This window comes from Bradyrhizobium zhengyangense (assembly GCF_022012435.1).
Taxonomy (GTDB): domain Bacteria; phylum Pseudomonadota; class Alphaproteobacteria; order Rhizobiales; family Xanthobacteraceae; genus Bradyrhizobium; species Bradyrhizobium zhengyangense.
The window spans coordinates 1-54829 of the sequence record NZ_JAKLUA010000007.1; the positions used below are offsets into that span (position 1 = coordinate 1).

General features: G+C 63.7%; 55 protein-coding genes and 1 tRNA gene (1 of these 56 cut by a window edge). 31 read left to right on the plus strand and 25 right to left on the minus strand.

The features are described 5' to 3' along the window. The coding region (locus L6637_RS21535; protein WP_237864653.1) for a hypothetical protein at positions 1-335 on the minus strand (335 nt) is incomplete at its 3' end. Between the two features lie 491 nt (positions 336-826). Here L6637_RS21535 and L6637_RS21540 point away from each other — a divergent pair. Further along, positions 827-1564 carry a hypothetical protein gene (locus L6637_RS21540; protein ID WP_237864652.1) on the plus strand — a complete coding sequence of 246 codons (738 nt, stop codon included), beginning with the start codon at positions 827-829 and terminating at the stop codon, positions 1562-1564. Positions 1565-1701: 137 nt separating this feature from the next. Here the strand turns inward: L6637_RS21540 and L6637_RS21545 are convergent, their stop codons facing one another. Both L6637_RS21545 and L6637_RS21550 read right to left on the minus strand, forming a co-directional pair. Next, a complete protein-coding gene (locus L6637_RS21545; RefSeq protein WP_237864651.1) occupies positions 1702-2472 on the minus strand; it encodes an alpha/beta fold hydrolase in 771 nt (256 codons plus the stop codon). Positions 2473-2705: 233 nt separating this feature from the next. After that, positions 2706-3167, minus strand: a complete 462-nt coding sequence (locus L6637_RS21550; protein ID WP_237864650.1) for an Hsp20 family protein — start codon at positions 3165-3167, stop codon at positions 2706-2708. Between the two features lie 218 nt (positions 3168-3385). Here L6637_RS21550 and L6637_RS21555 point away from each other — a divergent pair, with 218 nt between their 5' ends. Beyond that, the gene (locus tag L6637_RS21555; protein WP_237864649.1) at positions 3386-4333 is read left to right on the plus strand and encodes an alpha/beta fold hydrolase; all 948 of its coding nucleotides are present in this window, start codon (positions 3386-3388) and stop codon (positions 4331-4333) included. Between the two features lie 39 nt (positions 4334-4372). Here L6637_RS21555 and L6637_RS21560 read toward each other — a convergent pair whose 3' ends face one another. Continuing rightward, positions 4373-7177, minus strand: a complete 2805-nt coding sequence (locus tag L6637_RS21560; RefSeq protein ID WP_237864648.1) for a di-heme-cytochrome C peroxidase — start codon at positions 7175-7177, stop codon at positions 4373-4375. A gap of 213 nt (positions 7178-7390) precedes the next feature. After that, complete coding sequence (locus L6637_RS21565) at positions 7391-9187, minus strand: adenylate/guanylate cyclase domain-containing protein (RefSeq protein ID WP_237864647.1); 1797 nt, start codon at positions 9185-9187, stop codon at positions 7391-7393. Positions 9188-9411: 224 nt separating this feature from the next. On the opposite strand from L6637_RS21565, the gene L6637_RS21570 reads away from it, so the two are divergent. After that, complete coding sequence (locus L6637_RS21570) at positions 9412-10044, plus strand: LysE family translocator (protein WP_237864646.1); 633 nt, start codon at positions 9412-9414, stop codon at positions 10042-10044. A gap of 6 nt (positions 10045-10050) precedes the next feature. On the opposite strand, the gene L6637_RS21575 is transcribed toward L6637_RS21570, so the two are convergent. Continuing rightward, the gene (locus L6637_RS21575) at positions 10051-10803 is read right to left on the minus strand and encodes a sulfite exporter TauE/SafE family protein (RefSeq protein ID WP_237864645.1); all 753 of its coding nucleotides are present in this window, start codon (positions 10801-10803) and stop codon (positions 10051-10053) included. Positions 10804-10897: 94 nt separating this feature from the next. Here L6637_RS21575 and L6637_RS21580 point away from each other — a divergent pair, with 94 nt between their 5' ends. Beyond that, positions 10898-11788: a LysR substrate-binding domain-containing protein gene (locus L6637_RS21580; RefSeq protein WP_237864644.1), complete on the plus strand. Its 891-nt coding sequence runs from the start codon at positions 10898-10900 to the stop codon at positions 11786-11788. A gap of 12 nt (positions 11789-11800) precedes the next feature. Here the strand turns inward: L6637_RS21580 and L6637_RS21585 are convergent, their stop codons facing one another. The 3 genes from L6637_RS21585 to L6637_RS21595 all read right to left on the minus strand — a co-directional run bounded on the left by L6637_RS21585 (position 11801) and on the right by L6637_RS21595 (position 14985). Further along, entirely contained in the window at positions 11801-12766 is a 966-nt protein-coding gene (locus L6637_RS21585) for a Bug family tripartite tricarboxylate transporter substrate binding protein (protein ID WP_237864643.1), read from the minus strand. A 17-nt stretch (positions 12767-12783) separates the two neighbouring features. Next, a complete protein-coding gene (gene hisN / locus L6637_RS21590; RefSeq protein ID WP_237864642.1) occupies positions 12784-13566 on the minus strand; it encodes a histidinol-phosphatase in 783 nt (260 codons plus the stop codon). A gap of 528 nt (positions 13567-14094) precedes the next feature. Then, entirely contained in the window at positions 14095-14985 is an 891-nt protein-coding gene (locus L6637_RS21595; RefSeq protein ID WP_237864641.1) for an N-formylglutamate amidohydrolase, read from the minus strand. 328 nt (positions 14986-15313) lie between these two features. On the opposite strand from L6637_RS21595, the gene cpdR reads away from it, so the two are divergent. The 4 genes from cpdR (at position 15314) to L6637_RS21615 (ending at position 16820) form a co-directional block, all read left to right on the plus strand. Continuing rightward, positions 15314-15673 (plus strand): cell cycle two-component system response regulator CpdR, encoded by a 360-nt coding sequence (gene cpdR / locus L6637_RS21600; RefSeq protein ID WP_007597092.1) that lies wholly within the window; start codon positions 15314-15316, stop codon positions 15671-15673. Between the two features lie 76 nt (positions 15674-15749). Beyond that, positions 15750-15824 (plus strand) — tRNA-Val (locus L6637_RS21605). A gap of 200 nt (positions 15825-16024) precedes the next feature. Next, positions 16025-16240 carry a hypervirulence associated TUDOR domain-containing protein gene (locus L6637_RS21610; protein ID WP_237864640.1) on the plus strand — a complete coding sequence of 72 codons (216 nt, stop codon included), beginning with the start codon at positions 16025-16027 and terminating at the stop codon, positions 16238-16240. Between the two features lie 28 nt (positions 16241-16268). Continuing rightward, positions 16269-16820, plus strand: coding sequence for a DUF488 domain-containing protein (locus L6637_RS21615; protein WP_237864639.1), 552 nt, complete (start codon positions 16269-16271; stop codon positions 16818-16820). 139 nt (positions 16821-16959) lie between these two features. Here L6637_RS21615 and L6637_RS21620 read toward each other — a convergent pair whose 3' ends face one another. Further along, entirely contained in the window at positions 16960-17535 is a 576-nt protein-coding gene (locus L6637_RS21620) for a TetR/AcrR family transcriptional regulator (RefSeq protein ID WP_237864638.1), read from the minus strand. A 132-nt stretch (positions 17536-17667) separates the two neighbouring features. Between L6637_RS21620 and L6637_RS21625 the strand changes: the two genes are divergently transcribed. The 4 genes from L6637_RS21625 to L6637_RS21640 all read left to right on the plus strand — a co-directional run bounded on the left by L6637_RS21625 (position 17668) and on the right by L6637_RS21640 (position 19620). Beyond that, positions 17668-18255 carry an alcohol dehydrogenase catalytic domain-containing protein gene (locus L6637_RS21625; RefSeq protein WP_237864637.1) on the plus strand — a complete coding sequence of 196 codons (588 nt, stop codon included), beginning with the start codon at positions 17668-17670 and terminating at the stop codon, positions 18253-18255. Then, entirely contained in the window at positions 18236-18652 is a 417-nt protein-coding gene (locus L6637_RS21630; RefSeq protein WP_237864636.1) for a zinc-binding dehydrogenase, read from the plus strand. The genes L6637_RS21625 and L6637_RS21630 overlap by 20 nt, the downstream gene beginning before the upstream one ends. Before the next feature lie 240 nt (positions 18653-18892). Then, positions 18893-19381: an L-2-amino-thiazoline-4-carboxylic acid hydrolase gene (locus tag L6637_RS21635; protein WP_237864635.1), complete on the plus strand. Its 489-nt coding sequence runs from the start codon at positions 18893-18895 to the stop codon at positions 19379-19381. After that, positions 19378-19620, plus strand: coding sequence for a hypothetical protein (locus L6637_RS21640; protein WP_377803061.1), 243 nt, complete (start codon positions 19378-19380; stop codon positions 19618-19620). The genes L6637_RS21635 and L6637_RS21640 overlap by 4 nt, the downstream gene beginning before the upstream one ends. Positions 19621-19629: 9 nt before the next feature. Here the strand turns inward: L6637_RS21640 and L6637_RS21645 are convergent, their stop codons facing one another. Beyond that, on the minus strand, positions 19630-20097 hold the full coding sequence (locus L6637_RS21645) for an NUDIX hydrolase (protein ID WP_237864634.1): 468 nt from the start codon (positions 20095-20097) through the stop codon (positions 19630-19632). Between the two features lie 257 nt (positions 20098-20354). Between L6637_RS21645 and L6637_RS21650 the strand changes: the two genes are divergently transcribed. Next, positions 20355-21629 (plus strand): lipase family protein, encoded by a 1275-nt coding sequence (locus L6637_RS21650; protein WP_237864633.1) that lies wholly within the window; start codon positions 20355-20357, stop codon positions 21627-21629. Here L6637_RS21650 and L6637_RS21655 read toward each other — a convergent pair. Beyond that, positions 21626-22717: an enolase C-terminal domain-like protein gene (locus L6637_RS21655; RefSeq protein WP_237864632.1), complete on the minus strand. Its 1092-nt coding sequence runs from the start codon at positions 22715-22717 to the stop codon at positions 21626-21628. The genes L6637_RS21650 and L6637_RS21655 overlap by 4 nt on opposite strands. 195 nt (positions 22718-22912) lie before the next feature. On the opposite strand from L6637_RS21655, the gene L6637_RS21660 reads away from it, so the two are divergent. Further along, on the plus strand, positions 22913-24475 hold the full coding sequence (locus L6637_RS21660; protein ID WP_237864631.1) for an adenylate/guanylate cyclase domain-containing protein: 1563 nt from the start codon (positions 22913-22915) through the stop codon (positions 24473-24475). A 41-nt stretch (positions 24476-24516) separates the two neighbouring features. Here L6637_RS21660 and L6637_RS21665 read toward each other — a convergent pair whose 3' ends face one another. Then, entirely contained in the window at positions 24517-25752 is a 1236-nt protein-coding gene (locus L6637_RS21665; protein WP_237864630.1) for an ABC transporter substrate-binding protein, read from the minus strand. Between L6637_RS21665 and L6637_RS21670 the strand changes: the two genes are divergently transcribed. Beyond that, a complete protein-coding gene (locus L6637_RS21670) occupies positions 25751-25942 on the plus strand; it encodes a hypothetical protein (protein WP_237864629.1) in 192 nt (63 codons plus the stop codon). The genes L6637_RS21665 and L6637_RS21670 overlap by 2 nt on opposite strands. A gap of 153 nt (positions 25943-26095) precedes the next feature. Here L6637_RS21670 and L6637_RS21675 read toward each other — a convergent pair whose 3' ends face one another. Then, a complete protein-coding gene (locus L6637_RS21675) occupies positions 26096-27028 on the minus strand; it encodes an alpha/beta hydrolase (RefSeq protein WP_237864628.1) in 933 nt (310 codons plus the stop codon). Between the two features lie 353 nt (positions 27029-27381). Here L6637_RS21675 and L6637_RS21680 point away from each other — a divergent pair, with 353 nt between their 5' ends. Beyond that, the gene (locus L6637_RS21680) at positions 27382-27657 is read left to right on the plus strand and encodes a hypothetical protein (protein ID WP_237871969.1); all 276 of its coding nucleotides are present in this window, start codon (positions 27382-27384) and stop codon (positions 27655-27657) included. 53 nt (positions 27658-27710) lie between these two features. Continuing rightward, complete coding sequence (locus tag L6637_RS21685) at positions 27711-29861, plus strand: methyl-accepting chemotaxis protein (RefSeq protein ID WP_237864626.1); 2151 nt, start codon at positions 27711-27713, stop codon at positions 29859-29861. 48 nt (positions 29862-29909) lie between these two features. Here the strand turns inward: L6637_RS21685 and L6637_RS21690 are convergent, their stop codons facing one another. Next, a complete protein-coding gene (locus L6637_RS21690) occupies positions 29910-30890 on the minus strand; it encodes a helix-turn-helix domain-containing protein (protein ID WP_237864625.1) in 981 nt (326 codons plus the stop codon). A 365-nt stretch (positions 30891-31255) separates the two neighbouring features. Next, a complete protein-coding gene (locus L6637_RS21695; RefSeq protein ID WP_377803107.1) occupies positions 31256-31738 on the minus strand; it encodes a hypothetical protein in 483 nt (160 codons plus the stop codon). Positions 31739-31961: 223 nt separating this feature from the next. Here L6637_RS21695 and L6637_RS21700 point away from each other — a divergent pair, with 223 nt between their 5' ends. Then, positions 31962-33140 carry a sensor histidine kinase gene (locus L6637_RS21700; RefSeq protein ID WP_237871971.1) on the plus strand — a complete coding sequence of 393 codons (1179 nt, stop codon included), beginning with the start codon at positions 31962-31964 and terminating at the stop codon, positions 33138-33140. Positions 33141-33241: 101 nt separating this feature from the next. Here L6637_RS21700 and L6637_RS21705 read toward each other — a convergent pair whose 3' ends face one another. Then, entirely contained in the window at positions 33242-34816 is a 1575-nt protein-coding gene (locus L6637_RS21705) for a S53 family peptidase (RefSeq protein WP_237864622.1), read from the minus strand. 433 nt (positions 34817-35249) lie between these two features. Next, positions 35250-35660, minus strand: a complete 411-nt coding sequence (locus tag L6637_RS21710; protein ID WP_237864621.1) for a DUF3606 domain-containing protein — start codon at positions 35658-35660, stop codon at positions 35250-35252. Positions 35661-35936: 276 nt separating this feature from the next. Between L6637_RS21710 and L6637_RS21715 the strand changes: the two genes are divergently transcribed. Next, complete coding sequence (locus L6637_RS21715; RefSeq protein WP_237864620.1) at positions 35937-36077, plus strand: hypothetical protein; 141 nt, start codon at positions 35937-35939, stop codon at positions 36075-36077. On the opposite strand, the gene L6637_RS21720 is transcribed toward L6637_RS21715, so the two are convergent. From L6637_RS21720 to L6637_RS21730, 3 genes are read right to left on the minus strand one after another with little or no spacing between them, the layout of a single operon-like run. Further along, complete coding sequence (locus tag L6637_RS21720) at positions 36074-37660, minus strand: ATP-binding protein (RefSeq protein WP_237864619.1); 1587 nt, start codon at positions 37658-37660, stop codon at positions 36074-36076. The two genes, L6637_RS21715 and L6637_RS21720, sit on opposite strands and share 4 nt — an antisense overlap. Further along, positions 37657-38361 (minus strand): response regulator transcription factor, encoded by a 705-nt coding sequence (locus L6637_RS21725; RefSeq protein ID WP_237864618.1) that lies wholly within the window; start codon positions 38359-38361, stop codon positions 37657-37659. The genes L6637_RS21720 and L6637_RS21725 overlap by 4 nt, the downstream gene beginning before the upstream one ends. Positions 38362-38374: 13 nt before the next feature. Further along, entirely contained in the window at positions 38375-39883 is a 1509-nt protein-coding gene (locus L6637_RS21730; RefSeq protein ID WP_237864617.1) for a DUF4153 domain-containing protein, read from the minus strand. A gap of 189 nt (positions 39884-40072) precedes the next feature. On the opposite strand from L6637_RS21730, the gene L6637_RS21735 reads away from it, so the two are divergent. Continuing rightward, on the plus strand, positions 40073-41371 hold the full coding sequence (locus tag L6637_RS21735) for a glycoside hydrolase family 3 N-terminal domain-containing protein (protein WP_237864616.1): 1299 nt from the start codon (positions 40073-40075) through the stop codon (positions 41369-41371). 101 nt (positions 41372-41472) lie between these two features. On the opposite strand, the gene hydA is transcribed toward L6637_RS21735, so the two are convergent. Next, entirely contained in the window at positions 41473-42927 is a 1455-nt protein-coding gene (gene hydA, locus L6637_RS21740) for a dihydropyrimidinase (protein WP_237864615.1), read from the minus strand. Between the two features lie 133 nt (positions 42928-43060). Beyond that, entirely contained in the window at positions 43061-43669 is a 609-nt protein-coding gene (locus L6637_RS21745) for a TetR/AcrR family transcriptional regulator (RefSeq protein WP_237864614.1), read from the minus strand. A 102-nt stretch (positions 43670-43771) separates the two neighbouring features. On the opposite strand from L6637_RS21745, the gene L6637_RS21750 reads away from it, so the two are divergent. The 7 genes from L6637_RS21750 (at position 43772) to L6637_RS21775 (ending at position 48194) form a co-directional block, all read left to right on the plus strand. After that, a complete protein-coding gene (locus L6637_RS21750; protein WP_237864613.1) occupies positions 43772-44467 on the plus strand; it encodes a PspA/IM30 family protein in 696 nt (231 codons plus the stop codon). A 40-nt stretch (positions 44468-44507) separates the two neighbouring features. Then, positions 44508-44783 (plus strand): YiaA/YiaB family inner membrane protein, encoded by a 276-nt coding sequence (locus L6637_RS21755; RefSeq protein ID WP_237864612.1) that lies wholly within the window; start codon positions 44508-44510, stop codon positions 44781-44783. 260 nt (positions 44784-45043) lie between these two features. Continuing rightward, positions 45044-45142 (plus strand): helix-turn-helix domain-containing protein, encoded by a 99-nt coding sequence (locus tag L6637_RS43025; protein ID WP_465251685.1) that lies wholly within the window; start codon positions 45044-45046, stop codon positions 45140-45142. A gap of 21 nt (positions 45143-45163) precedes the next feature. Beyond that, positions 45164-46225: an amidohydrolase family protein gene (locus tag L6637_RS21760; RefSeq protein WP_237864611.1), complete on the plus strand. Its 1062-nt coding sequence runs from the start codon at positions 45164-45166 to the stop codon at positions 46223-46225. 69 nt (positions 46226-46294) lie between these two features. Further along, positions 46295-47407 carry an amidohydrolase family protein gene (locus L6637_RS21765; protein ID WP_237864610.1) on the plus strand — a complete coding sequence of 371 codons (1113 nt, stop codon included), beginning with the start codon at positions 46295-46297 and terminating at the stop codon, positions 47405-47407. Between the two features lie 7 nt (positions 47408-47414). Further along, complete coding sequence (locus L6637_RS21770; protein ID WP_220002405.1) at positions 47415-47828, plus strand: Rieske (2Fe-2S) protein; 414 nt, start codon at positions 47415-47417, stop codon at positions 47826-47828. Positions 47829-47987: 159 nt separating this feature from the next. Next, positions 47988-48194 (plus strand): hypothetical protein, encoded by a 207-nt coding sequence (locus L6637_RS21775; RefSeq protein ID WP_237864609.1) that lies wholly within the window; start codon positions 47988-47990, stop codon positions 48192-48194. Positions 48195-48417: 223 nt separating this feature from the next. On the opposite strand, the gene L6637_RS21780 is transcribed toward L6637_RS21775, so the two are convergent. After that, positions 48418-49263 carry an SDR family NAD(P)-dependent oxidoreductase gene (locus tag L6637_RS21780; protein WP_237864608.1) on the minus strand — a complete coding sequence of 282 codons (846 nt, stop codon included), beginning with the start codon at positions 49261-49263 and terminating at the stop codon, positions 48418-48420. 185 nt (positions 49264-49448) lie between these two features. Here L6637_RS21780 and L6637_RS21785 point away from each other — a divergent pair, with 185 nt between their 5' ends. The 3 genes from L6637_RS21785 to L6637_RS21795 all read left to right on the plus strand — a co-directional run bounded on the left by L6637_RS21785 (position 49449) and on the right by L6637_RS21795 (position 52950). Continuing rightward, positions 49449-50945: an aldehyde dehydrogenase family protein gene (locus tag L6637_RS21785; protein ID WP_237871973.1), complete on the plus strand. Its 1497-nt coding sequence runs from the start codon at positions 49449-49451 to the stop codon at positions 50943-50945. A 120-nt stretch (positions 50946-51065) separates the two neighbouring features. Then, a complete protein-coding gene (locus L6637_RS21790; RefSeq protein WP_237864606.1) occupies positions 51066-52193 on the plus strand; it encodes an alkene reductase in 1128 nt (375 codons plus the stop codon). A 250-nt stretch (positions 52194-52443) separates the two neighbouring features. Then, positions 52444-52950: a GFA family protein gene (locus L6637_RS21795; RefSeq protein ID WP_237864605.1), complete on the plus strand. Its 507-nt coding sequence runs from the start codon at positions 52444-52446 to the stop codon at positions 52948-52950. On the opposite strand, the gene L6637_RS21800 is transcribed toward L6637_RS21795, so the two are convergent. Then, on the minus strand, positions 52904-53329 hold the full coding sequence (locus L6637_RS21800) for a TfoX/Sxy family protein (protein ID WP_237864604.1): 426 nt from the start codon (positions 53327-53329) through the stop codon (positions 52904-52906). The two genes, L6637_RS21795 and L6637_RS21800, sit on opposite strands and share 47 nt — an antisense overlap. Positions 53330-53470: 141 nt before the next feature. On the opposite strand from L6637_RS21800, the gene L6637_RS21805 reads away from it, so the two are divergent. After that, a protein-coding gene (locus L6637_RS21805; RefSeq protein WP_237864603.1) for a thiamine pyrophosphate-binding protein crosses the window boundary here: on the plus strand, positions 53471-54829 show its 5' portion. It continues 303 nt past the right edge of the window; 1359 of the gene's 1662 nt are visible here — the first part of the coding sequence; its start codon is at positions 53471-53473; its stop codon lies beyond the right edge, outside the window.

Genomic DNA, 54829 nt, shown 5'->3' on the forward strand with positions numbered 1-54829 from the left:
TTGTTCTCCTTGGCCTTGCGGCTGAAGAAGGCGTGCGGGATCTGCACCAGGATGCCGGCGCCGTCACCGGCGCGCGGATCGGCGCCGACAGCGCCGCGATGCTCGAGGTTGCAGAGGATGCTCAGCGCGTCCGAGACGATCTCGTGCGACTTCTTGCCCTTGATGTTGGCGATGAAGCCGACGCCGCAGCTATCCTTCTCCAGGCTCGGGTCGTACAGGCCTTCGGCTTTGGGGCGCGAATTATGTTCCTGAATCGGGTCGGTCGTTTTCGAGGCGACCGTCGCCGACAGCTCTTCTGCCACGATGTTTCCGCTCTCGAATTGCGACCCGTTCATTGTTCCAATCCTCTCCATGCGGCAAGCTGCCTCACCGCCATCTTCGGCGCACCTTGGGCGTTCCGCGGCACCCGCCTCTGGGTCACCGCTCGTCCGCTGCGAGCCGCATTTTCTTAAATTCAGGCCAAGGCGTTCTTCGTCCCCGAGAACGGCTTTTCCTGTTGCCTTATGGTGCTCGGAAGCACCCGACTTTCGTTGCAATCCGTATGCCGGAACCGCAAGCAAAATTGAGACAGTCTTCCTGTCCTAAACGTCACCTTGCCAAATTTTTGTCTATCACACAAGCGCGCGGAAGTCCCGATTCCTCATATGTCAATCGATCGCTTTCCAAAAGTTGCGCGCCCCGGTTTTGAAGCAAACGCGCCCTGATCCGGCCCAAGCGGCGCCGAAATCCCCAATGAAGCTTCGGATCGCCCCTTCGGAACGTGCGCCACGCCGTCAAAAGCGAAAGAGCGCCAGGCCATGAGGGGCCTGACAGGAGCGTGTCGACCATGAAGTTTTTCACAGGATGTGTGGCCGCCGCCGCGCTGGCGCTGGTAGCAAATGCCGCGGAGGCCCAGGTGCCGGCGAAAGGAACCGCGCGCGGGGCCTATATCGCCGTCTCGGATTTCGACGGCCCCTACGCGCCGCCGGAGGCTGCGCCTCCGCCGCCGCGCTACGGCTACCGCTATGGCTATGAGGAACGCGGCGTGGGGCCGGCGCTACTGCCGGCCATCGAGGTCTACGCGGTCCTGCGCGACAACGGCTTCTCGCCGCTCGGCATCCCGCGCCTGCGTGGCGCGGTCTACACCATTGCGGTGATCGACCGTCGTGGTGATGACGGCCGGCTTGTGATCGACGCTCGCGACGGCCGGATCATCCGTTTCATGCCGGCCGCCGACGCCTATGGCATGGCCCCCGCTTATGAGGAGCCGACGGTTGCACCTTACCGGCCGCAAAGCGCGCTGCCGCCGCCGACCATGGTTCGCGGCGGCCCGCCGCGCCCGCCTGCCTCGATCCCGCATGTCGCCAGCCGCACTGTGCCGCTGCCCAAGGCGGCTCCGCAGCGCGCCGAGACGCCGGTGGTGGCCGCCAAGCCCGCCGAGCAGGCTCCTCAGGCTCAACCCGCACAGCAGACGGCGGCCGTGCAAGCCAAGCCCGCGGAGGCTGCGCCGACCGTCGGCCAGGCCAAGCCGGCCGTCACGATCCTGCCGACGCAGGAGATGCCGGCGGCGCAAGGATTGGATTAGCGCGAGTTGGAGGCGCAGGCGCCAGCCAAACCATCGGTGTCGTCCCGGCCTTCGCCGGGACGACAATGAGGAGAGAGCTGGGCAACACAAAAGGCGCCTGAGATCTCAGGCGCCTTTTGTGTTTCCGCAATCGCGGCTCAGCTCCGCGGATACCCCGCCGCCTCCAGGATCAAATTCGCAACTTCCTTCGGATGCGACACCAGCGAGAGGTGGCCGGCGTCGAGCTCGATCGTGGTGGCGTTCATGCGTTTGGCGAGGAAGCGTTCGAAATCGGGATTGATGGTGCCGTCCTTCTTCGACACCGCGTACCAGCTCGGCTTGGAGTGCCAGGCGGCTTCCGTGGTGCGACCGGCGAATATCGAGGCGGCCGTCGGCCATTGCACGGCGTAGAGCTCCTTCGCCTGCTCCGGCTTCACGCCGTTGGCGAAATATTTAAGGAACGCGTCTTCGGACAGCTTGGTGTAGCCGTCGTGCTCGACGATGCCGGCACGCGCAGGGCCCGTCGGAAACTGCTTCGACAGCGCGACAAAGTCCTCGTTGGCATCGGGGGCGCGTGCGGCGATGTAGACGAGGCCGGTAACCTTCGGGTCGGTGCCGACCTGGCTGATCACGGTGCCGCCCCAGGAATGCGCCACCAGCACGGTCGGACCATCCTGCTCGGCCAGCACACGCTTGGTCGCTTCGACCGACTCGGCGAGCGAGCCCAGCGGATTCTGCACGGCAGTGACGTTGAGGCCGGCAGCCTGGAGGATCGGGATCACCTCCGACCAACTTGAACCGTCGGCCCAGGCGCCATGCACCAGCACGACGTTCTTGGCTTTCACCGCGGTTGGGGTCTGCGCATGGGCAAGGCTGATGGGGGCCGCCAGCAGGCTCGCGGCGACGAAAAGGCTGCGCCAGAAAGTCATGATCGTTCTCCGTCTTGTTTTGGGCTCGGCACACAAAATACGGAGTGTCAGGCGGCAGCGTTACGTCGGCTCACCGGCCCGTGATGCGCTGCAACCATCCAATCGGGCAATTCAGCAAAGTGGTGTCGCCTTTGCGCAAGCCCGGACGGCGGCAGGGCGAGCGGCGATGTAAGAACGAAAAAACGCCCCGGGGGCACCGAGGCGTTTTCGTAACCTGGAAGTTGATACGCGCTTTACGCGGCGACCGAGCTCTCGATCACCTGCGCCTTGGCAGCGCCGGCGTTGATCGCGATCTGGCGCGGCTTCTTGGCTTCGGGAATCTCGCGTACAAGGTCGACATGAAGCAGGCCGTTCTCGAGCGAAGCGTCCTTCACCTGCACGAAGTCGGCAAGCTGGAAGGCGCGCTCGAAGGCGCGGGCGGCGATGCCGCGATAGAGCACTTCGGATTTCGAGTTCTCGTTGGCGACTTTCTCGCCCTTGATCGTCAGCGTGTTTTCCTTCGCGACGATGGAGAGCTCATCCTTGGCAAAGCCCGAGACCGCAACGGTGATGCGGTAGGCGTTCTCGCCGGTGCGCTCGATGTTGTAGGGGGGGTAGCCGGGGCTGCCGTCCGTGCCTGCTTGGTCGAGCAGGTTGAAGAGGCGGTCGAAGCCGACGGTGGAACGATAGAACGGGGTGAGATCGTAGGTACGCATGGTCAAGTCCTCCATTGAGCGACTGTTTTGGTAACCCGCCCGCCAATCGGGCCGGGCTTTAGTCTGTGTGCAGCCTGATGTTCCGGTTTCGAAACACTGGTAGCGGCCTGCACTGAGATGATATGGGTGGGTCCAGACGGCGTTCAAGAGGGCGGAAACAAGCGCCTTTTCGGCGCTCCCGCCCCTTGATTTGCTGCACTTGGCGCCTACGCACTCTCATGACGCTGGTCTCGATTCCGTCCAACCCCGTTCCCGAAGACGTCGTCAGCGGCACCATCAAGACCTCGGATGGCGTCGAGCTACGCTTTGCGCGCTGGGCGCCGCCGGCAAACCGCAAGGGCACGGTCTGCGTCTTCACCGGCCGCAGCGAACAGATCGAGAAATATTTCGAGACCGTGCGCGATTTGCGCGACCGTGGCTTTGCGGTGGCAATGATCGACTGGCGCGGGCAGGGGCACTCCGCGCGGCGGCTGCGCGATCCGCGCAAGGGCTATGTGCGCAACTTCTCGGACTACGAGATCGACGTCGAGGCTTTCGTGCAGCAGGTGGTGCTGCCGGATTGTCCGCCGCCGTTCTTCGCGCTGGCCCATTCCATGGGCGGCGCGGTGCTGTTGCGGCTCGCACATGCGGGCAAGCGGTGGTTCGATCGCATGGTGCTGTCGGCGCCGATGATCGACCTGCCCGGTCGCTCCACCTCGTTTCCGGTGCGGGCACTGTTGAAGACGATGCGCATGCTGGGACGGGGCGGCGCATACATTCCTGGCGGCAGCGATGACCTCACTGGGTTGTCACCTTTCATCAACAATCCGCTGACCAGCGATCCGGTGCGCTATGCGCGCAACGCCGCGATCCTGGAGGAGGACCCGACGCTGGGCCTGGCATCCCCCACGGTGGCCTGGGCCGATACCGCCTTCCGCGCCATGCACACCTTCAAGGGCATCCATTACCCCTCCGAGATCCGCCAGCCGATCCTGATGCTGGCGGCCTCCAACGACGCCGTGGTCTCGACCGCGGCGATCGAGGAGTTCGCCTACCATTTGCGCGCGGGCTCGCATCTGGTGATCGCCGGCTCCAAGCACGAGATCCTCCAGGAGCAGGACCGCTACCGCTCCCAGTTCTGGGCGGCGTTCGACGCCTTCGTGCCGGGCACGCCATTGTTCAAGTGAAGTGGCGGTCTTCTCCCTCGCCCCAGGTGAAGAAGCAACTCACAGCGTCTTCAGATACTCGATCAGATCGTAGCGCTCTTGCTCCTTGAGCACGCGGCCGATGGTGCCGTCCTTGCCGGGGCCCGGCGTGCCATCGAACGAATGGCCGGCATTGCTGTTGCCGAACAAGTCGGTGCCATCAGCGGCTCGCGTCGAGAAGCGAGACTGACCGGTCTTGCAGCTCTCGCCGTCGGTGACCGCAAAGCCGACCTGCTTCGGATCGTAGTCGCGGCCACCGCCCATGCAGAACGATTTGGGGCGTTCGGCCGCGGGGCTCAGCATCCAGTAGAGCGAGGGCACCGATCCGTTGTGCAGATAGGGCGCGGTGGCCCAGGCGCCGTTGAGCGGTCGCGCGCGATACCAGGGCCCCGGCTCATTCTTCTCGGGCGGTTGCGGACCAGAATTCGGGCAGTTCTTGCGCTTGCCCCACCAGATATCCTGAACTTTCGGGTCGATCTTGGCATCGTCCATTGCCTTGCGACTGACGATGTCGACGAGCACCATCAGGCCAAGAGCGTACGGCATGTCGGTGGACGACACCTCAGGCAGATTGCAATTCCACCAGGCATTGAGCTTCTGCGTGGGATCGAGCTTGAGAAAGCCCGGCACCTGAACAATGCGCGTTGCCAGCACGCTGGCCTGAGAGGGGTCGGTCCCCATGCCTTTGGCGCTCTTCTGCACCTCGTTCAGGAATTTGTCGTCGCCGATGGTTTGCCAGCGGTCCGAGGACCAGATGCTCTTGTCAGGAAATTCGGTGTCGAAGACGGGATCGTTGACCGGACCGAGATGGCATTCGACGCAGATCTCCGCATAGAGCTTGCGGCCGCGTTTGACGCGGTCGCCATCGATCTTCCAGGCATCGTCGCCGAAGATGTCAGAGGGCCATTTCGGCGATGTCAGTCCGGAGAGCTGCTTCTTCGGATAGGGCGCCGACCCTTTCAGCAGATCCTCGATCCAGTTCAGATTTTTGATGTCCATCGAGGAGCGGAACAGCGCGTCCTTGGGCGTGGTGTCGGACAAATTGAGCAGCGCGGTTACGCCCAGTGCTTCGCCGGCGTTGCGGATCAGCGGTTGCTCGATCGAGGCGTCATACTGCGCATATTTGAGCCAGGGCACGGTCCAGATCGGCGGGAAGCTGACCGGCGCGTCCTTGGCATGCAGATTCTTCTCGAAGCCGCTGAGGCCGCTGAGCGCCATATCCTGGGAGAAGACTTGATTGCCGATGCGGTTGAGCGCGTCGAGGCGGCCATATCCTTCCTCGGTGTCCTGCTGTGGTTCGTCCCGCTTGGTCTTCTCGTTGAACCGCGTCTTGCCCTCGATGGTTTTCGCGTAGGTCTTCTCCCAGTCGACCAGGAATGTGCCAATCGCGCTGAGCTTCTGCTTCAGCGCATCGCGGTCCGCATCGCTGGCGGAAGGGCCGAGCACACGATCGGCAAAGCGCTTGAAGCGACCCGGCACATAGAGCGTGTAGGCGATCGAGAGGCCGGTCGTGACCTCGAGCTTCCTGAGGTCGGTCATCGCCGGGCCGCCGTCGAAGCGGATGTCGATGCCCTTGTAGTGGATCTGTCCGGTGTGGCAGGCGGCGCAGGTGAGGCCAATCCGGTCCTCGCCGATCTTACCGGTCGCGGGATCGGACACGCCGGTCATGCGCGCAAAGCCGACGGGCAGGCCGTCGACGTTTTCGGCCTGCTTGCCCCAGTTGACCGGCGGATCCCACAGCCGCGCCGGCACCGGCTTGGTCTTGTCATAGACGTTGGCGTAGCCGAAGCGGCGGAGCGTGGCCTCATCGGTGTTGATCGTCTGCGGGCTCGGGATGAAACCGAAGCGCTGCAGATGGTCGCTGTCGTGCAGCATCCCGGGCTTTGCGAAGAAATGCAGCCGCGGCTGCTCCAGCGCCATGAACCAGCTATAGGGCACCGGGAAGGTCGCGGTGCCCTGGCTGGCGTGATGAAACCAGTGCCGGTCCTCCAGCGCCCAGTTCTGCTCGAGCCAGTACGCGGCGCGGGGTTCGACGAGCTTAGGTAATGGCGGCGCCACCAGATTCCCGAGGATGCCGGGCAGTATCGGCTGGAATTGATCGGGAAAGCGCAGCGCCACGATGCCAAAAACGAGGAGCGCTGCGACGAGGCCGCCGGCTGCGCGCAAGATGAGTGAAGGCGGGCGGACCGGCTGGCTGACCATCCGCTGGGTGATCCTCTCAGGGAATTTGCGCTCGTTGAACAACGTCCTCACCTCCGCCACGCTGAGATAGCGGTCATCACCCTGACCCTTGCCCATGATCCTGAGCAGGATCGGCCATTCAAACTTCATCAGGATCGGGTAGTACCAGCGCGCCTGATTGCCGGCGCGCTTGAGATTGTCGTTCATGAAGGTCTGGATCTGCGAGGCGTTGAGCCCGACCTCGCTGCCGCTCTCCGGGTCGGCATAGGTGCTACCGAAACCGGCGAGCCGCGCGATCTGGTCCTCGTTGACCTTGCCGTCGACGCCGAGGATGCGCGAGCCCGCACCGAGCTTGTCGAGCGGTCCGCCGCGCAAGCGATTGAGCTGTGCGCCCCAGAAGATGCTCTGCAGGATATGACAGGCGCCGTTGGCGATCAGCGCGACGCCGCGGACCTGGATGCGGGCCGAGGTCTTTTTCAGCCCGGTCTCGCCGCTTGCATTTGCGATGGTCTGCGAAATCGTCCGCAGCGGGACAGTGCCGCCGTCGACAAAGCCTTCGCCGACGAGGCCGCGCAGGAAAGGGCAGGGATTATCAGGAGAGACTTCGATTGAAGGATCAAAGGGCTTCTTGCGGGAGTCATCCATCGGCAAAGTCCTGAAAACATACGAATCGTGAAAAGCGGCCGCGCCGATCAAGCGCAGAAAGTCCTAACAAACAGACAGCGGACGGGCCGTAGCTATGCTACTTCAGGGTGTGACGAAGTGTGGCTGAATTCGCTCTGCTGTCAATAACGCTGCGGTGAGACCGCAGCGCACCCGCGAGTCTGCTCGCGGGACCTCGCCCAGAGGATGCTGCCGTCAGGATTCCGCAGCGCGTCTGACGTCGCTCTGGACCAAGGTGAGCTTGCTGGCCGGTACGCCTGCCTTCAGCAGCCCGTCGCGGTAATGCGCGATATCCTCGGACCGCTTCCAGTGAAAATTCCGCAAATGGCGATCGACGTTCAGGGTCGGGTAATTGCGCATCAGCACGCCTGTCGCCTCGCTCGCATCAGTGGTCCGGCCCATCTGCGCCAGCGCCGCGGCGCTGATCGCCAGTGCCTGCATATGGTTCGGGTTGATGTAGAGCTGCTCGCGGGCCCAGGACAGGGTCGCGTCATACTGGCGGAGGAGATAGTGGCTAAAGGCGTTCAGCGCCGCCCATTGATAGCGTGGGTCGCTGTTATCGCGTTGGGCCGCCATCGAGAACAGCTCGATCGCCTGACGGTGCTCGCCGATCACGAAGTGGCAGATGCCGAGCACGCCGCGCGCGCCCATGTCGTAGGGGTTGAGGGCGACGGCACGCTTGGCGGCGTCCATCGCCGCTTCGTCATGCCCTTCCATCGCATGCGCCCAGGACAGGATCGAGAACGCAAAGGAGGAGCGCGGATCGAGCCGCACGCTGGTTTCGGCGAGGCTCATCGCCTCAGCCCACATCTCGCGCGTGCCCTTGACCCAGCCGAACTGGATGCTTTGGATCTGGATCGTGGCGAGATAGGCATGCGCGATCGACAGCTTGGGATCGAGCGCGATCGCCTCCCGGAACAGGGCGACGGCCGTGCCTAGGTCTTCCTTGGTCTGCCGGTAATAATGCGACAGGCCTTTCAGGAAGCGGTCCCAGGCCGTGACGTCGTTGGTCGGGCGCGCCGGCGCGGAGGCCTCGGCGCGGACGATCTCGGTGGCGATGGCCGCGGACAGGCTGGTCGTGATCTCGTCCTGCATGGCGAAGAGGTCGCCGATGTCCCGGTCGTAACGGCCGGTCCAGAGCTGCTCGCCGGTCTCCGGCGCGATCAGCTCGGCGGTGACGCGGATCTTGGCGCCGGCGCGCCGCACCGAGCCCTGGATCAGATAGGTGGCGTCGATCTCGCGCGCGATCACGCGGGTGCTCGCGTTCTTGCCTTTGAAGGCGAAGGTCGAGTTGCGGCTCAGCACGCGATAGAAGGATTGCAGCGACAGCGCGTGGATCAGATCCTCGGTCAGGCCGTCGGAGAAATATTCGTCCTGGGCGTCGCTGAGATTGGCAAAGGGCAGCACGCCCACGATCGCCGTGCGGTTCGGCTGCGACAGCGCCGACCCTTCTTTCACTTCGCGCGCGAGCGCGGTGGCGCCGTCGGGCGTCCAGGTCCAGACCCCGACCGGATCCTTGATGTTCTTGAAGCGGTGGTTGCCGCCATCGACCAGCGGCACGGTGAGATGCTTGCTCGCCTCGCTGTAGGCCTTGGCCGAGATCGCGAACCCGCCGGGGTTCGCCACCGATTCGAGGCGGACGGCGATGTTGACGTCGTCACCGAACACCTCGTCCTCGTCGGCGATGACGTCGCCCATGTGGATGCCGAGCCGGAACTGCATGGCGCGGTCGGCAGGCAGATGATGGTTGCGCTCCGCCATCAACACCTGCATCGCGATCGCGGCCTCTGCGGCGCCGACGATGGAGGGAAACTCCAGCAGGAAGCCATCGCCGGTGTTTTTGACGACACGGCCGCCATGGTTGAGGATGATCGGATGAATCGCGCTGCGATGGGCCTTGAAGACGGCATGGGTGCCGGCTTCGTCACTGCCCATCATCCGGGAATAGCCGGCGACATCGGCGCAGACGATGGCGGCCAGACGTCTTTCCATATCCTCGGAGCTCCAAGGGAGCGGGACGCCACCAGCGGGCCGTCGCCGCGAATCCAGCATTTCAAGAACTTGCGTCCTTATAGAGCACATCGAGCCGAACGAAAGTATGATCCGCATTGCAAATTCGACGCAAATCCTAACCATTTCCGGTGGTGGACGGCGGGGTGCGAACCAACTAAGGCCAGTCCCTTGAGGCCGCCCGGCCGGGCGGCGAGGACCTCACCATGCTGGGCATTCACGAAATCTGGCTCTTTGTCCTGTCGGGGGTGCTGCTCAACATCACGCCGGGGCCCGACACGGTCTACGTGATCGGCCGCAGCATGCAGATGGGCTGGCGCGGCGGGGCGGCCGCAGCCTTCGGCATCAGTTGCGGCTGCTTTTTCCATGTCGCGGGCGCGGCGATCGGCCTTTCGGCGCTCTTGATGGCCTCATCCACCGCGTTCGGGGTGCTGAAGCTGGTCGGCGCGGCCTATCTGGTCCTGACCGGGCTTCAGATGCTGTGGTCGCGGCCGCAGCTTCTGGCGGTCAAGGACGAGGCGGAGCGCAGCTCGCTGCGACGGGTTTTCCTCCAGGGCGTCTTCACCAACGCGCTCAATCCCAAGGTCGCGCTGTTCTTCCTGGCCTTCCTGCCTCAATTCGTCGCAGCCGATGCGCCGCACAAGCCGCTGGCCTTTCTGACGCTGGGCCTGATCTTCATCTGCACGGGGACCCTGTGGTGCCTGGTGCTGGCGGCGTTCGCGGCCAAGGCCGCTCATCGCCTGCGGCGGTCCGAGGGCGTGATCGCCTGGGTCAATCGGACGCTCGGCGGCCTCTTTATCTATCTCGGCATCCGCGTCGCCATGCTGGAGGCGCGGTAACCTCGGTTACCCAAATTCCTTGAGCAGCGCGCTGCCGGCGAGATAAACGCCGAGCAGGATCATCGCGACCAGGAACCAGCGGCGGAACGCCTCCGCCGGCATCCGCTGCCGCACTGACTGGCCGAGATACATCCCGGCAAAGGCCATCGCCATGGCGACGGTGCCCGGGACGGCATTGGCCGGCGTCAGCAATCCGCCCGCGGTGAGATTGAAGGCCAGCGCCAGCGTCGCCGTGGTGAAGAACACGCCGAGCGCCTGCACCAGCTCGTCCTTCTCCATCCCGATCGCCTGCATGAACGGCATCGAGGGGATCACCTGCACGCCTGTCGAGGCCGAAATCACGCCGGTGACGACACCGACCACGCCGCCGACCCATTTCTCGTTTTGCGGCGCGACGTGGAATTTGAACTTGCTGAGGCCGATCATCGCGTAGATCACCAGCAGCACGCCGAGCACCACGGTGCCGTAGCGCGCATAGGGACCAGTCAGCGCGCCGGCATTGAGCCAGCATCCGATCACGGTGCCGATCATCAGCGGCCACAAGCGCCTGAGGATGTCGCGCAGGTGAGGGCCGACAAAGGTCTGCCAGATGTTGGTGACGATGGCGGGCACGATCACGATGGCGATGGCGCGGCTCGGCGCCATGTTCACCGCGAGCAGGCCCATGGACACGGTCGGCAGGCCGAGCCCGACGACGCCCTTGACGAAGCCGGCGACCAGGAAGACGGCGGCGATGAGGATGAGAAGCGGGTCGATCATGCAGCCACATTGACCGAAGCGGCGCGGGGGCACAATCTGGAGGTTACGGAGATAGCCTTCGTCCATCACGAAGGCTGATTATGGAGGAAAAGCTGTGCGTTTCGACCTCGTCGATCTCCAGCTCTTCATCGCGGTCGCCGACCAGCGCAGCATCACCCGCGGTGCCGAGCGATCGAATCTCGCCTTGGCTTCGGCCAGCGCACGGATCAAGGGTCTCGAGGACGCGCTTGGCGTCGCCCTGCTCAAGCGAGGGCGGCGCGGTGTCGAGCTGACCGCGGCCGGCGAGAGCCTGCTGGATCACGCGCGGCTCGTGATTCACCAGGTCGACGCCATGCGCGGCGATCTCGCCGGCTTTGCCAGCGGCGTGCGCGCCAGCGTTCATTTCCTGGCCAACACGTCGGGCCTGTCGGAGCACCTGCCGAAGGCGCTCGCCGGCTTCCTGCGCGAGCATCGCGACGTCGCCATCGACATCGAGGAGCGCGAGAGCACCGACATTGCTGCCGCGATCACGGCCGGAGCCGCCGATCTCGGCTTTGCCGCCGAGCACGCGCTGCCCGATCATATCGAGCGCTTCGTGTTCAGCGAGGACCGCCTGACGCTGGTGACGTCGAGGCGGGGCCCGTTTGCCGGCCGCCGCCAGATCGATTTCCAGGAGGCGGGCGCCTGCGAGTTCGTCGGCCTCACCAGCGCCACCGCGCTTCAGATGCACATTTCAAAGCATGCCGCGCGGCTCGGCATGCGCCCGCATTTTCGGGCGCGCCTGCGCGACTTCGATGCGATCTGCCAGCTGGTCTCGGCCGATGTCGGTGTCGCCTTGGTGCCCGAAGCCGCCGCCCGCCGCTGCGCAAAACTGATGCCGCTCGCCATCGTCCGCCTGCGCGACGCCTTCGCCAACCGGAAGCTCGTGATCTGCGCGCGCAGTTTCAAGGCGCTGCCACGGCCGGCCAAGATGCTGGCGGAGCATTTGCGGGCAGAGGCGGTGTGAGGCGCAAGAGCACTACTTCGCCGTCTCGACGCCGGCGTCCTTGATCACCTTCGCCCACTTCTTGGTCTCGTCCGCGATGAAGCTGCGAAAATGCTCGGGCTCGTCGCCGACAAGCGTCGCGCCTTGTGCGGCCAGCTTCTCCTTCACCGCCGGATCCGCCATCGCCTTGGTCGCGAGGTCATGCAGCGCGGTGACGATTTCCTTGGGCGTGCCCTTGGGCGCCACCATGCCGTACCAGTTCTCGATGCGCAGGTCGGGGAAGCCGGCTTCCTTCGTGGTCGGCACGTCGGGGGCGGTTGGCGCGCGCTCCACCGAGCCGATCGCGATCGGCTTCAGGGCGCCGGCCTTGACTTGCGGCAGCAGCACCGGGAGATCGAGGAAGGTCATCTGCACTTGCTGGCCCAGCAGATCGTTCACGGCCGGCGCGGCGCCGCGATAGGGCACGTGGACGATGTCGATCTTGGCCGTCAGCTTGAAGAGTTCGCCGGCGAGATGCGGCAGGCTTCCGGGGCCGGAAGAGGCGAAGTTGAGTTTTCCGGGCTGCGCCTTGGCGAGTGCGATCAACTCGCCGATGTCCTTGGCCGGCACATTGGCGGCGACAACCAGCATTTCCGGCACGGTCGCGACCAGCGTCACCGGCGCGAGGTCGTTGAGCGTGTCGTAGGCGACCTTCTCCATGCTCGGGCTGATCGCAAGCGCGCCGGCCGAGGAGATGGCGATGGTGTAGCCGTCGGGCTGGCTCTTTGCGACCGCGTCGGTGCCGAGCACGCCGCCCTGGCCGCCGCGATTGTCGATCAGCACCGGCTGCCCAGATAGTTCCGACATGCGCTGGCCGACGACACGGGCGATAATGTCATTGGGGCCGCCGGCCGGGAACGGCACGATCAGCTTGATCGGCTTTGCCGGAAAATTCTGGGCGGAGGCCAGCGTTGGAAACTGAAGCAGGATGGCGAGAAGGAGCGCGCGGCGTTTTTTCATGCAAGCTCCCGCATCGCCTATCCGTTGAGCAGCTTCAGTGCTTCTTCGTGGACACGTGGATCGCCCGCAGCGACAATGCGGCCGCCGCCCTGGGCCGGCTTGCCTTCCCAGGTGGTGACGACGCCGCCGGCGCCGGTCACGATCGGGATCAGCGCTGCGATATCGTAAGGCTTCAGCTCGGTTTCGACCACGAGATCGACATGGCCGGCCGCGAGCATGCAATAGGAATAGCAATCGCCGCCGTAGCGCGACAGCCGTGCCCCCTGCTCGATGCGGCCGAAAATGGCGCGGTCGCGCTCGTTCATCAGCAAGGGAGAGGTGGTGTAGGTCGTGGCCTCCGACAGCGAGGCGCAGCGGCGGACCTGCAGCCGGCGCTCGCCGGAGGGGCCCTTATAATTGGCCGAGCCATTGTCGCCGGAAAAGCGCTCGCCGATGAAGGGCTGGTGCATCATGCCGTAGACGGGGGAGCCCTTGTGCAGCAGCGCGATCAGCGTGCCCCAGATTGGAAAGCCGCCGATAAAGGACTTCGTGCCGTCGATGGGGTCGAGCACCCAGACATAGTCGGCATCCTCGCGCTCATTGCCAAATTCCTCGCCGACGATGCCGTGCTGGGGGAAGCTCGCCTTGATCAGCCGCCGCATCACCGCCTCCGCGGCGCGGTCGGCTTCCGTGACGGGATCGAAATCCTTGGTCTTGCTCTTGTCGTCGATCGACAGCGAGGTGCGGAAGAACGGGAGGATGGTCTCGCCGGAGGCAGTGGCAAGTCGTCCGATGAAGGCTGAGAAGTCGATCACCGTCACGGCGCATCCTCAAAAACGAAAGTTGGGTGAAGCTCGCAATCTGCCTAGCTCAATTCGCTCCTCACGTGCAGCGCTGTCTTGATTTGCACCCTGGTATTTTGGATCCGGTTACCGGCAAACCCCAGTGAGCCAAATGCCGAGCCATATGCTGGCCAAATATCGATCACCGACTTGAAAACTTAGTTCCGAGCATGCCTCGTTCGTATGCAAATGACTATCAACCCATTGAATTTCCTTATCAAAGAAACTGAATCTGGGTTTCTTTTGGAGCAACCGAGCCATGTGTTTTTGCATGGGAAACGGCTCAAAAGCCCTTGCACTTTGTGCGGCGCGGCCGCATATTGTTGCGGTGCGGTAGCGCTTCTCGCGTTATCGCTGCCCTCCTTGGGCGTTTCCTCCCTAGACTTGGGCCGCTTGCGTCATTCGCGAGCGGCCCTTTTTTCTTGTCGGTCTGTTTTCAGTTTGGTGCGCGATCCCTCGCGAAGCGAAAACGCAATCGCAGGCAAGACGATCGTCCGAGACGCGCGTCTATTCCGCGGCGGCCTGGAACGGACCGAGATCGCCGAACGGAATCGTGGTCGCCAGCACGTCGGCGAGAACGCCAAAGTCGCTTGCCACTTGCGCAAAGCGCGGGCTGCGCTCACGGCGGCGCTCATCCATATAGATCGCGCGGTTGAACTCGAGCTGCACGGCATGGAGGCCGCTCGCCGGGTTGCCGTAGTGCTCGGTGATGAAACCGCCGGCATAGGGCTTGTTGCGGCCGATCGAATAGCCGAGGCCAGTCATGGTTTCCTCGACGCGGTCGGGCAGCAGCGGCGTGCAGCTCGTGCCGTAGCGGTCGCCGATCACGACGTCGGGCCGGCGCGGCTCGTCCCTGCTGACGCCGACCGAGGGCATCGAGTGGCAGTCGACCAGCACCACCGTGCCGAACATCTGGTGCACCTTGTTGATCAGCCGGCGCAGCGCGCGATGATACGGCTTGTACAGCGTCTCGATCCGCGCCAGCGCATCATCGACCGCGATGCGGTCGCGATAGATCTCCTGGCCGTCGCCGACCACGCGCGGAATCGTGCCTAATCCGCCGGCGACCCGCATCGAGCGGGTGTTAGCAAAGCTCGGCAGGCGGCCGGTGAACATGCGGGGGTCGAGCTCATAGGGCTCTCTGTTGACGTCGACATAGGAGCGGGGAAAGTTGACCCGCACGGTCGGAAAGCCGCGTGCGCTCAGATGGCCGGTCAGCTCGTCCATGAAGGAGTCTTCGGAGCGCCGCAGCGTCGGCAGGTCGATCCGCGATGCGTTCAGGAATTCGTCCGGGTAGGTCGAGCCGGAATGGGGCGAGTTGAAGATAACAGGCGCACGCCACTCGGCGGGCTCCACGATCTCGAAGGCTGGCGACACCTCGCCGTCAAACCGGGTCATCTTCTCAGGCTTCGTCCCTTCACGCCGCACGATCCAGCATGGGTCCAGATCGGGTGATTCGGCCGGTCGAGCGGCTCTTAAGTGTCGTCATTGTCCGGAATCGCAACCATTCTGCCAAGCGAAAAAGCGTGATCCGCGCTGGAACATGTCTTAACCGTGTGGGCAGGCAGGCGGGGATGCGTGGGCGCACCGGAATTGATTCATCCCGCATTCCGGTTCACAACACCCCTCGCAGCACGAGCCCAGAGGGTTAAGATTTTCACCCCAAATTTACCCTCTGTCGGGCTTAGTGACCTCTGCATATCCTCTGGGGATCGACGTTCCGCTCATGCCAAAAATCCTGCTCGCCGAAGACGACAACGACATGCGCCGTTTCCTGGTCAAGGCGCTGGAAAACGCCGGTTTTCAGGTCTCGTCCCATGACAACGGCATGGCGGCCTATCAGCGCTTGCGGGAAGAGCCGTTCGAGATGCTGCTGACCGACATCGTGATGCCGGAGATGGACGGCATCGAGCTCGCCCGCCGGGCTTCGGAACTCGACCCCGACATCAAGATCATGTTCATCACCGGCTTTGCCGCGGTCGCCCTGAACTCGGATTCGGATGCGCCCAAGAACGCCAAGGTGCTGTCGAAGCCGGTTCACCTGCGCGAATTGGTGAGCGAAGTGAACAAGATGCTGGCGGCCTAAATTGGCCCTGTTCCGTCCTTGCGCGCGCTCCCCTGAGCCGTTATAGGGACCCCGACCCGACACAAGCGGACTATTAGGGCACGTAGCTCAGCGGGAGAGCACTACCTTGACATGGTAGGGGTCACAGGTTCGATCCCTGTCGTGCCCACCATCCTTCGCTCGTGAGCGAGAGAAGGATGCCACGCCGAAGCCCAACGGGCGCAGGCGGGCTGCCGCCGCGAGCTACGGCTAGGCAAGCCACGATCCAATCTCAATGCGAAGCGTGTCCGGCGTAGCTCGTAGAGCGAAGACGGACTGTCACCTCACCTTCCGCCCCTTGGAACGCGCCACACGCTCCGGCATTGTTCCTCCATGCCCAAATCCTTCCACCGCGGCGATCACGTCAGCTGGAATTCCGAGGCCGGCCGCGTGCGCGGCCATATCCTGCGCGTCCACACTGAGGACGTCGACTACAAGGGGCACACACACCACGCGAGCCCGGATGATCCGCAATACGAGATCAAGAGCGACAAGACCGACCACGTCGCCCTGCACAAGGGTCGTGCGTTGCGGCTGCTGCGCAGCTGAGCGGCACAAGGTGAGCTGACGGGCTGCCATGGCTCATCCCTTCTTCACCATCGGCCATGCCACTCGTTCGATCGAGGAGTTCGTCGACCTGTTGCAGGGCAGCTCGGTTGGCTTCGTCGCCGACGTTCGCACCGTGCCCCGATCCCGCACCAATCCGCAGTACAATCGCGAGACGCTGCCGCAATCGCTGGCGATCGATGCGATCGGCTACGAGCACATCGCCTCGCTCGGCGGTCTGCGCAGCCGCAAGCACGAAGTACCGCGGCAGACCAATGCCTTCTGGCAGAACGCCAGCTTTCACAATTATGCCGACCACGCCATGGGGCCGGCGTTTCACGAAGGCCTCGCGCATTTGCGCGACCTCGGGCAGGCGCGACGTTGCGCCATCATGTGCGCGGAGACATTGTGGTGGCGGTGCCATCGCCGGATCATCACAGATTATCTGCTCGCCGCCGGCGAGACGGTGTTTCACATTCTCGGGCCAGGACAGGTCAAAGAGGCCCAAATGAATCCGGCCGCGCACATCCTGCCCGACGGCCGGCTCGATTACCCCGCGCAGGAGCAATCTCGCGCGCCTTGATGTCATACCTGCCGTCCCCGGGAGGCCACCAGCCGTCCCTAGAGCATGATCCGGAAAAGTGTGAAGCGGTTTTCCGAAACGATCATGCTCAAACAAAGAGCTAAAGCGCGACGACGATTCAACCCAATTTCATCGCGCTTTAGGCCAGCAGGGTCATCACCTGGTCGATCACGGCCTGAACCTGCTTCGCATCGGACCCCTGATGCGCAAGCGACATCAATCCCGTGTGCACCACCATGATCGTGTGTGCCGTGAGATCGGGATCAAAGCCCTTCCTGAACTGCGCCCGGTCGGCGTGGAGGCGTGCGCGCAACAACTGCTCGAGGCGTCTGTTGTAGCGCTCGATGCTTTTGCGGATCTCTGCCTGATCGAGCGAGCCGTCGGTCGACGAGTTGATCGACAGGCAGCCTCGCGCGCCCTTTGTGCCCGAGCAATACGGTACGAATCCCGTGAGCCATTGCCTGATAGCGTCGCGGGCCTGGCCCGGCTGGGCCAGGACACGCTCTGCCCAGCCGAGGATACCGTCGTGGTAGCGATCGAGCACGCGCAGGAACAGCGCGCTCTTGTCACCGAACGCCGCATAGAGGCTCGGTTTGGCGATGCCGCTCGCCGCCGTGATCTCATCGAGCGAGGCCGCCTGGTAGCCCTTGCGCAAGAAAACCTCGCGCGCGACTTCGAGCACGTCATCAGGGTCGAAACTGCGTGGTCTTGCCATGCAACTTGTTTATGCGCTCCTGCTGCGGATGTTAAGTCCTCAAGCAGTCGTGACCGGTGCACCCGGTGCCGTCATTGACCTTCTGTTCGTTCTGTACTATAGAGTACAGAATAGAAAAACAGGAGATGACACATGAAGGCGGTTCAGGTCGTGACGTTTGGAAAGCCTGCGGACGCGGTGAGGCTGAACGATGTGCCCGATGTAGGCGCTCCTGGCCCCGGCGAAGTCGTTGTCGCCGTCGAGGCCGCTCCGATCAACGCCACCGACCTCATGATCGCCGCAGGACGCTACGGATTTCTGCCGCCGCTGCCGGCCACCCTCGGAATCGAGGGCGTGGGCCGCGTCGTCGCGGCGGGTGCAAACGTCAAGAGCCTGAAAGAAGGCGACCGAACCCTGATCCCGATCATGGTGCCGACCTGGACCGAGCGGGTGAAGTTTGCCGCGACGTGGCAGCGGCCCTTGTCGCTGCAAGCGGATGTCCAGCAACTCGCGATGGTCGGCGTCAATCCCGCGACGGCCTACCTGCTGTTGACCGACATGGTCAAGGTTCCCAGCGGTGGCTGGGTGATTCAGAATGGCGCCAATTCGGCGACGGGGCGTTCGGTCATCGCGGTGGCGAAATCGCTCGGACTCAAGCTCGTGAACGTCGTCCGACGCGAGGAATTGGTGCCTGAGTTGCGCGCGCTGGGGAGCGGATGTCGTGCTCGTCGACGGTCCTGATCTGCCCAAGCGCGTCGCCAGCGAGACGGGCGGAGCGCCCATCCATCTGGCACTCGACATGGTCGGCGGTCCATCGACCATGAACCTCATGAACTGCGTTGCACCGAAAGGCGTGGTCGTCATCTACAGCGCGATGAGCGGGCAGCCCTTCTCCGGTTCGAGCCAAAGAGCGATTTTTGCGGAGGTGTCGGTGCGTGGCTTCTGGCTCGTGCATTGGCTCAAGACCGCCACCGCCGAGACCATGGGCAAAATGTACGATCATCTGACCCCGTTGGTGACTTCCGGCGCGCTCACTGCGCCGGTCGCTGCGACCTACGGTCTGGAGCAGTTTGCCGACGCGATCGCCCAGGCTGCGAGCTTCAAGGGCAAGGTCATCTTTACGCCAAACCGCGCCTGACCGAAGATTCCCGCGCGTCCCGCGCTTTGAAATCATGTTTCTATACCGTTTGGTATAGAAACAGCGCGAGACCGCTGGGATTCCCCAGCACCGGAGAGGAAATTCACGCCGTCCGCCTTGATCGCGTCTTGGCGAAGATGCAATCTAACCGGTGCCTCAAAGTGTGCTCCGCTTCGCGCGCGATTCAGTCACAGTGGGAGCCACGTTGACACCGAGGCGCCGAAGTCGAGAACGCCGCCCATGAGCATATCCGTCATCGAACAGGCCAAAATCCAGGCGCAAGTGCTGGTGCCGCTGGTCAAGGCGCTTCAGGCCGAACTCGGCGAGGTCCGTGCGAACGCGATTGTGCGCAAGGCGCTCGGTGACCTCTACCGCGGCTTCGGGGAGGAGTTCTGGAAGGCCAAGAACGAGAGCGATCTCGGCAAAGCGGTCGGCTCCGCCTTCAGGACTTACGCGCGCGACGATGCTCTCAGCTACGAGGTGATCGAGCAGACGCGGGATGCGTTCGCCTTCGACGTGAAGCGATGTGCCTATGCCGAGTTCTACAAGGCGCTGGGCGAGCCGGAGCTCGGCTTCCTCATGGTTTGCACCGCCGACTTTGCGACCGCGGACGGCTTCGGTCCGGACATCAAGCTGGCGCGCACGCAGACCATCATGCAAGGTGCCGATCATTGCGACTTCCGCTACCGGCGCATTGCGGATGTATCAAAGGGAAGGGCGGGTGAATGATGCGGACCATTTTCCTTGCCGTGGCGGCGACGCTGACGGCATCGAGCGCGAATGCCGCCGTCATCGACTGGCAGGCCGAGCTCGAGCGCTGCCGCGAGTTGCGCGCGAGCGTGGCGCCGCTGCTTCAGGCCGGCGAGGGCATTTCTGCTGTCGGCCGCTCCAACAGATCCGTCCGTCGCTGCATCTGGATCCAGCGCATCGCGGTGCGCAAAAAGATCGCTGGCGCAGAGACGTGGTAGCCGGGATTGTCAGTCGCACCTGCTTTTCGGCGCGAGTAGCAACTCCTTCAGTCCAGTCGGATAGAGACTCGGGCCATCAGGCACGTCGAGATCGGCGAGGTCGAACCAGCGGGCGGTGATCTCTTCTCCGTTGTCCTCGCGGAAGTCGATACGGTCCTGACGGCTGAAGGCGTCATCCGGGAACCTGACCTCGGCGATGAACATCACCTCGTGCCCGGTCGCGCCCTCGTGGACAAAAATGTTCTCCATCATCAGCGGCTCGCCGGTGATGGTGACGTCGATGCCGAGCTCCTCGTTGAATTCGCGCAAGAGGGCCGCGCGCCAGCTCTCGCCGAATTCGATCTCGCCGCCGAGCGGGCGGACGCCCTTGATCCGACCGGCATCGTCGCGCACCTCAGCCGCGAGCAGACGCCCGCCCCGCCAGTGCAGGCCGATCGCGACGACGCGAATGTGGGGATGCGGGCGCCATGTGGTCATGGGGCATGGGATAGTGGGCTTTGGCCGATCTCGCAATGAGGAGCGGGCGGTAAAGACCCGTCGCCCCGCGCGGATGGAGGGCCGCTGAACAAGCGGCTACCTCCAGCGACGACGGTGCCTCCAACTTCATGTGCGATCGGCATCGGTCCATGTCCGAAAAGACATGGACCTTGGCGCGACGGCGTCCATAATCGGCGCAGAAACAGGATTGCTGCGATCGCCAGCCAATCTAAGAGCGCAAGGGATGGAGAAGCCTGATGCCTGGAAGCCTGACGACAAGGTCGTTGGCGGCGCTCGCCGTTGTCGTCGGCCTTTCGGCCTCGACGGCCAGTGCGAATTCATTGTTGCCGGTCGGGCCGAAGGTGGGCGACCAGAACCTCTCGCCATTCTATCGCTGGTCCGAAACCCTGCCCGAGAGCCCCGGCATGCTGCTGCGCAAGGAGCCGATGCTCGCGCAGCCCGAAATCACCAGCGCAGCCCTCGCCGAACGCATTCTCTACACATCGAGCGATTTCCGTTGGCACGCCGGCATCGTTCCCGTCAGCGGCACGCTCTATCTGCCCAAGGGCGAGCCGCCGGCCGGAGGTTGGCCCGTGGTTGCCTGGGCGCACGGCACGCTGGGCATTTCCGATGCATGTGCGCCGTCCTGGACCGGTCACAAGCCGCGCGATGCCACCTACATCCAGCGCTGGCTCGAGAACGGTTTTGCGGTCGTGGCGACCGACTATCAAGGACTCGGCGGGCCTGGCCCGCATCCCTATCTGATCTGGCAGGCGGAAGGGCGCTCCGTACTGGATGGCGTGCGCGCGGCGCTCGCCACATATCGTGACAAGCTGGCTCCAAAAGTCTTCGTCACCGGACAATCGCAAGGCTCGGGCGCCGCCCTGGGCGCGACCGTGATCGCAGAAAGCTACGCGCCCGACGTGCCGCTGATTGCCACTGTGGCGACGGGCCTGGTTTCGACCTTCCCGGATGGTCCCTACAAGCCGCCGCAGACGACTGCGATCGGTTCGCCGATCTACACGTCGCTGATGCTGCTTGGCGGCTCGTTGCCGGATGGCGCACCTTCCGCCGACGATCTCGTCTCCGACAAGGGCAAGCCGATCCTGAAGGCGGCGCGCGAGAACTGCTCCACCGAGATGCGCGAGGTCGCGGGCTGGGATGGCGTCACCGCCGAGAACGTCTATGTCGAGCCGATGGCCCAAATCATCGCGCGGTTGACGCCGATCACGGACATGAAGGCCGTGCGCCTCAAGGTGCCGCTCCTGCTCGGCACCGGCCTTGCCGATTCCACGCTGGTGCCGACGCGGCAATATGCCGAAGTCGCGGCGCTGTGCGCGGCCGGCAACGAGGTGGTCTGGAAGACCTATCCCGGCAGGACGCATAATGGCGGCCTGATTGCGGCTTTTCCCGATGCGCTCGCGTTTTTCCGCGGCATGCTCGCCGGACAGAAGCCGTCGAGCAATTGCGCGGGGATCGCCGAGCCCGGTGCTCCGGGTGAGGCCGCGAAGGGCGTCGCTTTCAACGATTAGCCCACTGCATACTTCCTCACCGCCGCCTCGTCCCATTCAATGCCGTTGCCGGGCTCTTCGCCCGGAATCGCAAATCCATCCTTGATCTTCAGCCGCGCCGCCAGCACCGCGTCCGCCCAGTCGACATATTCCAGCCAGTGCGCGGTCGGCGTCACGCAAAGCAGATGCGCGCTGACCTCCGAGAACAGATGCGTCGACATCTCGATGCCGGCGGCGTGCGCCAGTGAGGCGGCGCGCAGCCAGCCGGTGACGCCGCCGATGCGCTGCACGTCGGGCATCACATAGTCGCAGGCCTCGGCGGACAGCGCGCTCTGCATCGCAAACGCGCTGTCAAAATTCTCGCCGATCTGGACCGGCGTACGCAGCGCATCGGCGATGCGGGCGCAGCCCTCGTAATCGTCGTGCCGGATCGGCTCCTCGATCCAGCTCAAGCCTTCGTCGTCGAGCATCTCGCCGCGGCGAATGGCTTCGGTCACCGTCAGCGCCTGATTGTAGTCGCACATCAGCGTCACCTCGTCGCCGACGGCCTTGCGTACCGCGCGCACCACGGCGAGATCGTCCCGCGCCTCGGGCCGCCCGACGCGGATCTTGGCGGCATGAAAGCCCTCGGCCAGCAGCTTGTGGGCTTCCTCTACGGCTCCCTCCGCCGGCATGATGCCGAGCCCTTTCGAATTGTAGGCCTTCACCGGCTTGGGCGCGCCGCCGAGCAGGCGGGCGAGCGGCAGGCCTCGGCTGCGCGCCAGCGCGTCCCATGCCGCCATGTCGATGCCGGATTGCGCCAGCCGTTGCAGGCCGGCGAGGCCGAGCAGCGTGAAGCGTTGGGTCAGCTTGCGCTCGATCTCGAATGGCAGCAGCTCGTCGCCTGCGAGCAGCTCCGACATCTCCGTGACCATCGCGGTCAGCGGCCTCAAGGCCGACGGCGTGATAGAGAACAGATAGGCATGCCCGACCGCGCCCTGGTCGGTCTCGCAGTCGATCAGCACCAGCGGCGCCTTCGCGACCGCGCCGGTCGAGGTCAGAAGCGGCAAGTTCATCGGCGCGATCACGCGGCGCGCAATGAAGCGCCTGATGCGGATTGTCTCGGTCATGGGCGGTGATTCCGGATTGATCGATGCAGGTTGATCCCGATCTTAAACATTCGTCATGAAACGAAAAGGTGCCTGCTGCGACCCACCATAAAATGGGGTTGCGCGGGCGCGCATTTATTGGCTCTGTGCAAGCCGGCATGTCGTGCCGCAAATCCCCCGGTCTTGCGGCAAAAACGCACATCACGGAGCCACAGAGTGAAACAAGAGATCGCCGAAGAGCAGCGCAAGAGCGGCCTCCTGATCGGGGCCGTGATTGCCTTTCTCCTGCTGGCGCTGCCGCTGGCGGTTTGGCTGGACCTGACTGAGCTGAACAAGACCGCGCTCCGCCGGCAGACCGCCGACCTCAACTCGGTCATCACAAGCGTGCGCAGCTACTATGCGTCCAACGTGGTCGGGCGCATCCTGGCCAACCCCAACGGCACGACGAAGGTGGTTCACAACTACGAATCCGTCCCCGGTGCGATCCCGATCCCGGCGACGCTGTCGCTGGAGCTCGGCCGCGTCATCGGCGCGCAGCAGGAGAACATCACCTACCGCTTCGTCTCCGATTTCCCGTTCCAGAACCGCGCCCCGCACCAGCTCGACAAGTTCGAGCGGGATGCGCTGGCCGCGCTCCGCGCCGATCCCGAGCAGAAGATCGTCGACACCGAGACATCGCTGTTCTCCGACAAGGTCCGCCTGGTCGCGCCCGTCACCATGGGCCCGGCCTGCGTCAGCTGCCACAACAGCCACCCCGAGAGCCCCAAGAAGGACTGGAAGGTCGGCGATGTCAGAGGCCTCCAGGAGGTGATCATCGCCCAGCCGATCGCCGCCAACATCTTCTCGTTCAAGTTCCTGCTGGCCTATTTCCTGATCGCCGCAGGCTGCGGGCTGTCCTTCCTCTCGCTCCAGCGCCGTCAGGCCAGCCGCATCAAGGGCATGAACAGGGAGCTCGAATCCGCCAACGATTTCCTGGCCTCGCTGTCGATGAAGATCTCTCGCTACATCCCGCCGCAGGTCTACAAGAGCATCTTCTCCGGCCAGAAGGACGTCACCATTCACACCGAGCGCAAGAAGCTTACGATCTTCTTCTCCGACATCCAGAACTTCACCGCGACCACCGAGCGGCTGCAGCCCGAATTGTTGACCCAGCTCCTCAACGAATATTTCACCGAGATGTCTGACATCGCGCACGAACATGGCGGCACCGTCGACAAGTTCATCGGCGATGCCATGCTGATCTTCTTCGGCGATCCCGAGACCAAGGGCGACCGCGCCGACGCGCAGGCCTGTCTGCAGATGGCCTGGCGCATGCAGCAGCGTCTCACCGAGCTCAATGCGAAATGGCGCGCCTCCGGCATCGAGCAGCCGTTCCGCTCGCGCATGGGCATCAATTCCGGCTACTGCAATGTCGGAAATTTCGGCAGCAGCGATCGCATGGACTACACCATCATCGGTGCCGAGGCGAACCTCGCCGCGCGCCTGCAGTCAATTGCCGAGCCCGGGGGCATCGTGCTGAGCTACGAGACCTTTGCGCTGGTCAGCGACATCGTTCGCGCCCACGCGCTGCCCGCGATCACGATGAAGGGCATCAGCCGCGAGATCATTCCCTATGCGGTCGATGCGCTGAGCGATGCGGCAGCCGAGAAGAGCGGCGTCATCACCGAACGCGCGCCGGGGCTGGAGCTGTACCTCGATCCGGCCGTGGTGAAGTCGGGCGATGCCGCAAGGGTCCGCTCGCTGCTGGAAAACGCGCTGGCATCGCTCAAGCCGGCGTGAGGCCTCTCACCCTCCCCTGGAGGGGGAGGGGAATCGCTACCTCACTTCGCCATGCCTTCCGTAAACGCCGTCTCGATCACCGCCCCAAACGGTTGCCACGACCGTCCGTCGAATTGCACCAGCCGCATCTGCTTGATCGGCAGGTAGTTCTCCGGCGACGTATTCATCCTGATATTGGGCAGCGCAACGGAGGGATGATAGTCCCGCAGCGACGCCGCCTGGCGCATGATATTCTCGCGCGAGACATCGTCGCCGCATTGCTTCAGTACCTGCGTCAACGCCTCGGCCGCGGCATAGCCGTAGAGTGCCGCACTGTTGTTGGTGCTTTCGACCTTGTGATACCGGTCCATGAAGGTGAACCAGTCCTTCATGGCCGGATCGTCCTTCCAGGCGGGATCGCTCGGATCCTTCAGGAAGGCCGCCGAGATCACGCCGGCTGAATTCTCCAGCCCCGCCGGCGCCATCGCGTTGGCGATCGAGGCGGAGGCATCGTTGACGATGAAGACCGGATGCCAGTTCAGCGACGCCGCGAGGCCGATCACCTTGGCCGCCGTCGACGGCACGCCGAGAAACACGAAGATGTCGGCGTCGGCGCGCTTGAGAATCGCGACGTGCCCTTCGAGATGCTCGTCATTGATGTCGAAGGCGACGTCGACCAGGACATGACGGTTCAGATCGCCGAGACCTTCCTGGATGCCCTTGTAGAGCATCCGGCCGAACTGGTCGTTCTGCCACAGCACCACGATCTTCTTCCGGGGATAATAGGCCTGGATGTAGTTGGCGTAGATACGTCCCTCCGAGCGGAAGGGCGGCTGCCAGCCCATGGTCCAGGGAAACGCCCTGGCCTGGCTCAGTTCCTCGTCGCCGGAGGCGACGAACAGCTGCGGGATCTTCTTCTCGTTCAGGTACCAGCGCGTGGCAAGATTGCCCGGTGTGCCGAACGACCCGAACATCAGCTGCACCCCGTCCTTCTCGACGAGATCGCGGGTCAGCTGCAGCGCGGTCGCGGGATCGGAATTGTCGTCGCGGCTGATGAAGCGGACCTTGCGGCCGTTGATGCCGCCGCGATCGTTGATCATGTCGAAATAGGCCGCTTCCGCCTTGCCGATCGCGCCGAATTCCGAGAGCGGCCCCGAATAGGGCACGATGTTGCCGATGCGGATTTCCTTGTCGGGGCTGGGGTCGGAGGTGGGCTGATCCGCACGCTGTTGCGACATCGCCCCGAGCGAGGCGAGCGCCGCGATCAGAACGAACAGCAGTCTGCCGGTGACGCGCATGCTCGACACCTTGTCGTTGGCCCCCCAACGAACTCGGCTCAACCCGCTCCCGGGCGAGTTGATCTACATCAAGCGTTTGGCAATCGTGTGGCTGGGCTTTGAAGCCGCCCGCGGCTGTCTGACCGAAAACGACAGGCGGGCTGACGCGCCGGTTGCGCTCAAAAACGCTCCGCTAACCTCGTCATCCTGAGGTGCGAAGCCCGCGATGCACCGCATCGCGGGTAGAGCCTCGAAGGATGAACGGCCACCGCGGCAGCCGAGCGGAGAGCGCCGGGCCGTCGCCCTTCGAGGGCCGCTGAAGAAGCGGCCACCTCAGGGCGACGGTGACCGACTGATCGTCCGGCTACGGCAACCCCCGCGCCTCCAGTTGATGCACCAGCAGCAGCGTCGGCTCGGCAAGGCTGTCGCCGGAACCATCCAGCCCGAAGGCGCTGGCGATGCCGTCGTGGCTGCGCAGCAGCGTCGCGCGTGGGCAATGGCCGGCGCCGCAGAGCGTCTTCTTCAGGGTCTCGCCTTGCGCGACCAGGTTCGCGGGATCGTTGGCGGCCCAGGCCAGCACGATCGGCTCATCGACATTGAGGATGCCGGGATACACCGAGCGCCTGTCATATTGAGCGACGTCGTTGCCGAAATAGGCCTTCTCGCCGTCACTGGCGTCCTTGCCGACGCGATAGATGCCCGAGACCAGCACCACGGCGGCGACGTCGGCGCGGTCGGTCTGGAGTTCGGGATGCGCCAACAGGCTCGCGACATGGAAGGCGCCGGCGCCATAGCCGACCGCGACGATCTCGCGGGCATCGCCGTTGAACAGGTCGATATTGCCGTGGACCCAGGACAGCGCCGCCGCGACGTCGGTCGCGCCCATCGGCCAGGTTGCGGCGGGCGCGAGGCGATAGTTCACGCGCACCCCGATCATGCCGTTGCGCGCTGCAAAGCACATCGCTTCGTCCTGGATATCGCGGGACAGCTCCGGCGCTCCGCGATCGCCGGTAAACGTGTCACCGGCGACGAACAGCAGCACCGGCCGTGGCGTGTCCGCCTTGGTGGTCTCGCTGGTCGCGACGTCGAGCACATTGGCCTCGCTGTCGCCATAGCGCAGGCCGCGCGAAAAAGCGACCTGCTCGCACAGCCGCGCGACGCCGCCTGCGGTGGTGTCGTTATCGGTGAGGCCTGTCAGGACCAGATCGGAGGGAGCGGCGGGTCGCACCGGCGTCACGCCCTGCGCCGACGCTGCCGTCGCGGCGAGAAGGAGGAACAATGCGAGGAAGTTCTTCATGTCGCTGCCGGCCTTGCGTTCCCATCATGGCTCGCGTGTGGGGCCTGTCTTTTCAATTCGCCTTATTAGTTAGTGCCCTTTGGGCAATTTCACGGCACGTCCGCACCGCTGCGGTGGGTATGCGAGGAGACAGCGGGCCAGGACAGGTTCTCGACGCGCTCTCGGTTGCCGATTTTCGACAGGCATATTAGCTCCGCTTTATGAAAGCGATCCCGTTACCGTCAAACGTCATGGACGGCTTAACGCGCGTGTCAGAATCCGGCCAGAGTGTCGTAGATCGGTCAAATACCCTGATAACTCGACTTGTATATTAGCGATCTCGCCGGCCGGATCTTCTGCCGCGGGAGAATAGCATGTCGAACATCATACAGTTTCGTTTGCAGCGGCATGACGTCGATGCGTCGATCGAACGTTGCGATCGCTCCATCGGGGTCGAGCCCAGCGCGCTGCGCGTCAGCGCCCGGAATGCGCTCAGTCGGTTGGCCGGCCAGTTCGAGCTCGCGATCGAGCACGCCCATCAAATCGAACACCGGATTTGCGATCCGAAATCGCGCCGGGAGTTCTCGGCGCAGATCGAGAGGACGCGACGTCTTCTCGACATCGTCCATCTGAAGATCCTGCAGATCTAGCTGCGCCGCCCGCCAAATTCGATCCAAGCGCCAATTTTTCGGAGAGACAATCGATGCGTACCAATTTGCCTGTTACCGCCACCGAGTATCCCCTGACGGACGAGACGTTGATCGTCTCGAAGACTGACCTCAAGGGCAAGCTGACTTATTTCAACGATCAGTTTGTCGAGGCGTCCGGCTTCACCGAGCAGGAGCTGGCCGGCCAACCGCATAACGTCGTCCGGCACCCCGATATGCCGCCGGAAGCCTTCGCCAATCTCTGGGAAACGCTGAGGGCCGGCAAACCGTGGGCCGGCGCGGTCAAGAACCGCCGCAAGAACGGCGATTTCTATTGGGTGCTGGCGAGCGCGACGCCGATCTGGGAAGAAGGACACGTCGTCGGCTACATGTCGATCCGCACCAAGCTGCCCGCGGACCAGCGCGAGCAGGCCGAACGCGTTTACGCCGCCATTCGCGACAAGAAAGCGGGCGCGTTCAAGATCGAAGCCGGCATGATCCGCAAGCGCTCGCCGTTCGAGCTCTTCTCTCCATTTACGCGATCGCTGAAGGCGCGACTGGTCTCGCTGGTCGGCGTCCTGTCGCTGTTCATGGTCATCGTCGGCTCAGCCGGATTGATCGGCATGAGCCAGGTCAACCGGCACGCCCAATCGATCTACGAGGACCGGTCGGTGCCGCTTGCCCAATTGTTCGAGATCAATGACCGCATGAAGGAGAACTCGCTCGCCGTCCTGCGATCGGCGATCGAAGCGCGCACCGGCCGGGTCTCCTCGGACGCGCAGGGCGTCGTTGCGGCCAACGCCGGCCGGATCGACAAGCTGTGGTCGGATTACATGGCGACCTATCTCACGCCCGAGGAGAAGTCGGTCGCGGAGTCGTTCATGCCGAAACGGGTCGAGTATGTCGAGCGTGGCCTCAAGCCGGCGCTCGCCATGCTGGCCGAAGGCAAGCTCGATGAGCTGAACGCACATATGACCGGCAAGGCTGCCGAGCTGTTCGGCACCGCCAAGGCCGACATGGACCGGCTGGTCGCGATCCAGGTCAAGGAAGCAAAGGCGGAATACGATGCCGCCGAAGGCGCGTTCGCCTTCGCCAACGCGATCGCGATTGTTGCTCTATGCCTGGGCCTGCTCGCCGGCGCCCTGCTGTCATGGGCGTCCATTCGCGCAATCACGCGTCCCCTGGCGCATCTGAACGACATCATGTCGAAAATTGCCCAGGGTGTTTTCAACAGCCGGGTCAACGTCGAGCGCGACGACGAAGCGGGGCTGGCATTGCGCGCCCTCCAGGCGCTTCAGGCCAAGCTTGGCTTTGATCGGGAGTCGCAGCGGGATCTGGAGAAGCGGGCTGCGGACCAACGGCGGATGGACATGCACAGAATGGCCGGAGAGTTCGAGGCCGCCGTTGGCAACATCATCGAGACCGTTGCTTCAGCCGCCACCGAGCTCGAGGCCGCTGCGGGCACGCTGACCGGTACGGCGGAATCGACGCAACAGCTGTCGATCGCCGTCGCGGCAGCGTCGGAAGAGGCCTCCACCAATGTGCAGTCCGTCGCGTCGGCGACCGAGCAGATGTCCTCCTCGGTCACCGAGATCAGCCATCGCGTCCAGGATTCCGCCAGGATGGCGGCTGAGGCCGTCAATCAGGCTCGGCAAACCAACGACCGTGTCAGCGAATTGTCGCGCGCCGCGGCGCGGATCGGCGATGTCGTCGAGCTGATCAACAGCATCGCGGGACAGACTAACCTCCTGGCGCTGAACGCGACCATCGAAGCCGCGCGTGCTGGCGACGCCGGCCGGGGCTTTGCGGTCGTGGCCTCCGAAGTCAAGGCGCTGGCCGAGCAGACCGCGAAGGCCACCGGAGAGATCAGCCAGCAGATATCGGGTATTCAGGTTGCGACCCAGGAGTCCGTCGCGGCGATCGGGACGATCGGAGCGACGATCGGAAGCCTCTCGGAGATATCGGCGGCGGTCGCCGCAGCCGTGGAGGAGCAGGGCGCCGCGACCCAGGAGATCTCCCGCAATGTGCAGCAGGCTGCGAAGGGCACGCAGGACGTCTCGTCGAACATCAGCGACGTGCAGCGCGGCGCGTCGGAGACAGGATCGGCGTCGTCCCAGGTGCTGTCCTCGGCGCAGTCGCTGTCGATCGAGAGCAATCGGCTCAAGACGGAGGTCGACAAATTCCTGGCGACCATTCGCGCGGCCTGAGCGGCGTCCAGTCAGGACGGCGGGCGCGGCGGGAAATCGCCGCGGCCGCTATATTTCTGTAGCGGCGCGCCTCAGGGTTTCGGACGGCAGCTCGCCGTGGAGCCGCAGGTAATCGGCTGCAAAGCGGCCAACATTGTGAAAGCCGCAGCGGAAGGCAACGCCTGTTACCGTGGTCGTCTCCATCGGAGAGCGCAGAAATTCCGCGGCCCGTTGCAACCGCACCCGCTTGGCGAATTGGGCCGGAGAGCCCTTGCCGGCGCGCGCGAACTCGCGAAATACGGTGCGCACGCCGACATTGGCGACGCCGGCGATTTCGTCGAGATCGATCGGCCGGTTCCAATTCGCCTCGATGAAGGCCTCGATCCTGGCGACGACGCTGCGCCCCGCGCTGCGCGGTTCACGCCGGAGCAGATCCGAGAAATTATGTTCATGGCCCAGAAGAAACCTGACGATGAGGTCGCGTTCGAGCTCGGCCTTGGCAAGCGGCGAATATTGATCCGCAAACGTCTCCAGTTCCTCGGCGAGATGGAATACCTGCCGCCTGAAAAGCGACATGCTGGATGGATTCGGATCGGATTCGGCTAGCTCGAGCCGTCGGTCACTTGCATCGCCGGCGAGAGCCTTCATGGCGCGTTCAAGCGCCGGCGTCTCGATGCGCAGGACCAATTGCCGATAGTCCTCGCCAAATTCAAGTTTCAGTCGCGAATTTCCAGGGACGATGGGTGTCCAGGCACCGATCGCGCTGCTTCCGCGCGACGTTGTGAAGCTGGCGCGGCCCTGGATGGAGAAGAATTGCCTGACGTAGTTTGCCTCGGGAAAATTCACCGAGACTGGAGCGTCGTAAGAGCAAAAACCGAGACCGACGGCCGTCAGCCTGGCGTAGTTGGCCCGGATGCCGAAGATTCCGCTCCGTTTGTCGAAACCATCCGCACCGTAGACGCTGAACAGGCGGTCGCGCGCAAGCTCGCTGTCGCGCGAATGCACGGCCTCATACTTGTCCAGATAAGTGACGTCCTTTGAACCCGGCAAACGAAGCACCCGAAACTGCGCGCGCAAATCTACGCATTCGCTGCGGCTGTGCTACCAATCTCGAATTGCATTGTTCGTGGGGACTCGCATCGCTCGACACCAGAGCCGGATCGACGGTATTCCGATCGCGTTGCGCGCTTTTGGCGCATGTCGAAAATCGGCAAATCGACGCTGTGTGGATTTGATGTGGCAGAATCCGGATGACGGTGAACGACCGCTCACGATCTCACGGGTCGCATTCGAGTGACATTCGTCTAGAAAGAATCAGGCCGGATATTTCAGAGCCCGGCTGGAACGAGCGGTGCCGCCTGGCGATCATATTATGCCAGCGCGGCACTGTTCCCGGCGGTACGGCCGTTATGGAATCAATTCCCCGGCTGAAACGTGCAATCCGCCCCGCTGCTGTCCTTCTGCCTGATGGCGTTGGGATCGATCGTGCAACTCAGCTTGCTCAGGCTCTCGAAATTCGATCCCGCCGCGCCATCGGGCGGAATGCCTGCCAGCGCCTCGGTCGCGAAGATCTCGTTGGCGGTGGGGCCGTTTACGGTCCTGACCTTCTTGCCGAATGTCACCTCGCAATTGCGCAACGTGATGTCGACATTACCGGTGCGGCAAACGATCTTGTCTGCGGTCACGACCACAGGCTTCTTGTAGGGAATGTCGGCATTGGCGGCGAACAACATCGCCACCGCCTTCTTCTCGGCGCCGGACAGCGTCGGCGACAGCGGCGCGATCACGCCCGCCAGCGCCAGCGCCGTGGAGCCGGAGATTTTGGAGGGCGTAGCGCCAGCGCCGTTGGCGACGGCGACATGGGCGGCGCCAAGGACAAGGACGGCACAGGCCGGCATCGTGATCTTCATTGGCGTTTCTCCACTTCTGTCACGGTTCTGCTGCCAGACGCGCTTAGCCTACGACAGATTTCCCATCCGGGGGAGGGCTATAGTCACAGGTTGGGGCGAGTGAGCTTAGCGAAATCAGTCGATGTGCACTCGTAAAGGGCCGGACGGAAGTCCATCTCCGAGAGCTCAGCGGACCAGTTGTGCCAAAGTGAATTCTTTGACTTTTGGCCCAGTGGCTGCCCCGGCGGACATTGCGCTGTGCGGAAATTTGGCTTTAGGCTTGGCGGGCAAGCGTCCGAGCGAGGTTGAGGTTATGGAGGGGGAGATCGTCAGCGGCTTCTTGGCGGGAGGCGGCGAGATGGGCGCTTTGACGAGAGAGTTTGACTGGTCAAAGACGTCGCTCGGCTCTCCGGAAACATGGCCGCAAAGTCTTCGGGTGACCGTGCGGCTCGTCCTCACTTCGCGCCACCCGATGTTCATTTGGTGGGGTCCCGAACTCATCCAGTTCTACAACGATGCTTACCGCGAGACGATGGGGCCCGAGCGGCATCCAAGCGCTTTGGGCGCGCGGGGCCGCGAGTGTTGGGATGAGATATGGGACGTCATTGGTCCTCAGATCGAGTACGTCATGGCAGGTAAGGGGGCGACCTGGCATGAGGACCAACTGGTGCCGGTAACGCGTCACGGTCGTCGTGAAGATGTCTGGTGGACTTATAGCTTCGGTCCAATCGATCTCGAAGGCAAAATCGGCGGTGTGCTTGTCGTCTGCAGGGACGTCACATCCGAGCACATGGCAAGGGAAGCGCTGAACCTCATCAACGAAGAGTTAAAGCATCGCGTCAAGAACACTCTTGCGGTACTCAGTGCCGTGGCCAGCCAGACATTTCGCGACGCGTCGAGCAAAGCCGATCTTGAAAAGTATCAAGGACGACTTGGCGCGTTCGGACGTGCGCACGACCTGCTTACAGCAGCAAATTGGGCTGCCGCGCCCCTTCAAGATGTGATCAGCGCCGCGTTGAGCCCTTATAGAACAGGCGAAGGACGGATTGCCGTTTCGGGTCCTCCGCTTGTTGTCAAATCGAGGCAGGCTCTCGCTCTGTCCTTGGCAATCCACGAGCTTGCGACCAATGCCTTGAAGTACGGCGCGCTGAGTGTGACGAGCGGCCGCGTGTCGGTCACATGGACATCAGAAGATGATTCGGGTGTGCCAAAGTTCGTTTTCGTCTGGCAGGAGTTTGGGGGCCCACCTGTGTCGGAGCCGGCCGGTGTGGGCTTCGGTTCGCGCCTCATTTCTAGGGTGTTAAAAGACGATTTCAGAGGCTCGGTTGAAGTGTCGTATGGATCAACCGGACTGATTTGCTGCCTGACCGCTCCCCTCGAAAATCTAGGAAGTTCTTCGGAAGAGCGGTGAAGGCTCTTTGCCACAGCATAGACGAACACGGCTGCGTCGGAACGACGCGGCCGTGTTCTACGCAGGCGGACTGATCATCCGCCTGCGCCAAACGCGATCGGCTAGCTGCTCGGGCCGCCCTGGAGCGCGGTCAGCAGCTTGTTGCCGTCAGGCGCGCCCCAGCCGGTGCAGGCGTCCCATCCGGGACCTGCCTTGTATTGTCCGCCGAGCAGACCGTCGGTGTCGTTGTTGCCGACGGTGATGTCGCGCAGCACGCCTGATGGCCCGAACTTGGAATAGAGCAAGGCATTGAAATTGCCGGACCGTGCGCCGAGCGCGGCGTTGATCCGGGCGATCAGGCTGGCCCAGAGCGGTGCGGACGCGCTGGTGCCGCCGACAATGCCGAGCTTGCCGCCCGACATCGTCAGATAGCCCGTGGCCGGATCGGCATTGGCCGCGACATCGGGGATTGCGCGTCCGGCAAAGTGCTTGGGATTGATCGACTTCGGCACGATGCCTTGCTGCCAGGCCGGGACCGGTGTGATGTCACTGACGCCGCCGCCGGTGCCGCTGCCGGGTCCGTCGTTCCAGACGGTCTCGGTGATCTGCACCTGCTTCTTGGCGTTGGCGCGCGCATGCAGGGTGGTGCCGCCCACCGCCAGCACGTAGGGACTGATTGCAGGGTAGTTCACATGCGCCCGTCCGTCCTGCATCTGTGCTTCCGAGCCGTCGTCGCCGGTGGAGACGCAGAACGTGATGCCGAGATGGGCCGCCGCGAGGAAGCTGTGGTTGCAATGGTCGATCGCAGCCGGTGACCAGATCACTCCGCTGTTGTTGAAGGCCTGGTTCTCGTCCCAGCCCCAGCTGATCGACACGACGGAGGGATCGTTGACGGAATCGCTGACGACCTTCGCGAGACAATCGACCAGACCCTTCTCGTCGAAGGTGGAGAAATAGGTGGCGATCTTGGCACCGCCGCCGAGCGCGCCGGCGACGTTGACGTCCAGCATCACCTCACCGGTCGATTCCGGATCGCCGGCCGGATCGGTCGAGACGCCGTCGACCGCGATGACCGCGACCTCCGGTGCCGGAACGCCGATCTTGCTGAAATAGGCCGCGACGTCGGGCGTCTCCACGCCGCCGCCGAACTCGAGCAGGCCGATGCATTGCTTGCTCGCATCGACCTTGGGGAAGTCGTAGATGGCGCCGAGCTCGGTCGGAATGAACCAGTGCCGCACGGAGCTTGCGAAATCCGGCTTTGCGCTGCTCGCCGAATGACGTGAGCGGTGGAGCACACGATGGTTGTTGAGGCCGAATACGCCGGTGATGGCATCGCCGACTTCGGGGGGGACGTGCACCGGGCCGGTGCGGGCGTGGAAGTCGCCGAGCTTCGGATGGGAATAGTCGAACAGCGTGACGCCGAAGGCGTCGCTGACGTCGTCGACTGTTCCGGCGATGCCGAGCCGCGCGGCGGCGGGCTCGTTGCGGGTAACGACGAGCTTGTGCGCCTTGGCAAAATCCTCGATCGACTTGATGGCCTTGGGATCGGAGCCGTAGCTGCTCGCGAGCTGGTCGCGCGTCATATACTTGCGCTCCTTGGGGAGCTTTTTGTCGAGATCGGACAGATCAGGCAGATCGGCGGATCGCTTGACGCCGACCGTCAGCTCGATCCAGCGCTGGCCGTTGGTTCGGCGCATCGCTTTCGAGCCTGTCGGCAGTTGATGGACAGAGTTGGGAAGTTCGACCATGTGGGGTGTTGCACTAGGGGACATAGTATTTCCTCCTTGTACGGGGTGGTGCGCTGGAAAACTGTTGCGGACGCGGGTCCTGTTCGTTCGAAAGTGTTCAGGTGTTCGAAAATGGATCGCGGCGTGCCGGCGAAAAAGCCGGTACGAAATAGATCAAACCTAAAATAGCAAAGCGACGCGATGCATCCTAGCAGCGGGATGCTGATGCGGCAAAGCCGATCGCGCAGTGCGCGTCTCACAAATGCGTCAGTCTATCGGAGGTCACGCCTCAGCGATGAGCCAATCGATCTGACGTAGTTGGCTCATGGCAATCGTTGCGCGTGCACGGAGGCGCGATGCACGCCGGCGGATGTATCGTGCTGATGGAGAGGTGTCCGAGGTATCAGGCGGCCTTCTTCCGCGAAGCGGATGTCTTTTTCTTTGCAGTCTTCTTCGCAGTCTTCTTCTTCGCAGCCTTCTGGGCGACCAGGTACGCCTCGACCTTCCTGGACGAATGGCCGGCGGCGGCGACGGCAGCCTTCAGCCTGGCCGGCGTGATCTTGAACTTCTTCGACCAGTAGCGGACTTCGTAGGCTTCGCCGAGCGCGATCCGCGTCTTGTCGGCGGCGCGGTGCTTCTGGAGCTTGATGTATGCTTCGACCTTGCTGGCGGAGTGGCCGACCTTCTTGACGGCGTATTTGAGCTTGGCCGGGGTGACCTTGAATTTCTTCGACCAGTAGGCGACTTCGTATCTCTCGGTGAGCGCAATCAGCTTGCGGTCCGCTCCACCCCGCTTGGTCTTGTCGTCGGCCATGCTTCTCTCCTGCCCTGAATCGCGTGCGCATCCAGTCTAGCATGCCATCGGATTTTTGCGGTGCAAGATGCCGCGTGCGTGGCGGTTGTGCGAGGCGGCGGTTTTGCCGCGTCAGCTCAAATGGTTGGGAAGCGCGACGCCTGCTCATCCCGGCAGGGTCGTTCTACTTTGCATGGGGTTGTTTTCGACTTTTTTGCCATTCGCGCGTCCGTGATGGAACCTAATCGCGGCTGGCGCGACTTATCAATGACACGGGGAAACACGTGCGAGGCTGTCATGGCAGAGAAGCATACCGCCGATCGGGCAGAGATCATGCGGGCGACCGGTCATCCTGAGCTGGAATATGCCGCCGGCTGGACCATCGCTGGTCTCGTCACCATCGGCACCATCGTCGCCGCCTGGGTGTTCGCGATCTAGGCCACCGGGAATTGCAGCTCGAAGGCCACGCCGTCATCGGTCGGCTTGAGCCTGATCGAGCCGCCATGGCTCGCCATCACCGCGCGTGCGATCGCAAGGCCCATGCCGGTGCCGCCCTGGTCGCGGCGGGTCGTGAAGAAAGCGTCAAAGATCCTGTCGCGGTTTGGCGCCGAGATCGCCTCGCCATCATTGCTGACTGTCAGCCGCAACGTCGTCCGCTCGTCCACCGCCTCCAGCCTGATTGCCCCCGCCTTGTGCCGCACCGCGTTGTCGGCGAGATGCGACAGCACGATCAGTGCCTTTTCGCCGGACATGCCGACCGGCCGGTCGAGACTGCCGCTGGCCTCGATGCAGCTCGCCGGAAACCGGCTTTTCAGGTCGGCGATCACGGGCGCCAGCTCGGTGCGCTCGTTCTGCGGCAGGCTCTCGGCGCGCGCCAGCTCTCGCAGCCGCTGCGCCATCGCCTCCAGCCGTCGGGTATCGGCGAGGATGTTGGCGATGAAGGTCCGCTGCTCTGATGGCGTCAGGCCCTCGGCCTTGCCTTGATAGGAATCCTGCAACAATTCGGCCGCGCCCTTGATCGAGGTCAGCGGCGATTTCAGCTCGTGGGTGAGATGAGCCGAGAACGTTGCGATATAGTCGGAGCGCCTCGCGAGCTGCTCGGCCATCCCGAGAAAACTATGCGAGAGTTGCGCGAATTCGCGCGTGCCGTAGTGCCGGAGCGGCTGGAACGCCTCGCGATCGCCGCTTCGGATCCGTGCCGCGCGGTCGATCAATTCGCGCATCGGCAGCGTGATGGTGCGCGAGAACACGAGGCCGATCGCGATTGTGCCGAGGATCACCGCAAGCCCCGCCAGCACGAATTTTGCGCGCTCCTGGTACAGATGGTCAAAGATGTTGCTTGGCGTCCGCGTGGTGTAGATTACCCCCGCGACGCGGTTGTTGACGATGACGGGCATCGCCGAGAACACATGCACGCCAAGCCCGCGACTGAAGGAATAGATCGGCGGCGGCGGCTTGTCGGGCACGCGGTTGCGTAACGTCGCGCGGTACTGCCCGTGCAGCGCGTCCGCCACTTCCTCTATATGCGCAAGCGACTGTCCGACCTCCTGCCGCCCCGCGATCACCACGCCTTGTGGATCGAGGATGCGAAACCCCGCCAGCGTCACCTTCTGCGTCTCGCGGATGATCGGCGTCAGCTTGGCGCCGATCTCGACGTAAGCCTGCTGCGCCGGCCGGGACGCGGGCAGTGCGTCCGGCCGTCGACGCAACAAATCATTGGCGGTGAGATCGAGCGCGGGGCGGATCGGCGTGAACTCGTCGCCGGGATCGGGCAGCACGTTCGGCGCAACCTCGGCGCCGAGCGTCAGGCCGCTGTCGAGCCGTGCCGCGACCTCCTGGGCATAGATCGTCGCCAGCACGCGGCTCTGGGCGATCAGCTCGGCCTGGGTCTGGCGGATCAGCTGGTTGTCGTAGAGGCGGAAGAAGAACAGGCCCACCAGCGGCAGCACGGCAACGGTCGCCAGCACCGCGAAGATCACGAGCGCGAGCGATGGCCGCCATTTGTCAGGCGGAGCGCTCACGCCTCTTTCTCGCAGCGGCCGAGCTTGAAGCCGACGCCGTGGATGGTCTCGATCACGTTGTCGCAAGCCAGCGCCGCGAGCTTGGCGCGGATATTGCGGATGTGGCTGTCGATGGTGCGGTCGGAGACCTGGATGTTGAGCTGGTAGGCCGCGCGCATCAGCTGCTCGCGGTTGAACACCGACGTCGGCCGGGTCAGGAATGCACGCAAGATGCCGAACTCGATCGCAGTCAGTTTCAGCGCCGTGCCGGCGAAGGTCGCGACGTGCTGCTCGGGATCGATCAGCAGTCCGCCTTGCGACAGCGCGGCGGGACCGGCCTTGGCCTCGCCATTGCGCGGGCTGAGCCTGCGCAGGATGACGTTGACCCGCGCCACCAGCTCGCGCGGGCTGAATGGTTTTGTGACGTAGTCGTCGCCGCCGATCTCGAGGCCGAGGATGCGGTCGATCTCCTCGTCGCGCGCCGACAGGAACAGGATCGGCACGTCGGAGATTTTGCGGATCTCGCGGCAGACATCGAGGCCGTCGAACTCGGGCATGCCGATGTCGAGCACGATCAGATCGGGCTTGTCGGCGGCAAATCGGGCTAGCGCCTCCTTGCCGTCGCGGGCCTCGATCACGTCCATGCCGGCCTTCTTCAGCGCAACGCGGATGACCTCGCGGATGTGGCCCTCGTCGTCGACGATGAGAATGCGATGCGCCAAAGAAATTCTCCGCTCACCCTGCCGGCTGGCTGCCGGACCGGCTGGTCGCCTCGGCGTCCAGCCTGCGCTGCAGCCTCCAGCTTCGAAAGCCCCAGGCCCGCCAAGCCATGTCCTGACGCTGCCTTTCTATAAGCAGATCGCGCCATCCGACAAGATTGACGAACTTTGCGTCGGAGCGAAACGGCAGCACCTTGGCGATTGCCGGCAGAGCCTGTGGCCCAAGCAGCCAAAGATAGTACTCATCGATCGATTGGCCCTTTCCTGAAACTTCCCTGCTGTGGGCGACATTATAATCGGCGATGAAGGCGTCGAAGTTCATCAGAGCACAGCTATACAGCACGATCGTTAACGCGATCAGATTGGTGCCGACAAGCCAGCGGTTCGACCGGTTGAGCACGATACGGGCGACGATCAGGATCAGCCCCAGCGCCACCAGCCCCATCCAGACGAAGGCTGCGATGCGCCAATAGGTCAGCATGTAGATGTCCACGTAGAGATCGAGGCGGAGGATGGAAGAGGCCACCAGCAGCACGTTCTGCGCCACCCAGAGATAGACCAGCGGGCGGATCACGGCGGATTTCTCTGCTGGCCCGCCCGGACGCATCGCGACCAGCACGAAAGCGGCGGCGAGCAGCGCGGTCGCGATCAGCGGATAGGCGCCGCGATGGGCGTAGGCCGCATAAGTCATGTCGGCCGGCAATACGACATGGCCCCAGAGATAGAGCCCGTCAAGGACGGACTGCGCCGCGAACAGTAGATTGAACAGGATCAGCGAGCGCAGGATGGTGGAGGGGCCGAGGAATTCCGCCGAGACGGCGGGCGGCAGTGGAGGTGGCACGGAGGCATCGGCGACTTCCGTCATGACAAGCTTCCTGCGTCGCCAGCGCAGATGGATGAACGGCCAGACCAGCGCCACCATCATGGTCCAGAACAGTACACGGGCGATGCTGACATATTCGAAAATGACATTTGGATTGAGCAGGGAGACCCATTGCTCGATCACCGGATTGGCTGCAGCGAAGAGGGCGACAAAGACAGTGCCGAGCGCCATCGGCAGCAACCAGAGTGCGATGCCACGGGTGAATGCGGACATGTTGAACACCTGAAGCGCTTCGACGAAGACTCTGAAGGGGCCGAACAGAAAGAAGTTGCGTAGTGCACGCGCGCGCTCGGCGAGCCCGGTCGTCTCCGGATTGGTCGCAAACAGCAGCGCAATGGCGAGCGCCGTCACGAGAATCAGGAAGGACAGCGGGTTGAGCTCTTCGATCGCCGGCATCAGGCCGGCGACGAGGATGGCGGCGCCGATCATGGTGCGGCGCCGATCCAGCGCGGCGTAATTGAAAAGCATCGATAAGCAGATCGTCGCGATTGCAAACAGCGTCAGCGACAGGCCGATCCGATGGCCATAGAACAGCCAGTCGGCGAGCGCAGCCAGCGCCAGCGCGCAGCCCAGCTTGGCTGGAATGGAGGAATGCCTGATCGGCCGGAGGTCCGCCGCGATCGTCGAAGCCAGGCTCGTCATGTCCGGAACACCTTTCGTGATGGGTGGCATCACGAAATCTGCACGCCGGATGTGCAGAAGGCGGGATCAACGTCTGCATGGTTTCAGGAGTCTTCTGCAGATTTCGTGCAGACGCGTTTTTGCATCTCGCGCCGCGAAATTCGCTTTGATAGGTGCGAAGCATTCGGCACTGCTCGGATGTGACGCATCATGCAATTCCTCCGTCGTATCGGCCTCGTACTGCTCTGGTCTGCCGCGCCTCTCGTTGCATTCGCGGCCGCGAACAAGAATGATCCTTATCTGGTCCCGCTGCGCGGCGTTGGAAACATCGGGCTTGTCGCCGCAAGCCTCCTGATTGTTGTCGCCCTGCTCCGCAGGGGGCGTTGGCGCAGCCTGTCCGGCAAGCTGCTCGTCACGCTCTGGTGCCTGCCGCCGGTCCTGATGGCAGTGGCGCATTTCAGTTTCGAGCTGCGCAAGCACGACGTGCTCAGCGCTGACGCGGCCGAGGCGCGTCAGCTCGGGCCTCACTTCATGGTCGGCTATTCATCTTTTCCAGAGGTCGCGCGGCTTGCCGAGCAGGGCTTGATCGGCGGCGTCTACGTCACCCGGCACAACATCCGCGGCCGATCGATCGATGGGCTGCGTGCCGAGATCGCGGCGCTTCAGGATAAGCGCCGTGCCGCCGGCCTGCCGCCGCTGATCGTCGCCGCGGACCAGGAGGGCGGAATCGTCGGACACCTTGCGCCACCGCTGACCAAAGTGCCGGCATTGGCGACGCTCGCGGGGCTTGCTCCTGAAGACCAGCAGGCCAAAGCGGAAGAGTTCGGCCGTATCCACGGCCGCGAGCTCGCCAGCCTTGGCGTCAACCTCAATCTTGCGCCGGTGCTCGATCTCAAGCCCCCACAGCGGCGTAACCGCCTCGACTTTCATACGCTGATCGGACAGCGCGCGATTGCGACCGATCCTGCGGTCGTCAGCACCATCGCAAGTGCATATGTGCGCGGGCTCGAAGAGCAAGGCGTGGGCGCCACGCTCAAGCATTTCCCGGGCATTGGCCGCGTGCGCACGGACACACACCATTTCAGCGCCAACCTCAACACGCCGGTCAGGGAGCTGGAAGCGACCGACTGGCTGCCGTTCCGCGAAGTGTTGTCGCAGTCGCACAGCGCGCTGATGGTCGGCCATGTCACACTGACTGCAGTCGATCCCGATCACGCCGCCTCGCATTCGAAACGCGTCGTCGACGGCATTATCCGCGAGACCTGGAAGTACCAGGGCCTGGTCATGACCGACGATCTGGTGATGGGGGCGATCTATCAGCACGATGTCTGCAAGGCCGTGGTCGAGGCCATCAACGCCGGCGTCGACCTGCTGCTGGTCGCCTACGACGGCGCGCAATTCTATCGGATTTTCGGCTGCGCCCTCGACGGATCGCGGCAGGGCAAGCTTGATGCGGCCATGCTGCGCGCAAGCGCGGCGCGGCTCGTCCGTGCCTTTCCGGCGGACTGAGCCAAGTACGATCGACGATAGCAGCTACAGCACTGGCATTGATCTCGTGGCTGATCGCGGCATCTCGCAAGTCTGAAGCAGCCGTTGCGATAGATAGAGCGCTACGGCGTCACCGCTCCGCGTGCGACCGCGCGCGGGGCGGTCAGCTCCTTCCAGGTGGAGTTTGCAACGTGCACCGGCGAGAAGGCGGGCCGTTCGACATAGTGTCCGTCGCCAGCTTCTGCTCGCAGGTCGCCATCCTTCCACACGATGCGACCGCGCGAGAGCGTTGCCGCCGGCCCGCCGGTGCAGGCAAAGCCCTCGAACACGTTGTAATCGATCCGGCTCATCTGCCGCTTCGCGCTGATGGTCTTCGTCGCTTTCGGATCCCACACCACGATGTCGGCATCCGAGCCGACGGCGACCGCGCCCTTGCGCGGATAGATGTTGAGGATGCGGGCGATGTTCGCCGAGGTCACTGCGACGAACTCTTCCTTGGTCAGGCGTCCCGTAGCAACGCCGGCGGTCCATAACAGTGCCAGGCGATCTTCGAGGCCACCGGTGCCGTTCGGGATCTTCCTGAAATCGCCGAGGCCGAACCGCTTCTGCTCCGTCGTGAAGGCGCAATGGTCGGTCGCGACCACTTGCAGCGAGCCGGACTGCAAGCCCGCCCACAGACTGTCCTGGTGCGACTTGTCGCGGAACGGCGGCGACATCACGCGCTGCGCGGAATGATCCCAATTTTTGTTCTGATATTCGCCTTCATCGAGCAGCAGATGCTGGATCAGCGGCTCGCCATAGACGCGCTTGCCGGCGGCCCGCGCGCGCGCGATCGCCTCATGCGCCTCGCGGCAGCTCGTATGCACGATATAGACTGGTGTGCCCGTCATGTCGGCGATCATGATGGCGCGGTTGGCGGCTTCGCCTTCGACTTCCGGCGGCCGTGAATAGGCATGGCCTTCCGGGCCCGTGACGCCGCGCGCGATCAGCGCCTCCTGCATCAGGGCGACGACATCGCCATTCTCCGCGTGGACAACAGGCATTGCGCCGAGATGGGCGCAGCGCGCGAACGAGTTGTAGAGCTCGTCGTCGTTCACCATCAGCGCGCCTTTGTAGGCCATGAAGTGCTTGAAGGTGTTGATGCCGTAGGTTTTGACCACGGTCTCCATCTCGTCATAGATCTGCTTCGACCACGACGTCACCGCCATATGGAAGCCGTAGTCGCTCGCCGCCTTCTCGGATTTGTGACGCCATTCCTGATAGGCCGCCAGCATCGACTGGCCGGGGTCGGGCAGGCAGAAATCCACCACCATGGTGGTGCCGCCGGTCAGCGCCGCTTTCGTGCCGGATTCGAAATCGTCGGCGGTGACGGTGCCCATGAACGGCATTTCGAGATGCGTGTGCGGATCGATGCCGCCCGGGATGATGTAGGCGCCGCCGGCGTCGAGGATCTCCGCGCCCGTCGGCGCCGCGATCGATGCGCCGACCGCGACGATGCTGCCGCCCTCGATCAGCACGTCCGCACGGCGCGAATGATCATGATTGACGACGGTGCCGCCGCGGATGAGGAGGGACATGGGAACTCCGAAAGGAAAGGGAGAGGACGGAACGCGGCAAAACTAAGCACACCGGCCATGATGTGACAGGCGAAATTTTAGTCAACCGTCGCCCTTGGATCTTCGCTTCTGGCCTCGCTGCGCCTCTCGGCCGCTACGCGGCCCGCGCGATCAATCCGTCGATCATCGCACGCACGAGGCCCGCGATTTCCTTACGCAGCGCCGGTAGCGGCACGGCGACCAGCTTCTGCTCAAGTCCGAGGGCCACCATGCCGTGCACCGCCGAGAACAGGCTGCGCGCGGTGATGCCGAGCTCCTCCGGACTGCGTTTGGGAAGCAGCGCGGCGAGCGGCACATAGATGTGCCTGAACAGTTGCATCTGGTCGTCAACGGACCAGTCGGGAACGACCTTGTCGGCCTCCATACGGTGCTCGAACAGCGCGCGCCAAAGCTGGAGATTTTCCGCAGCGAAATCGCAATAGGCGATCGCGATGCGGACCAGCCTCTCCTGCGGCGAGGGCTCGCCGGCAACTTCCGCGGCGCTGAGTGCGTCGTCCAGTCGATGCAGCGTGCGCGAGCCGACCCGCAGGATCAGCTCGTCCATGTCGGCGACGAGATTGTAAACCGCCCCGTTGGCACAGCCGATCTCGCTGGCAAGATCGCGGGTCTTCAGGCCCGCCAATCCCCGGCTAGCGATCATCCGCTCCGCTGCCAGGATCAGGTCGCCCCGCAATTTCTCTCGACGTTCCAACGCTTTAGTCATCTTCCAGCCAATATCGTGAGCGTTGCTCAAAATTATTCTTGAGCAATGCTCAAGTTATGCTACAAAGCATCCGTGAGCAATGCTCATAACAGGGAGCAAGCAATGTTCAAGACCGTTGTCACACTTTTCCGCGGCAGCGTGGCCGCTGCCGGCGAGGAGCTGGAGGACCGCACGGCCCTGCTGATCCTCGATCAACAGATGCGCGATGCGGCCGCGGCCGTCGAGCGCAGCAAGCGGACGCTGGCGCTGGCGATCGCGCAGGATCAGCAGGAAGGCCGCAAGCTCGAAGCCACTGTCGCCCGGATCGCCGACCTCGAGACCCGCGCGGTCGCCGCGCTCGATGGGGGCCGCGAGGATCTCGCCAAGGAGGCGGCTGAAGCCATCGCTGGCCTCGAGGCCGATCGTGACGCGGCGCTGACCGCGCGCGCACTGTTCGCAACCGAGATCACCCGGTTGAAGCGCCATGTGGCAAGCGCGCAGGCGCGCATCACCGAGCTCGATCGCGGCCGCCGGGTCGCCCGTGCCTCGGAGGCAGTGCGCTCGCTCCGACGCAGCGGCATCGAGGCGGCGCGCCCGTACGAATCCACGCTGCCGGAAGCGGAGAGCACCTTGAAGCGCCTGCGAGACCGGCAGATCGAGGCCCAGGCTGCCGACGATGCGCTGTTCGAGCTCGATGCGGCCACCGGTCCGCTCGCCACGGCCGAGAAACTCGCCGAGCAAGGGTTTGGGCCTCGGATCAAGACCACCGCGGACGACGTGCTGGCGCGGCTGAAGTCCAAGCGCCCAGCGACTGCCTGAACTCAAGCCCAATCATCATCAGAACCCATAGGAGACGACCATGAACCAGAACGGCCAACCCCACAGCGGTGCCTGGGTGACCTTCACTTACGCATCCTTCGCAGCCTCCGCCTTCCTCGTCGCGCTCGGCGTCTTCTTCCTGCCGATCGATTTCTGGATGAAGGGCTATCTCACCATGGGCATCGTGATGCTGATCCAGACCTGCGTCACTTTGACCAAGACCGTGCGTGACAACCACGAGAGCAGCCGCCTCGTGAACCGCATCGAGGATGCCAAGGCTGAGCGGCTGCTGATGGAGGTCTCCAAGGCCGCTTGAGCGGAGAACATGGGAAAGGGGCGGCGGATGCTGAAGCATCCGCCGCTTTCGCGCATTTCCAGTCATTTGCAGGAGCGGAGGTCGCGCGCTTCTGCGCCATCGCAGCCATCGCGTGCTGCGGCGCGCGGATGCGCCGTGGGGATATGCGCCCGACGACCCGGCGGTAGAGCGGCTTGCGTCGCCGATGGTCGCGGCCAACGCATCGCGCTAGTGCAGCGCATCTTGATCATGACGGCCCGACGCCATATCGCGCGTGCGAAATGCAACCGAGCCATGACGGATCGCGCAGGTCTGTGGCCTTGCGCCTCGGCATCGGCCGGAGCACTCTGCACAGGCGGTGCAGAGAACGCCGCCAATAAAGATTGCCCGAGGGAGCATCCATGGCGGTGACGCGGATCGACTGCGATATCCACCCGGCGGTTGGTGGCACGCGCACGACGCTGCTGCCCTATCTCAGCGATCACTGGAAAGAGCAGGTGGTGAGCCGCGCCATCGACGGCGTCGATCTCACGAGCTATCCGCCGAGCATGCCGCTCACGGGCCGCGCCGACTGGCGGCCGGCCAATGGCACCAAGCCGGGCTCCGACCTTGCCATGGTGCAGAAGGGCGCCTTCGACCAACTCGGCGCCAGCCACGCCATCCTCAACGTGCTCTATGGCGCGCAGGCCGTGTTCGATTCCTACATGGCGGCCGACTTCTGCAAGGCCATCAATGACTGGATCGCGGCCGAATGGTTGTCGCGCGACCCGCGCCTGCGTGCGTCCATCGTCGTGCCGATGCAGGCGCCCGATCTCGCGATCGAGGAGATCGAGCGCCGCGCCGGCGATAGCAGGTTTGTCTCCATTCTGGTGCTGGCGCAGGGCGAGACGCTGCTGGGCCGCCGGCATTTCTGGCCGGTCTATCAGCTCGCAGAGAAATACGAGCTCCCGCTCGCAATCCACGCCGGCACGCAATATCGCCAGGCGCCAAGCTCGGCCGGTTGGCCGTCGCATCGCTACGAATATTATTTCGTGGAGGCGCAGGCGTTTCAGGCGCAGATCCTGAGCCTGATCTATGAGGGCGTGTTCGGCAAATATCCGAACCTAAAAGTCGTGCTGATGGAATCTGGCGTGAGCTGGCTGCCGGCCTTCATGTGGCGCGCCAACAAGACATGGCGCGGCGTGCGCGTCGAGGTACCCTGGGTCGAGCGTGAGCCGGCCGCGATCATCCGCGACAATTTCCGCGTCACAATGCAACCGTTCGACGCGCCCGGCGACGCCAGAAGCGTCGAGGAGATCATCGACCAGATCGGTTCCGAAAAGATGTTCCTCTTCGCGTCCGACTATCCGCACTGGCAGTTCGACGGCGACGATCCGATCCCGCCGCATCTGCCGAAGAGCATCATCGAAAAAATGTGCGTCGACAATCCGCTGGAGACGTTTCCGCGGTTGTCGTTGAATTAGCGCATGATCCGGAAAAGTGGGCCGGTTTTCCGATAAGATCATGCGCAAACAAAAAGCTTGGAGGATCGCATGAGTGACGTCATCGACCGCCCTTTGCGTGACGACGAGAGACCGGCCGCATCAAGGCTGCGCATCGTCGATTGCGACGTGCATCCGAGCCTGCATTCTCATGATGATCTCAACGAGTTCCTGCCAAAACGCTGGCAGCAGCATCTGAAGGAATATGGCAGCCATTTGCGTACGCCCTATCTCTTCACGACGCCCTATCCCCGCTCCTCGCCGTTGATCGCGCGGCGCGATGCCTGGCCGCCGACGGGTGGGCCGCCCGGCTCCGACTTGGCCTTCATGCAGAAGCAGCACCTCGATCCGCTCGATGTCGAGTTCGGCATCTTGCAGGTGCTCGATCTCTTCATCTTCTCGCAGCAGAATCTCGAATTCGGCGCGGCGATCCAGCGCGCCATCAACGATTGGCAGCTGGCGTTCTGGTCGCATCGCGATCCGCGCCTGAAGGCCTCGATCCTGGTCGGGCAGGACGGCGTGGACCTTGCGATCGCCGAGATCGAGCGCTGCGCCAAAACAGGCGAATACATCCAGATCAATGTCTCGCCGCGCGCCAACGAGCCGCTCGGCCGTCGCCGCTATTGGCCGATCTACGAGCGCGCGCAGGCGCTCGACCTGCCGCTCGGCATCCATGTCGGCGGCTATGGCGGTCACGCGCCGACCGGCGGCGGCTGGCCGTCTTATTATGTCGAGGAACATCAATCCAACGCCCACACCATCGCGGCGCAGCTCGCCAGCCTCGTCATCGAGGGCGTGCCGGAGCGGTTTCCAAAACTGAAGATCGTCTTCATCGAGGGCGGCTTCGGCTGGATCCCGTCGGCGGTCTGGCGCATGGATCAACACTTCGAACGCTTCCGCAGCGAGGTACCCCATCTCAAGCGCAAGCCCTCGGAATATGTCCGCGAACATTTCTGGTTCACGACTCAGCCGATCGACGAGCCAGACGAGGCGCGGCATCTGCGCGCGCTGATCGAATGGGTCGGCATCGATCGTCTCCTGTTCTCGTCGGACTATCCGCACTGGGACTTCGACGATCCGCGCTTCGCCTTCAAGACGCCGCTCACCGAGGCCGAGCGTAAGAAGATCTTCAGCACGAATGCGCGTGCGGTCTACAAGTTCTGAGACGAGCATGGCCCGTCACATCGTCGCGTCGACTTCAGAAATCCCGCCCGGCGGCAACAAGGTTGTCGACGTCGCGGGCCGCGACATCGTCGTGTTCCATGTCAACGGCGAGTTCTTTGCGCTGCTCAACCGCTGCCCGCATGAAGGCGCGCCGCTGGAGAAAGCGGCCTGCGTAGCGCGGCTGACCTCGCCAGAGCCCGGCGTCTATGAGCGCTCTCGCGTTGGCGAGATGCTGCGCTGTCCCTGGCATGGTTGGGAGTTCGACATGCGCAACGGCCAGTCCTGGTTCGACCCCAAACGGTTCAAGATCCGGTCATATCCGGTTGCGGTGGAGCGGGGCGAGGAATTGCAGAAGGGGCCGTATGTCGCTGAGACATTTCCGGTACATGTCGAAGACTCCTATGTGATTGTCGAGGTCTGAAACACCTCCGTCATTCCGGGGCATTCGCGCAGCGAATGAACCCAGAATCTCGAGATTCCGGGTCTGGTCCTGCGGACCATCCCGGAATGACGGATCACGCATTGAGATTCGCACGCAAGTGGGATAAGGCTCTCGCGCTTTCAGTGGCGGAGACGAGCTTTGTCGAAACAATCCCTGCGCGAAGAGGCCGAGCGCCTGATCCGCGAATCGATGGAAAAGAAGACCATCGTCGTGAAGCAGGGCTCGACCCGTATCGAGACGGTCTGCGGCAAATGCGGCGCGCCGAACCGGGTCCAGGCGGAAAAAGGCCAGACCCGCGTCAAGTTCGCCTGCAAGAATTGCGGGCACAAGCAGGAGACGCTGTAGGCTTCTTACCTCTCCCCGCCCTTCTGCGGGGAGAGGTCGGATCGCGACAGCGATCCGGGTGAGGGACCGGGCACGCGGTTACCGCAATCAAACTCCGACCGACTCCAGTGGGACCGGTTAGGGAAGTCCACCTTAGCTACTCACATCGAGCTTGCGGAGGCATCCCCTCACCCCACCCTCTCCCCGTAAGAACGGGGCGAGGGAGTGAGAGAGCTGTGCCCGCCTAACCCCCCTTCACGAACCGTGCGAACGCATCCGCGTAATCCGGATGCCAGCGCGACAGCGGCGGGCGGTTCTCGACGATGTCGCCGGCAGCCCACAGCATGCGTTTCTCGTCGAGTGCGCGCGGCACGTCATTGTCAGGGCAGAGGATGTAGAAATCGCCGGCCTCGAGCCGCGCGATCATGAAATCCACGGTCTGCTCGGGCGTCCAGGCGCTGGCCGGCTTTTCGGTGCGGCCCTTGGCGGTGAGCCCGGTGAACACGAAGCCGGGGATCAGGAGATGCGCGGTGATTTGGCAATCCCTGGTGCTGCGCAGCTCGTGCTGGAGCGCCTCGGTAAACGCCTTCACGCCGGCCTTGGAGACATTGTAGGCGGGATCGCCGGGCGGGGTGGTGATGCCTTGCTTGGAGCCGGTGTTGATGATCAGGCCTGCCTTGCCGCGTGCCATCATGTTCGGCGCGAAGATGCGCGTGCCGTTGATGATGCCCCACATATTGACGCCGATGATCCGGTGCCAATTGTCCGGCTCGCCGAACAGCGTGCTGCCCGGCTGGATGCCGGCATTGTTCATCAGCAGGTCGGTGCCGCCGAAATGCGCGCCCACGGCGCGTTCCAGTTCCGTCACGCTCTCGATCCGGCTGACGTCGGCTACTGATGTCATCACGTTCGCTGCGCCTGCGATCGATGATAGTTTTGTTGCAGCCTCCGCCAGCCCGCTCTCGTCGACATCGGCGATGCACACTTTCATCCCGGCGCGTGCGAATGCCATAGCCGCGGCGAAACCGATGCCGGATGCGCCGCCGGTGATCACGGCAACATTGCCCTTGGCGATGACAGGATGCGGCATGGCAGTTCTCCGGGAGTGACTCTTGGTCGAGCTATAACATGCGTTCGCGGGACCCTGCACAAGTCGGCATGGCAGGCCTTCGTTCCGCGCCGACTTTACGCCTCTCCGGCGCCGCTGTATTCTCTTTGGCCTAACGATCCCGCCCAGATCGAACCCAATCAATCACCTATAAAGGGAGTGCAGCCATGGCTGTGTCGCAGGCGATTCCGATCACGCGCCATCCGTTCGCCAACGGGTCCTACAAGCAGATGCTGATCGACGGGAAGTGGGTTGATGCCGCCTCCGGCAAGCGCTTCGAGACCCACAACCCCGCCACCGGCGAGCTGCTCGCAACCGTTGCCGAAGGCGACAAGGAAGACATCGATCGTGCGGTCGCGGCCGCCCGCCGAGCCTTCGAAGGCCCCTGGAGCAAGGTTAAGCCGTTCGAGCGCCAGAACCTGCTGCTCAGGCTGGCCGATCTCGTCGAGAAGAATTTCGACGAATTGTCGCAGCTCGATACGCTCGACATGGGCGCGCCGCTCAGCCGCACCCGCGCCTATCGCCTGCGCGCCGTCGGCATGCTGCGCTATTACGCCGGCCAGACCACGGCGATCCATGGCGAGACCATCGAGAACTCGCTGCCCGGCGAGATCTTCTCCTACACGCTGAAGGAGCCGATCGGCGTCGTCGGCGCCATCATTCCCTGGAATGGTCCGCTCACCGCGACGATCTGGAAGATCGGCCCTGCGATCGCGACCGGCTGCACCGTGGTGCTGAAGCCGGCCGAAGAGGCGCCGCTGACCTCGCTGCGCATCGCCGAGCTCGCGATGGAAGCTGGCATTCCGCCCGGCGTCGTCAACGTCGTGCCCGGCTATGGCGAGACCGCAGGCGCCGCGCTTGCCTCGCACCATGACGTCGACAAGGTCGCCTTCACCGGCTCGCATGTCACGGGACAGTCGATCATTCGGGCGTCGGCGGGTAACCTCAAGCGCGTCTCGCTCGAGCTCGGCGGCAAGTCGCCTGATATCGTGTTTGCGGATGCCGATCTCGATGCCGCCGTTCCGGGCGCCGCGATGGCGGTGTTCGCCAATTCAGGCCAGATCTGCAGCGCCGGCACCCGCCTGTTCGTCGAGCAGGCCATCTACGAAGAGTTCGTCGGCCGCGTCGCCGAGTTCGGCAAGAAGCTGCAGGTCGGCAACGGCCTCGATCCCAACGTGCAGATCGGCCCGCTGGTCTCCGAGCAGCAGCTCGAGCGCGTCACCGGTTATCTCGACATCGGCCAAAAGGAAGGCGCGCGAGCACTCGCCGGCGGCGGCCGCGTCACCGAAGGCGCGTTGTCAAAAGGCTTCTTCGTCTCTCCGACCGTGTTCGCCGGCGTCCAGGACAACATGCGCATCGCGCAGGAGGAGATCTTCGGTCCCGTCATCTCCGCGATCGCGTTCAAGGACATGGACGAACTGGTCAAGCGCGCCAACAACACCACCTTCGGCCTCGGCTCCGGCCTGTGGACGCGCGACGTCACCAAGGCGCATGCGGTCGCAAAGCGCCTGCGCGCAGGCTCGGTGTGGGTGAATTGCTACCAGGCGATGGACCCGGCCGTGCCGTTCGGCGGCTACAAGATGAGCGGCTATGGCCGCGAGTCCGGCAAGCAGCATGTCGAGGAATATCTCAACGTGAAGGCCGTCTGGATCAAGACGGCGTAAGGCCTGTTTCTCCCGCGTTCCCGCGCGAGGGAATATCTGTTTTTTGGTGGGGCGGCGCCTTTTCCGGTGGCCGCCCCTCGCTATATGATCCGCATCCTTCCATAGCCACCTGGGGCCAGCATGAAATATCCGGCGTTGTTTAGACCATTGCAGGTCGGTCCGTACAAGCTTGCGCATCGCGTCGCGATGGCGCCGCTGACACGCATGCGTGCCGAGCGCGACAGCTTTTCGCCGCGGCCGCTCAACGCCGAATATTACGGTCAGCGCGCGACGAAGGGCGGCCTGATCATCGCCGAAGCCTCGCCGGTGCTCTCGCATGGCCGCGGCAATCCCGCGACGCCGGGCATCTATACGGACGCGCAGATCGCCGGCTGGCGCAAAGTGGTCGATGCCGTGCACGCCAAGGGCGGCATCATCTTCCTCCAGCTCTGGCATGTCGGCCGCGTCTCACACTCCTCCTTCCACGGCGGTGACCTGCCGGTCTCGGCTTCGGCAATCCCGATCAGGGCCGAAGGCATGAAGGCGATGACCGCCGATGGCAAGATCGCCGATTACGAGACGCCGCGCGCGCTGGAGACCGACGAGGTCAAGGGCATCGTCGAGGCCTTCCGGCAGGGCGCGAAGAACGCGCTCGCGGCCGGCTTTGACGGCGTCGAGATCCATGGCGCCAATGGCTATCTGCTCGAGCAGTTCCTGCAATCACGCAGCAACCAGCGCACCGATCAATATGGCGGCTCGATCGAGAACCGCACGCGCCTGCTGCTTGAAGTCACCCAGGCCGCGATCGACGTCTGGGGCGCGAACCGCGTCGGCGTGCGGCTGTCCCCACATGGCATCGCCAATGATTCCGCCGAGCCCGATCCGATGCCGCTCTATACTCACGTGGTGAAGGCGCTCGACAAGCTCGGCCTTGCCTATCTGCACCTCATCGAGCCGCGCTCCAGCGGTGCCGGCCGCGCCGACGTCCATTGGGAGAACGTGCCCTCGGCCATGGTGCTGTTCCGTCCGCACTACAGCGGCGTGCTGATGACCGCCGGTGGCTTCACCGGCGAAACCGCGAATGCCGCGATCGCCGACGGCCATGCCGACATCATCGCCTTCGGCCGCATCTTCATCTCCAACCCCGATCTGCCACGTCGGTTCGAGCATGGCTATCCCATCACGCCGTACAATCGCGCGACGTTCTATGGCGGCGAGGAAAAGGGATATACGGATTACCCTGTCTATGACGAGCTGACGCTGGCGTGATCTCTCCTCCGTCATTCCTGGGCGGTGCGTAGCGCCGAACCCGGAATCCATTCACGCCTTGGCTTGCTGCTCAACGGATTCCGGGCTCGCGACTTCGTCGCGCCCCGGAATGACGAGCTTGATTTGTGGCCCGGCCGTCAACACAATCTCCGTCATTGCGAGCGCAGCGAAGCAATCCAGAGTCTTTCCGCAGAGGCAGTCTGGATTGCTTCGTCGCTGACGCTCCTCGCAATGACGATGAGGAAATATCATGGCCAAAGCTGCAGTCGCCGCAGGAACCGCCACGGGCCAATGCCTCTGCGGCAAGGTCACTTTCGAGATCGACGTCCCCGCGCGATGGGCCTGGCATGATCACTCCGCCGCGAGCCGCCGCGCTCATGGCGCGGCCTACGCGACTTATGTCGGCAGCTGGAAGAAGCGCTTTCGCATTACATCAGGCAAGATCGCGCTCACCCGTTACGAGGACAAGGCGACCAAGACCGTGCGCAGCTTCTGCTCGCATTGCGGCACGCCGATCGCCTATGAGCGCCCGCGCGGCCCGCACATGGTCAATATTCCCCGCGCGCTCTTCAAAGAGCGCACGGGGCGCCAGCCGCTCTATCACATCGCCATCGAGGAGCTGCAGGAATGGGCCTATACCGGCGAGCCGCTGGTGCCGCTGAAGGGCTTTCCGGGCGTGGTCTGGCAGCGCTCAAAAAAGAAGAAGCGTGCTAGCGGCGAGAATCCGTTCGAGCTCGGGCGCGAGGAGGCGCTTTAATCCTCGTCTTGGTTGCTGCCTTGCGCGGCGCAGCCCGCTTTGCCGGCGGCTTGGCCGGCATCGTCGCCACGTAATCGAGCGCGCGCTTCACCCAGGACTTGAGCCCGGCATCGGTTCGCGTGCCTTCATCCGAGACCCGCACGAACCCGGTCATGATGCGCCCGCGCATTTCCATCGGACTTGTGTGCGGTTCCTTCAGCATACTCGCGTGCGCCTCAGGGCCGACGCGAAACAGCATGCCGCCGCGGCCGCTGATGGTGCAGCACATCACGTTGTCCACCATGAAGCAAAGCCCGCCCATCATCTTCTTTTCCGCAACGTGACGCTGGCCCGCCAGCAACTTGCGAACCCGTGATGCGGTGCCCTCGTCGTAGGCCATGACGGTCCTCCCGGCTTGGTCGATCTTTCCAGCTTCTCCTCGTGTGCGCAAGGCAGCCATGACCGCACTTCCTTGCGCGTGCCCCGAAAGTTCGGCCATCATGTCCCAGTCCTTGCGGCAACGTCCGCTCCTGGAGGAAACATGAAGAACAAGATCACCGGCCGCTCGGCCTTTCTCGCGCTGCTCAAGGACGAGGGTATCACGCATCTGTTCGGCAACCCCGGGACCACCGAGCTGCCGATCATGCACGCGCTGAAGGATCACCCTGACCTCACCTATGTGATGGCGATGCAGGAAAGCCTGGTGGTCGCGATCGCCGACGGCTACAGCCGCGCTTCCGGCAAGCTCGTCGCCTGCAACGTCCATGTCGCGCCCGGCCTCGGCAATGCGATGGGCTCGCTCTACAACGCCCAGTTCACGGGCACGCCGATGATCCTCACCGCCGGCCAGCAGGAGCAGGGCCACGGCCTGATGGAGCCGGTGCTCTATGGCCCGCTGGTACGCATGGCCGAGCCGTTGGTGAAATGGGCGGTCGAGGTGACGCGGCTGGAAGATTTGCCCCGCATCGTGCGCCGCGCCGCGAAGGTGGCGATGACGCCGCCGACCGGGCCGGTGTTCATCTCGCTGCCGGGCGACATCCTCAACAGCGAAGCCGGTATCGACCTCGGCCGCTCCACCCGCATCGACGCGCGGGTGAAGCCCTCGGACGACGCGCTCAGAGCATTCGCCGCGCGGCTGCTGAAAGCGGAGCGCCCTGTGATCGTCACCATGGACGAGGTAGTCAAGAGCGACGCACTGAAGGAAGCTGCCGAACTCGCCGAACTGCTTGGTGCCGCCGCCTATCAATCCTCGACACCCTATGGCTCGCACTTCCTTTCGGAGAGCCCAAGCTTCGTCGGCACGCTGGCCCGCGTGCAGAAGGTCGCGCGCGACACGCTTGCGCCTTATGACCTCCTGATCGCGCTTGGCGGCGATCCCCTGCGCATGTCGGTCTATAGCGAGGTCGACGCGCTGCCTGATGGTCTCGGCATCGTGCAGGTCGGTCTCGTCGACTGGGAAATCGCCAAGAACTACGGTGCCGAGATCGCGCTGAAAGCGGACGTGAAGGAAACGCTGCGCGCGCTGATCCCGGTGCTAAAAGAGATGGGCGGTGCGCCGCTCGCGAGCCGCGCAAAGCAGCGTCTCATCGAGCTTGCGCCGAAGAATTGGACCGCGCGGCGCGCCGCTTTGGTCGAGCAGATCGGCAAGAACGCCGCCCGCACGCCGATTGATCCTGATTATCTCGTGCTGCAAATGGTCGAGGCGATGCCTGAGAATGCCATCCTCGTTGACGAAGGCCTCACCTCCAGCCGCCAGGTCGCGGCGCTGCGTCCGCATCGCGATCGCTATGGCTATCACGGCCTTGCCTCCGGCGGCATCGGCTGGGGCCTGCCGGCCTCGGTCGGCGCCAGCATCGCCAATCCGGATCGCCCTGTCGTGTGTTTCTCAGGCGACGGCAGC

What these genes read in the sequence shown, in the direction of transcription:
- L6637_RS21540 (WP_237864652.1), top strand. Translation starts at nt 827, where the DNA reads ATGAAGTTTTTCACAGGATGTGTGGCCGCCGCCGCGCTGGCGCTGGTA.
- L6637_RS21545 (WP_237864651.1), bottom strand. Translation starts at nt 2,472, where the DNA reads ATGACTTTCTGGCGCAGCCTTTTCGTCGCCGCGAGCCTGCTGGCGGCC.
- L6637_RS21550 (WP_237864650.1), bottom strand. Translation starts at nt 3,167, where the DNA reads ATGCGTACCTACGATCTCACCCCGTTCTATCGTTCCACCGTCGGCTTC.
- L6637_RS21555 (WP_237864649.1), top strand. Translation starts at nt 3,386, where the DNA reads ATGACGCTGGTCTCGATTCCGTCCAACCCCGTTCCCGAAGACGTCGTC.
- L6637_RS21560 (WP_237864648.1), bottom strand. Translation starts at nt 7,177, where the DNA reads ATGGATGACTCCCGCAAGAAGCCCTTTGATCCTTCAATCGAAGTCTCT.
- L6637_RS21565 (WP_237864647.1), bottom strand. Translation starts at nt 9,187, where the DNA reads ATGGAAAGACGTCTGGCCGCCATCGTCTGCGCCGATGTCGCCGGCTAT.
- L6637_RS21570 (WP_237864646.1), top strand. Translation starts at nt 9,412, where the DNA reads ATGCTGGGCATTCACGAAATCTGGCTCTTTGTCCTGTCGGGGGTGCTG.
- L6637_RS21575 (WP_237864645.1), bottom strand. Translation starts at nt 10,803, where the DNA reads ATGATCGACCCGCTTCTCATCCTCATCGCCGCCGTCTTCCTGGTCGCC.
- L6637_RS21585 (WP_237864643.1), bottom strand. Translation starts at nt 12,766, where the DNA reads ATGAAAAAACGCCGCGCGCTCCTTCTCGCCATCCTGCTTCAGTTTCCA.
- L6637_RS21595 (WP_237864641.1), bottom strand. Translation starts at nt 14,985, where the DNA reads ATGACCCGGTTTGACGGCGAGGTGTCGCCAGCCTTCGAGATCGTGGAG.
- cpdR (WP_007597092.1), top strand. Translation starts at nt 15,314, where the DNA reads ATGCCAAAAATCCTGCTCGCCGAAGACGACAACGACATGCGCCGTTTC.
- L6637_RS21610 (WP_237864640.1), top strand. Translation starts at nt 16,025, where the DNA reads ATGCCCAAATCCTTCCACCGCGGCGATCACGTCAGCTGGAATTCCGAG.
- L6637_RS21615 (WP_237864639.1), top strand. Translation starts at nt 16,269, where the DNA reads ATGGCTCATCCCTTCTTCACCATCGGCCATGCCACTCGTTCGATCGAG.
- L6637_RS21620 (WP_237864638.1), bottom strand. Translation starts at nt 17,535, where the DNA reads ATGGCAAGACCACGCAGTTTCGACCCTGATGACGTGCTCGAAGTCGCG.
- L6637_RS21625 (WP_237864637.1), top strand. Translation starts at nt 17,668, where the DNA reads ATGAAGGCGGTTCAGGTCGTGACGTTTGGAAAGCCTGCGGACGCGGTG.
- L6637_RS21635 (WP_237864635.1), top strand. Translation starts at nt 18,893, where the DNA reads ATGAGCATATCCGTCATCGAACAGGCCAAAATCCAGGCGCAAGTGCTG.
- L6637_RS21640 (WP_377803061.1), top strand. Translation starts at nt 19,378, where the DNA reads ATGATGCGGACCATTTTCCTTGCCGTGGCGGCGACGCTGACGGCATCG.
- L6637_RS21645 (WP_237864634.1), bottom strand. Translation starts at nt 20,097, where the DNA reads ATGACCACATGGCGCCCGCATCCCCACATTCGCGTCGTCGCGATCGGC.
- L6637_RS21650 (WP_237864633.1), top strand. Translation starts at nt 20,355, where the DNA reads ATGCCTGGAAGCCTGACGACAAGGTCGTTGGCGGCGCTCGCCGTTGTC.
- L6637_RS21655 (WP_237864632.1), bottom strand. Translation starts at nt 22,717, where the DNA reads ATGACCGAGACAATCCGCATCAGGCGCTTCATTGCGCGCCGCGTGATC.
- L6637_RS21670 (WP_237864629.1), top strand. Translation starts at nt 25,751, where the DNA reads ATGCTCGACACCTTGTCGTTGGCCCCCCAACGAACTCGGCTCAACCCG.
- L6637_RS21665 (WP_237864630.1), bottom strand. Translation starts at nt 25,752, where the DNA reads ATGCGCGTCACCGGCAGACTGCTGTTCGTTCTGATCGCGGCGCTCGCC.
- L6637_RS21675 (WP_237864628.1), bottom strand. Translation starts at nt 27,028, where the DNA reads ATGAAGAACTTCCTCGCATTGTTCCTCCTTCTCGCCGCGACGGCAGCG.
- L6637_RS21680 (WP_237871969.1), top strand. Translation starts at nt 27,382, where the DNA reads ATGTCGAACATCATACAGTTTCGTTTGCAGCGGCATGACGTCGATGCG.
- L6637_RS21685 (WP_237864626.1), top strand. Translation starts at nt 27,711, where the DNA reads ATGCGTACCAATTTGCCTGTTACCGCCACCGAGTATCCCCTGACGGAC.
- L6637_RS21695 (WP_377803107.1), bottom strand. Translation starts at nt 31,738, where the DNA reads ATGCCGGCCTGTGCCGTCCTTGTCCTTGGCGCCGCCCATGTCGCCGTC.
- L6637_RS21705 (WP_237864622.1), bottom strand. Translation starts at nt 34,816, where the DNA reads ATGCGCCGAACCAACGGCCAGCGCTGGATCGAGCTGACGGTCGGCGTC.
- L6637_RS21710 (WP_237864621.1), bottom strand. Translation starts at nt 35,660, where the DNA reads ATGGCCGACGACAAGACCAAGCGGGGTGGAGCGGACCGCAAGCTGATT.
- L6637_RS21715 (WP_237864620.1), top strand. Translation starts at nt 35,937, where the DNA reads ATGGCAGAGAAGCATACCGCCGATCGGGCAGAGATCATGCGGGCGACC.
- L6637_RS21730 (WP_237864617.1), bottom strand. Translation starts at nt 39,883, where the DNA reads ATGACGAGCCTGGCTTCGACGATCGCGGCGGACCTCCGGCCGATCAGG.
- L6637_RS21735 (WP_237864616.1), top strand. Translation starts at nt 40,073, where the DNA reads ATGCAATTCCTCCGTCGTATCGGCCTCGTACTGCTCTGGTCTGCCGCG.
- hydA (WP_237864615.1), bottom strand. Translation starts at nt 42,927, where the DNA reads ATGTCCCTCCTCATCCGCGGCGGCACCGTCGTCAATCATGATCATTCG.
- L6637_RS21745 (WP_237864614.1), bottom strand. Translation starts at nt 43,669, where the DNA reads ATGACTAAAGCGTTGGAACGTCGAGAGAAATTGCGGGGCGACCTGATC.
- L6637_RS21750 (WP_237864613.1), top strand. Translation starts at nt 43,772, where the DNA reads ATGTTCAAGACCGTTGTCACACTTTTCCGCGGCAGCGTGGCCGCTGCC.
- L6637_RS21755 (WP_237864612.1), top strand. Translation starts at nt 44,508, where the DNA reads ATGAACCAGAACGGCCAACCCCACAGCGGTGCCTGGGTGACCTTCACT.
- L6637_RS43025 (WP_465251685.1), top strand. Translation starts at nt 45,044, where the DNA reads ATGCAACCGAGCCATGACGGATCGCGCAGGTCTGTGGCCTTGCGCCTC.
- L6637_RS21760 (WP_237864611.1), top strand. Translation starts at nt 45,164, where the DNA reads ATGGCGGTGACGCGGATCGACTGCGATATCCACCCGGCGGTTGGTGGC.
- L6637_RS21765 (WP_237864610.1), top strand. Translation starts at nt 46,295, where the DNA reads ATGAGTGACGTCATCGACCGCCCTTTGCGTGACGACGAGAGACCGGCC.
- L6637_RS21770 (WP_220002405.1), top strand. Translation starts at nt 47,415, where the DNA reads ATGGCCCGTCACATCGTCGCGTCGACTTCAGAAATCCCGCCCGGCGGC.
- L6637_RS21780 (WP_237864608.1), bottom strand. Translation starts at nt 49,263, where the DNA reads ATGCCGCATCCTGTCATCGCCAAGGGCAATGTTGCCGTGATCACCGGC.
- L6637_RS21785 (WP_237871973.1), top strand. Translation starts at nt 49,449, where the DNA reads ATGGCTGTGTCGCAGGCGATTCCGATCACGCGCCATCCGTTCGCCAAC.
- L6637_RS21790 (WP_237864606.1), top strand. Translation starts at nt 51,066, where the DNA reads ATGAAATATCCGGCGTTGTTTAGACCATTGCAGGTCGGTCCGTACAAG.
- L6637_RS21795 (WP_237864605.1), top strand. Translation starts at nt 52,444, where the DNA reads ATGGCCAAAGCTGCAGTCGCCGCAGGAACCGCCACGGGCCAATGCCTC.
- L6637_RS21800 (WP_237864604.1), bottom strand. Translation starts at nt 53,329, where the DNA reads ATGGCCTACGACGAGGGCACCGCATCACGGGTTCGCAAGTTGCTGGCG.